We start from the raw sequence: 56743 nt of genomic DNA, 5'->3' as shown, positions 1-56743 counted from the left end.
GAAGCGGACCGTGCGCAGGCGGCGGCGCAGTTGGCCGAGGTTCGCGCAAGTCGCGAGGCTGCCGATGCGGCCGTTGCCCGGTTGACCGAGGAGCAGGCTCAAAACGCCAAACGCAGGCGAGACCTCGAGCGCGAGCTCGAGGATATCGAGAAGGCCAAGCGCTCTGACGAGCGCGCGCAAGAGCAGGCGCGCCGTGAGCTTTCCGAGACGCAGGAGGCTTTGGCAAGCGGGCTTGCCCATGTGAAGTTGATTGAAGGCCACGGCAAGGAGCTGGAGCTTCAGTTGGGCCGTGCGCAGGCCGAAGCCGCCGCGCAGGCCGAAGCCGCCGCGCAGGCCGAAGCCGAACTGGCTGCGTTGACCGAGCGGGAAGCTGCTGCGCGCGCGAAGGTTGGCGAGGCTTTGGTTGCACGCGAATCGGCGCGCGCGGAGCTTGATCAGGCGCGAGAGGCCGCAACCCTGCTGTCTTCGGAGATCAAGGGTCTTGAGGAACTTGAGCGCGCCGCAGCGGCCTCGGGGCCGGCGCTCGCATGGCTGCTGGACCATGCCGACGAACTGGAGGCGGGGATCGAGCCGATCGCCCGCGCGGTGCGCGCGCCCGCCGGTGCCGAGGCGCTGGTGGAGCGCTTGCTGGGCGCGGACGTGTCGGCGCTGTTGGTGGACGACGAGGTTCGCGCGAGCGCGGTTGCGGCTGCTCTTCTGTCTTGCGACGAGCAGGGCGAGGTCGTGCTCGTTTCCCGCGCGGGGAAGCAGACGACGTCGGCGCCTGCGCGCGCTGCCGCGCAAGCGGGGCTCGGCCGTGCCTTGGTGGACGATCTCTCGTATCCCGAGGAAGCGTCTCGCGCGGTCGAGGCGCTTCTGGGCGATGTGGTGGTGTGCGATAGCCGGGAAGATGCGTTCGCGGCTCATGCGCGCGACCTCTCTGGTGCTCGTTTCGTCACGACGGACGGGTGCGTCGTATGGCCGAACGGGAAGGTGACGGTTGGTTCGGCGACGGTCGAGGATGCCGAGGGCGTTCTCGCGCGCGCTCGACGCGCCGATGAGCTGCGCGCTCGGTTGTCGGCTGCAGAGGAGACGCGCGCCGCTTCGGAAAAGCGCACTCAGGCTGCCGAGGAAACGCTGCGCAGCGCGCAGGCCGACAGCTTGAAGCTGTCGCAGCAGTTGGCCGAGCTGCGAGGCAAGACCGACGCGGCGCGCGCAGACGCCCGACGCGCCGAGGAGAAGCTTGCTTCGGTGCGCCGTGAGTTCTCCGATATCGAGGGCCAGCGCGCACAGGCCGAGCGCACCGTTGCCGAGGCTCGGCCTTCGGTGGAGGCGCTCGAGCAGCGTCTGGCTCAGTTGAAGAAGAGCCTGGACGAAGGCGCGGCGAAGCTCCAGGAGGCGCAGGACACGGTGGTCCCCCTGCGCAAGCTTGCGGCTCAGCTGCGCGATTCGCTTTCGGAAGCGAAGCTCAAGGCGGCAACGCTGTCCGAACGCGAAACGTACACGTCGCGCATGGTGGACGCGAGAACGCGCGATCTGGAAACCGTCGACGCAAGCGATGCGGAAGCGAGCGATTCCCTTGCGCGCAAAACGGTGGCCCAGAAGCGCATCGAGCCTTTGCTCGCGCTGTTCGAGGAGCTTACCGCGAGCGCTCGCCGCTGGACGCGCGATCTGGAGGAAGCGGCGACGGCTGCACAGGATTCGTCGGCTGGCCTGCACGCTGCGGTCAACGAGGCTCGCGCAGCGGCGCGAGCTGCGCACGATGCCTTCGATGCCGCGAACGCCCGCCTGTCCGAGGCTCGCGTGGAGAAGGGCCGCCTGGAGGTTCAGGTGGAAGGCGCGGTCAACGCCATCGTCCACGATTGCGGCGTGCCGCTCGATCGCGCGCTCGAGACCCCCGAGCTCGAGGACCGGGGGGCAACCGAGGATGCCGCTTTCAAGCTGCGTCGTCGCATCGCCAACATGGGTACCATCAACCCGGATGCCGCCGAAGAGTACGAGCAGCTCAAGAGCCGCTACGACTACCTGGCTGCGCAGCTGGCCGACCTGGACGGCGCCCGCCGGTCGCTTTCCAAGATCGTCCGCGTCATCGATGCGCGCATGAAAGAGGACTTCATTCGCACCTACGAAGCGGTCGACAAGAACTTCCAGGAGATATTCGCCGTGCTCTTCCCGGGCGGTTCGGCTCATTTGACCTTGGTTGATCCGGATGATCTGGAGGCCACGGGCGTGGAAGTGACCGCGCAGCCGCGCGGAAAGCGCATTACGAAGATGATGCTCATGAGCGGCGGGGAGAAATCGCTCACGGCGCTTGCGCTCCTGTTCGCGGTGTACCGCATCCGCACGACGCCGTTCTACATCCTGGACGAGGTGGAGGCCGCGCTGGACGATTCGAACCTGCGTCGCTTGACGGCGTACCTGGAATCGCTGCGCGACTCCACGCAGCTCATCATGATCACGCACCAGCGTCGCACCATGGAGATGGCCGACGTGCTGTTCGGCGTGTCCATGCAGGCCGACGGCGTGACGAAGGTGGTCAGCCAGAAGTTGGATCGCGCGCTCCAGTACGCGGAATAGCCTTCGGGCGCTGGGCGGCGGTGCCCAGTCGCTTGAACAGTCCTGAGCTCGCGTGAACAGCCCACTGGGCGGTTCGACTCGTGCGGAACTCGCTTGGTGGGCACCGCCGCCCAGCTCCTTTGCAGGCGTTGTGCGTGGCGCAGGGCGGTTCGCTTCTGTCTGCGAGGGAGCCAGGGGATGGGATGGGCGCGATGTTTGCGGGGTGCGGGCTTCAGGGGAATCTGCGTCGCTGACGGGGGGCTTTTTTTGAGCTACACTGTTCAAGTTGCTGAGAAAGGAGCCCGACATGGGATTTTTCAATAGGATCAGCGAAGGGCTGAGCCGTTCGCGCGACAAGTTCAAGGAGCAGATGAACGTTCTGCTCGACCGCGGTCCGGATTTGGACGAAGAGTTCTGGGACGGGCTGGAGGAAACGCTCATCCTGGCCGACATCGGCGGCGCTGCCGCGTCCGAGATCGTGGAGAACCTGCGCGACCAGGCCACCCGCAAGGCGCTGCCCGACGCGTACGCCGTGCTCGACCTGCTGAACGACCAGATCGCCAGCACGTTTGCGGAAGGCGGCCAGGACGTGTTCGGCGGCGGCGAAGCCATCGTCTTGTTCGTGGGCATCAACGGCACCGGCAAGACCACCACGGTGGGCAAGATCGCCAAAGCGGCCACCGACGAGGGGCGCAAGGTGCTTCTGGGAAGCGCCGACACGTTTCGCGCGGCGGCTATCGAGCAGCTGGAGGTGTGGGCGCGCCGCGCGGACGTGCCCGTGTGCACGCGCGAGCGCGGCAGCGATCCTGCCAGCGTGTGCTACGACACCATCGAGCGCGCCGAGCAGGAGGGTGCCGACCTGGTGCTGGTCGACACCGCCGGGCGCCTGCATACGTCGGCCGACCTCATGCGCGAGCTCGAGAAAGTGGTGAACGTGGTGCGCAAGCGCGCGAACATGCCCGTGTACACGGTGCTCGTGACCGATGCGACCACCGGGCAGAACGGCCTGCAGCAGGCGCGCGAGTTCGATCGCGCGCTCGATCTGGACGGCGTGATCGTCACGAAGCTGGACGGCACAGCCAAGGGCGGCATCGCGCTCGCGGTGTCTCACGAGCTGAATCTTCCCGTGCTCAAGATCGGCGTAGGGGAGGGGCTTGACGACCTCAAGGAGTTCGACGCCCACGATTTCGCGCGCGCCCTCGTCGGCGAGTTCGACGAACGAAGATAGCAGAGCGGCCGGGCGGGAGGGTTCGCAAGTTTGGGCGTGAATCGGCACCTGTGACGAAAGAACCAGGTGCCGAGCGTGCGCTTGCGGTCGCTTCGTTGGTAAAGCCTTGGTCGCGTTTTCGGATGCGGCCAAGATATGGCCTTCCGTGCGCTCTGAATTGCTGCAGTTCCCCCATGCGCGCCCTAATTCTTCCAGGCTCTATACTGAACCATCCTCGATATTGCGAGGATACTGCCTGGTCCAGTACGCTATGAGGTCCCGATCTCCCGATGGGTCGTGCGCTTCGTGCTCGAAGAGCAGGTTCCTGCGGTCCATGTCCCCGTGCTTGAACTGCTCGACGTAGCAGAGCCGGTCCGGGTGGCGTTTACTATGGAGTAGCTTGCTTGTCGTGCGATTCTTCCCCTAATGTTGCGTTCGAGCGCATGTTGAGACTCGTCCGCTAACGGAGAATACCTGTGACCAGGCAATATGCATACCCCTATCGAAGATCATCCCCCAAAGCGTCCTCCGAACGCAACATTAAGGGAAGAATCGCACGCGCGGTGGCCGCTTGCGATCTTGTCGCCAGTTTCAAGGGGCGGCTTTCGGGTATTGCGCTGCTGCGCGTTTGCGCGTGCAGAAGCTCAAAGGCAGGCCGAAGCTCGGGCGGAAGAGCCTCATGAACCTCAGCGCTTCATCAGAGAAAGTCTTTCAACGAGCCCTGTCGGCGAACCCTTCTCTTTCGAGCGAATTCGTCGAACGGGCCGCTCATCATGTCCAGCGCACTATCGGCGTCGTCGACGATGCTGCCGTCGAGAGACGCGCGTGTTTCCGAAGCGCGGTCGGATTGCTTGTGTGTTTGTGGTCGGAGCGGGATTGCTGTCGTATAATTCGAACCACTACGCTTAATCGACGCATACGACGAGGAGCCTACCGACCATGCTCGAAAACCTCTCCGAACGCCTTCAAGGCATATTTTCCGGTCTGCGCGGCAAGGGCCGCCTGACCGAGGACGACATCAACGGCGCCATGCGCGAGATCCGCATGGCGCTTCTGGAAGCGGACGTCAACTTCAAGGTGGTCAAGGCTTTCGTCGCGAACACGAAGGAACGCTGCCTGACCGCAGAGGTGCTTGACTCGCTCACGCCTGCTCAAAACGTCATCAAGATCGTTTTGGACGAGCTGACCGGACTTCTGGGGCGCACGGACTCCAAGCTGGTGCTGTCGAGCCGCATCCCCAACGTGATCATGCTGGTGGGCTTGCAGGGCTCCGGCAAGACCACCGCGGCCGCGAAGCTGGCGTACCGCCTGAAGCAGGAGAACCACTCTCCGTTGCTGGTTGCCTGCGACGTGTACCGTCCCGCTGCGGCCGATCAGCTGGAAACGCTCGGCGGCGAGATCGGCGTGCGCGTGTACCGCGGCGACGGGCAGGATCCCGTGAAGATCGCGACTGAGGGCGTGCAGGACGCCATCGACAACCTGCGCGACGTGGTCATCGTCGACACGGCGGGCCGCTTGCACGTCGATGACGAGATGATGGACGAGGCCGAGGCCATCAAGCGCGCGGTCAAGCCCGATCAGATCCTCATGGTGGTGGACGCCATGACCGGCCAGGACGTGGTGAACGTGGCCAGCGCGTTCGCTGAGCGGGTTGATTTCGACGGCGTGATCATGTCGAAGATGGACGGCGACGCCCGCGGCGGCGGCGCGCTGTCGATCAAGCAGGTCACTGGCAAGCCCATCAAGTTCATCAGCTCGGGCGAGAAGCCCGATTCGCTTGACGAGTTCCATCCTGACCGCATGGCGAAGCGCATCCTGGGCATGGGCGACGTGGTCAGCCTCATTGAAAGCGCCGTGGCGGTGCAGCAGGAGGAGATCGAGGCCGAGTCCGCCGAGCGCATGATGAAGGCGCAGCTCAACCTGAACGACTTCATCGAAATGAACCGCCAGGTACGCAAGATGGGCGGCGTCTCGAAGCTGATCAGCGCATTGCCGGGCGGTGACAAGGCCATGGCCTCCGGCCAGGTGGACGAGGGCGCCTTCGACCACATGGAGGTCATCATCAACTCCATGACGAAAGCGGAGCGCGAAAAGCCCGACCTCCTGAACGGGAGCCGTCGCGCGCGCATCGCGGCGGGTGCGGGCGTCACCGTCTCGGACGTGAACCAGCTTATGAAGAAGTTCAACGAGACGAAGAAGATGATGAAGAAAATGATGCCCGCCATGGAGGAGATGCAAGGCGGTCGAAAGGGAAAGAAGGGCAAGAAGGGCCGTCGACGTCGAGGGATACCCGGCATGGGCGGCATGAGCATGTCCGATATCAAAAAGCTCCAGGACATGATGGGGCAGTAGCATGATTCCGCCGGCGACTGCCGGCGGATCTTCGTTTGCCGACGGTTGCCGGTTGCTTTCGGGCGGGTGCCGGCCTCTGCTATACTTGCCTGCGCGGCGCGTTCGCTCCGCGCAGGTTGACGGCGATAAACGACAGGAGGCGCGCCATGGCGCTCGAGATACGCCCGTATCGTGAAGAGGATCTTCCGGGCATGATCAAGGTGTGGAACGAAGTGGTCGAAGGCGGGGAAGCGTTTCCGCAGATCGAGCCGCTTACGATCGATACGGCGCGCGAGTTTTTCGCCGCGCAGGCTCTGACGACGGTGGCTGCCATCGACTCGAAGCTGTTCGGCTTGTACATCCTTCATCCGAACAACGTGGGTCGATGCGCGCACATTGCCAACGCCAGCTATGCGGTAGCGTCAAGCGCGCGCGGCGTCGGGCTCGGCCGTGCGCTTGTAGCGGATTCGCTCGAGCAGGCGGCAAAGAAGGGCTTTCAAGGCCTGCAGTTCAACGCGGTGGTGGCAAGCAACGAGGGGGCTATTCACCTGTACGAGGATATGGGCTTCACGCGCGTCGGCACCATTCCCGGGGGCTTCGTCAACTTCATGGGCGCCTACGAGGACGTGCATATCTTCTACAAGAGCACCGCACGCGAAAACCGCGGCTGCTGAGGCTAGTTCGCAGCCTGGTCTAGGCTGTTCCCAGCGTCTTGCGCCGTTGGTTTGCCGGATGGCGCAAGACGCTCTTTCGCAGTTACTCGGCAATGACGATTTCCGGATGCTCGCGGTCGATCACGGTGCGCGTCGTTACGGTTGCGCCTAGGTGTCGCTCCATGAGGGCGGCGAACTCGTCAAGCGCGGTTTCCAGCGTTTCGCGCCGTTCGGGTTCCAAGCACTCCACGACGAGGATCGCGTTGCTCGAATCGTCCGAAAGCGCCGTGCGCTGCCCGTCGCGCCAGTTGAAGCAGCGGCATACGGCTCCGATGTCGTCGCGGTAGCACAGCTCGCCCGGCAGCGTGGGGTCGTCGCCATCCTCTCCGATAGGCGTGAACGCGTCGCCTCCTTCGGTGATGCCCAGGCGGAAGTCGCCGACGAGCGAGTCGATGTCCTCGCCGCCGACGGGCAGGGCGTACTTGAGGGAAACGGCGTTGTAGATGTCGACCGAGGGCGTGATGGATCCTACGGGGTTGCCCTTCAGCACGCGCTTGAGCAGGTTCTCGATCGAGCAGCGCGCGCCCTTCTTCGTTTTGAACTGCCGGTACGCTTCGCGCCATACCTTGACGGGCTCGTTTTCGGAAATCACGTTGCTGGTCAGGTAGGCGTTCGCCTGCTCGTTCGCGTCGCGCAGCAGCCTCGAGATTTCGGCGGCATCGTCGGCGGGCACGTCGCTTGCGCTTTTCATGCCGCGAACGACGATGATGCCGATGGCGGACTTGGGAAACAGGTTCCAAAACGAGTCTTCGGCGATGAATCTCTTCATGCTCTTCTCCTTCGTTTCGCCGGTTCTATCCTTCATGCGTCGTAAGGTTGAGGCCGATGATCCCCACGGCAATCAACGCGATGCAGATGATCTTAGGCGCGCTTGCCGGCTCCTTGAGCACCACCATGCCCAGGACGGCCGCCCCGACCATGCCGATGCCCGTCCATACCGCGTACCCGACGCTGAGCGGCAGCGTTTTGAGCGCGTGCGACAAAAGCCCGAAGCTGATGATCATGCCGCCAACGGTAAGCAGGCTAGGGACAAGCTTCGTGAACCCCTCCGAAAGCTTGAGCTCGTACGCCCAGAACGTTTCGAACAGTCCGGCAATGATCAAGATAACCCAGTTCATAATTCCTCCCAATAAAAAAGCATGCCGCCTCTTTCATCTTCTCAGGCCTACTGATGAAAGTGCGCATGCTCGCGTCTTGATCTACCCGGCGGCAGATATCCTATTTGATTGGTTTGGCAGAATACTACACTGCGTTGGGCGAGTCAAGTGCGCTCATTCCGCCATTGCGACGGTTGCCGCGCACATGTCGGACGCGCTCAAACGTGGGCTTTTCGAGGACGATTGCACCTCGCTTTGCGCGTTTGGCCTGAAACGCTTAAAATTCGGCTTGGTAATCCGCTTGTCAAACCGGTAGTTTCGCCGTATCATAAGCAATTGCTGTTTTCCCTACACCGTAATGACGGTGTTGAGGCATGAATCGTATGTAAGAAGCAAAAGGAGTTCATCTTCATGGCAGTTAAAATTCGCCTGGCCCGTCACGGCGCCAAGAAGCGTCCGTACTACCGCATCGTCGTTGCCGATTCGCGCTGCCCGCGCGACGGTAAGTTCATCGAGGAAGTGGGTCGTTACAATCCCTGCTCCGAGCCTGCCATGGTGTCTTTTGACATGGACAAGGTTGACCAGTGGATCAAGAACGGCGCACAGCCGACCGACACGGTCGCTTCGCTGATCAGGCGCGCCCGCGAGAACGCGTAAATCCTATGGCCGAGCAGACGGAAGACATCGTCGGTCTGGTTGAATCCGTTGTACGTCCGCTTATCGAGTTCGAAGACGATCTCGAGATCACGGCGAGCAACGCGGAGGACGGAACGATCCTCGTCGAGGTGCGCGTGCATGAAGAGGACGCTGGCAAGGTGATCGGCCGCCAGGGTCGTGTCATCAAGGCTATCCGCACCCTTGCCCGTGCTGCTGCTTCTCGTACGAACACGCATGTCGAAGTGGAACTTCTCGATTAAATGCGTGCATGGGTTAACGTAGCCGAACTGGCTCGAACAAAAACCTTATCGGGAGGGCTCGTCGCGCGCAGCGTGCCGGGTCTTCCCTTTTTGCTGTCCGAAGGCCTGGAGGTGGCGTTCGTTCCGCCTCGGCATGACGGGCCGCGTCGCGGTATCGTGGAAAGCGTGAAGCACGAGGGAAAAGACGCGTACCTGGTCACATTCGAAGGCGTGCGCAGCATCGACACGGCAGAGCTGCTGGCTGGGTGTCATTGCCTGGTTCGACGGGCTGATCTGCCTGAAGATGCGCTGGTCGCGGTTGACGACGACCTTGCGGGCTACGAGGTGCACGATGCTTGCATCGGGTACGTGGGCGTTGTGGAGGACGTGCTCGAGAATCCCGGCCAAACGCTCCTTTCGGTTGCCCGAGCGGACGGGAGCGGATCGGCGCTCATCCCGTTGGTAGATGCCTTCGTTGTGGGTTTCGACGACGATGCCCGCCGCATCGACGTGGCCTTGCCCGACGGCTTGCTCGATCTGTAGCGTCCTTGCGCGGCGCTTTCCGTTTGCCTGAAAGGACCCTTCCGTGATCATCGAGACGCTCTCGACGTTTCCGTCCATGTACGATTCCGTTATGGGGTCTTCCATGATGCGCATCGCGCAGGAGAAGGGCCTATTGGAATTCAAGGCGCACGACCTGCGGGATTGGACGCATGACAGGCATCGCACTACCGACGACGACCCGTACGGCGGCGGCGACGGGCTGGTCATGAAATGCGAGCCCATCTTCGAGGCGCACGATGTCATCGTAGCCAGGCATCCTGCGCGCCCCTGCACGATTTTCCTGAGCCCGCATGGGGCTCCTTTCGATGACGCGCTGGCGTGCGAGTTGGCGCAGGAAGACCGTCTGCTGTTCGTGTGCGGCCATTACGAAGGCATCGACGAGCGCGCCTACACGCTGGCTGATCGCGTGATATCGCTGGGCGATTACGTGCTCACGAGCGGCGAGCTGGCGTCCATGGTGGTCATCGACGCTGTGGTGCGCAAGGTTCCGGGCGTGCTGGGAGCCGAGACGGGCGCTCTCGGCGAGAGCTTCGCCGACGGCCTTTTGGAGTATCCCCAGTACACGCGTCCGGCTTCGTTTCGCGGTATGGAGGTTCCGCCGGTTCTTTTATCGGGAAACCACGCAGCCGTGGCTCGCTGGCGTCGCGAATGCAGCCTGGAGCGCACCTATCGCTTGCGCCCCGACTTGCTCGATGCCGTGGACTTGTCTTCCGAAGATCGGAAGTTTCTCGACGCCCTGTAAGGCGGCGAAGGCGGCGGCCGCCTTGTTGCTCCGCGGCCTGGCTGGCCTTCGCCGCGTCGCGACCGGCCGATTCTCGCTCAGCGCACGAATAATCACGTTCCGTGGCAGCTTTTGACGGTTTGAGGTCGTTTGGCCGGCCCGCTGGTTTCGTTCGAGCGTTCGGTTTTGTCTTTGCAATGCTCTGACCTGGTGGAATGCAAAGCGGCTTGATTGCTGGCGAAAACGAGGGGTCCATCGACGACCTCTAACCGTCAAAACCTGCCAGCGAGGGCGGTTTTTCGTGCGCGCACCGCGTTCGCCCGGCAGCTCGGGGGCTTCGCCTTGCTGCGGCCTTTGCTCTTTCGCCCTTTTTCGCCCTCTTTCGCCCGGTGATCGGGATTTTTCTGCAAACTTTGTCGAACGGGTCGGGCGGGTCGCTCGGACGCGCTATCATAGGCACTCGTGATCTCATTCGGGCGCCGCGCGCCCGCATCGAAAGGATAAGCAGGCTTCATGAATTCCGGTCAGCACGCCGATCGTCAGCGTCCGAGCATACTCAGGTCGTTTTTCAGCCTGGTCATCATGGTGGCCTTCGTTTTCGGGCTGTCGTGGTTGCTGAGGACCTACGTGTTCCAGCCGTACGAGATTCCTTCCGGCTCCATGGAAGAGACCATCATGACGGGGGACATGGTGTTCTCCGAAAAGGTGAGCTACTATTTCCGCGAGCCTGCGCCGGGCGACATCGTGACGTTCCAAGACCCCGAGATTCCCGGGCGCGTCCTGATCAAGCGCTGCATCGCCGTGGGCGGGCAGACGGTCACCATCGACGACAGCGGCCTGGTCTACGTGGACGGCAGGGCGCTTTCCGAACCTTACACCAACGGCTTGCCGTCGTATCCGCTGGCAAGCGACGTCACCTATCCCTACACGGTTCCGCAGGGCTTCATCTGGGTGATGGGCGACAATAGGACCAACTCGCAGGACTCGCGTTTCTTCGGCGCCGTGCCGGTCAGCTCGGTTACGGGTCGGGGGGCGCTGGTGTACTGGCCTTTGAGCAATTTCGGCCTGCTGGAATAGCGGGCGTTCGAACACACTGAGGGATTCCGTACGAGGACAAGGAGAGCCATGTCAACCGAAACTGCAAACGCTTTGGCGCAGCAGCAGGGGGCTGCCGATCAGCTGCCGCCGACGTTCCAGGACGTCATCATGAACCTGCAGCGCTACTGGGCAAACGCGGGCTGCGTTATCCTGCAGCCTTACGACAACGAGGTGGGCGCCGGCACGAACGCACCCGCTACCACGCTTCGCTCGTTGGGACCCGACACGTGGCGCACGGCTTACGTGCAGGGCAGCCGCCGTCCTACCGATGGCCGCTACGGCGAGAACCCCAACCGCACCCAGCACTACTTCCAGTTCCAGGTGCTCATGAAGCCCTCGCCCGACAACATCCAGGACCTGTACCTGGGCAGCCTGCGCGCCATCGGCATCGACGTGGACGCGCACGACGTCCGCTTCGTGGAAGACGACTGGGAAAGCCCGACGCTGGGCGCCTGGGGCCTTGGCTGGGAGGTGTGGATCGACGGCATGGAGGTGACCCAGTTCACCTACTTCCAGCAGGTCGGCGGCTTCGAGTGCAGCCCGGTCCCGGTGGAGATCGCCTACGGCCTGGAGCGCTTGACCATGTTCGTGCAGGGCGTGGACAGCATGTTCGACATCGTGTGGAGCCGGGGAGCCGACGGGGTGACGTTCACGTACGGCGACGTGTACCTGGAAAACGAGCGCCAGTACTCCAAGTTCAACTTCGAAGTGGCCGACACCGACTTCCTGTTCCAGGAGTTCAACGAGCGCGAAGCCGAGTGCAAGCGCACGCTCGAGGCCGATTTGCCGCTGCCCGCTTACGACAGCGTGCTCAAGTGCTGCCATACCTTCAACCTGCTCGACGCGCGCGGCGTGATCTCCGCAACCGAGCGCATGGCCTACATCCTGCGCGTTCGCACGCTGGCGAAGGCTGTGTGCGCAAGCTACATGGAGCACGTGGTGGGCATCAAGCCCGCCGAAGACGTCGAGGCAGGAAAGGAGGAGGCACGATGAGCACCCTGCATACGCTCGCATTCGAGATCGGCACCGAGGAGATTCCGGCGTTCGATCTGCACAAGGCAACGCTTCAGCTTGAGAAGCTGGTCCCGGCCGCGCTCGACGAAGTGCGCATACCGCATGGCGACGTGGCCATCTACACCACGCCCCGCCGCCTGATCGCGATGGTGTCCGACGTGGCCGATACGACCGAGGCCCTTGACGAGGTGTTCCGCGGTCCGTCCGCAAAGATCGCGTTCGACGCCGATGGCAACCCGACGAAGGCCGCCGCCGGTTTCGCGCGCGGCAAGGGCGTCGACGTCGAAGCGCTCGAGCGCCGCGAGGAGAACGGCGTGGAGTACGTGTTCGCCACGAGAAGCGTTCCCGCGCGCGATGTGGCCGAGCTGCTGCCCGGCGTGCTGGAGGGCGTGATCGGGGGCATCTCGTGGCCGAAGTCCTGCCGCTGGGGCACCACGAGCGAGTACTTCTCGCGCCCGGTGCGCTGGCTTGTGGCCATGCTGGACGAGCGCGTGGTCCCCGTTTCCTTCGCGGGCTTGACGGCCGGCAACCTGACGCGCGGCCATCGCTTCCTGGCGCCCGGCCCGCACGAGGTGGCCACGGCCGCCAACCTGCTGAACGTTGTCGAGGCTGCGCACGTGGTGACGAGCGAACAGGCTCGCGAGCAGGTCATTCGCGTCGGCGTGGCGCAGGCCGAGGCGCAGACGGGCGCTCGTGCCGAGCTGCCTGAGAAGACCCTGCTGGAGGTCACGAACCTCTGCGAGCAGCCGACCGTGCTGGTGGGAACCTTCGACGAGGAGTTCCTGCGCGTGCCCGAGGAGATCATCGTCGACGCCATGCTCATGCATCAGCGCTATTTCCCGCTGTACGATGCGAACGACAAGCTGACCAACAACTTCATCGTGGTGAGCAACGGCGACCCGGCGCATGCTTCCACCATCATCGACGGCAACGAGCGCGTGGTGCGCGCCCGCCTGTCCGACGCCAAGTTCTTCTACGAAGAGGACCTCAAGCGCCCGCTCGAGGCATACGTCGATCGTCTGGACGAAGTGGTGTTCCAGGAAACGCTCGGCACCATGAAGGCGAAGACCGACCGCATCGTGGCGCTGGCGAAGCACTTGGCTTGCGACGCGCGGCTTTCCGAAGCCGACGCCGCCGACGCCGAGCGCGCCGCGTATCTGGCCAAGGCCGACCTGGTGACGAACGCCGTGGTGGAGTTCACCAGCGTCCAGGGCGTGATGGGGTCGTACTACGCCGAGGCCGCGAACGAAAGCGACCAGGTGGCACGCGCCATCGCCGACCACTATCGTCCGCGTTTCTCCGGCGACGAGCCGCCCGCGTCCAACGTGGGCAAGATCGTGGCGACCGCCGACAAGCTGGACACCATCTGCGGCCTGTTCGCGGTAGGCCAGGGTCCGACCGGCTCGTCTGATCCGTTCGCTCTGCGCCGCAGCGCCATCGGCATCGTTGCCATGCTCGAGGCGGGGCTGCCCGTTTCCCTGGCGGCGGCCGTCGATGCGGCGCTGTCCACCTACCAGGCGGCCGGCGTGGCGTTCGATCGGGACGCGGTTCGCGCCGAGGTGTCGGACTTCTTCGTCACGCGCACGAAGGTCATGCTGCGCGACGGCGGCTGCTCGCCCGACGCCGTTGATGCCGTGCTGGCCACGGGTGTGGAGGAGCCGGCGCAGATTATCGCCCGCACCCGCGCACTCGAAGCGGCCCGCACCAACGCGCCCGACGCGTTCGACAATCTGGCCATCGCGTACGCTCGCGCCAACAACCTGCGCGACGCGAAGCTGGGCACCGACGTGGACGAGGCCCTGGCGGCCGACGCGGAGCGCGCGCTCCTGTCCGCAACCGACGAGGCCGCCGCGCGCGTGTCCGAGGCGCTCGCCGCCGACGACTACGCCGCCGCGCTCGCCGCGCTTTCGGCTCTGCGCGCGCCGATCGACGCCTTCTTCGAGGACGTCATGATCATGGACGAGGACCAGGCGGTGCGCGAGAACCGCCTGCGCTTGCTGAACCGTTTCGTGGCCGTGTTCGCCCACGTGGCGGATTTCGGCAAGATGGCGAAGTCGGCCAAGTAGCGCCATGGGCGATTTCATCGTTCACGAGAACGCGACGCCGCTGCCCACCATCCATGTGGTAAGCGACTCGGTGGGCTTGACGGCTCAGGCGGTGGCCCGTGCGGCCGCCGCCCAGTTCGGCGTCACGAATCCCATCATCGAGGTGCTGCCGAAGGCGCGTACGTTCGAGGAGATCGAGGCGTTCATCGACGAGCACAGCGCTTTCCACCGGCAGCGCACGGGCGACGGCCGTATCCTGGTCTTCTACACGCTGGTGGACGCCGGCTTGTCGCGCAGGCTGGCGGAGTACGCCGCCTCGCGCGACGACGTAGTGGCCGTCGACCTTATGACGAGCGCCGTGGGGGCCATCGCGCGCATGACGGGGCTCGCCCCGTCCACGACGCCGGGCAGCGTGCACGTGGCCGACCAGTACTACTTCAGGCGGATCGAGGCCATCGAGTTCACCATCGCTCACGATGACGGCCGCAACCCGCAGGAGATCGCGCAGGCGGACATCGTGCTTTTGGGCGTGTCCCGCTCGTCGAAAACGCCGACGTCCATCTACCTTTCGCAGCAGGGCTACAAGGTGGCGAACATTCCGCTCGATCCCTCGACGGAGCCGCCGAAGGAGATCTTCGATGTGGAGCGCACCCGGCTGTTCGGGCTTATGACCACGGCGGAAGTGCTGGTGAGCATCCGCCAGAGAAGGCTCGGCCGTGCCGGCGGGGTGGCTTCGCGCTACGCCGATCCCGAGTTCGTCTACCAGGATCTGGAGAAGGCGCGCGCCCTGATGCGCAAACTCGGCTGCATTGTCATTCACACCGAAAATCGAGCCGTTGAGGAAACCGCTCAAGAGATTTTGCGCTACTATGAGCGCGTTCATCCGCCATCGGCTGATATGATGGGCTAGACCTGTGACTCAAGGTTCGAAACGGTAACGAAAAGCACTTCGGGTTAAGGAGAAAAAGTGACTGAAGAAGTCAAGCGAGTCTATGCGTTCGGCAAGGACGCTCAGGGCAACAACGTGACCGAGGGCAATACCAACATGAAGGCGATCCTCGGCGGCAAGGGCGCGAACCTTGCTGAAATGGCCAACATCGGTCTGCCCGTACCTCCGGGATTCACCATCACGTGCCAGACGTGCATGGAGTACGCCAATGCCGGCAACACCTGGCCCGAAGGCGCGCTCGACACCATCCGCGAGTACCGCGAGGATCTTGAGACCCGCATGGGCAAGAAGATCGGCGATGCCGAGGATCCGCTGCTCGTCTCCGTTCGCTCCGGCGCTCCCATGTCCATGCCGGGCATGATGGACACCGTGCTGAACCTGGGCCTGAACGACCAGTCCATCAACGGCCTGATCAAGCAGACCGAGAACCCGCGCTTCGCATGGGACTCCTACCGTCGCTTCATCCAGATGTTCTCCGGCGTGGTCATGGGCCTGGACGGCGACCTGTTCGAGAACGCCATCACCGCCATGAAGAACCTGCGCGGCGTGGCGTCCGACACCGACCTGACCGCCGAGGACCTGCAGGGGCTCGTGGCCGAGTTCAAGCAGATCTTCGCCGAGAACGTTTCCGCCGAAGCCTATCCGAGCCTCGTGGTGGACGGCGCGATGCAGTTCCCGCAGGACCCCATGGCCCAGTTGCAGCTTGCCATCGAGGCCGTGTTCGGCAGCTGGAACAACCCGCGCGCCACGCTGTACCGCAAGCAGAACAAGATCGCCGACGACCTGGGCACCGCCGTCAACGTGCAGTCCATGGTGTTCGGCAACAAGGGCAACACCTCCGCCACGGGCGTCGCGTTCACGCGCAACCCCGCTAACGGCGACAAGGAATTCTACGGCGACTACCTGGTGAACGCCCAGGGCGAGGACGTGGTGGCGGGCATCCGCAACACGAGCCCCATCGCCGAGCTCAAAGAGGTCGCGGGCCTGGAAGAGGCCGGTCGCGAGCTGGAGGAAGTGTTCGTGACGCTGGAGAACCACTTCCGCGACATGTGCGACATCGAGTTCACCATCGAGCAGGGCAAGCTGTGGATGCTGCAGACCCGCGTGGGCAAGCGCACCGCCGCCGCCGCGCTGCACATCGCCATCGAGATGGAGAAGGAGGGCCTCATCTCGAAGGAGGAGGCCGTCATGCGCGTCGATCCCGACCAGCTCGATCAGCTGCTGCACCCGCAGTTCGACAAGAGCGCCGACTACGACGTGCTGGCTCGCGGCTTGAACGCCTCTCCGGGTGCTGCCGTGGGCGAAGCCGTGTTCTCGGCCGTGGACGCCGTCGAGGTTTCCGAGGCTGGTCGCAAGTGCGTGCTGGTTCGCTGGGAGACCAACCCCGACGACCTGGCCGGCATGATCGCCGCCGAGGGCATCTTGACCTCGCACGGCGGCAAGACCTCTCATGCTGCCGTTATCGCGCGCGGCATGGGCACTCCGTGCGTGTGCGGCGTGGAGGCGCTGCGCATCGACGCCGAGAAGAAGCAGGCTATCGTGGTGGGCACCGACGTCGTCATCAACGAGGGCGACATGATCTCCATCGACGGCACGTCGGGCATCGTGGTGCTGGGCGCTGTCGACCTGGTGCTTCCCGAGCTTACCGGCGACCTGGACACCATCCTGGAGTGGGCTGACGAGTTCCGCACGCTGGGCGTGCGCGCCAATGCCGACAACCCCGAGGACGCCGAGCTGTCCCGCGGTTTCGGTGCTGCGGGCATCGGCCTGTGCCGTACCGAGCACATGTTCCTGGGCGATCGCAAGCAGATCATCCAGACCTTCATCCTGAACGAGGACGAAGCCGTGCGCGAGAAGGCCGTGAACGATCTTCTGGCTGCTCAAACGGGCGACTTCCTGGGCATGTTCGAAGCCATGGACGGGCTGCCGGTTATCGTGCGCCTGCTCGATCCGCCGCTGCACGAGTTCCTGGAAAGCCCGCGCGCCCTTGACGTGGAGATCGCCAAGCTGGAGGCTACCGGCGGCGACAAGGCGACTATCGCCGAGAAGCGCAAGCTCATGGAGCAGATCGACTCGATGAGCGAGGCCAACCCCATGCTGGGCCTGCGCGGCTGCCGTTTGGGCATCGTGTATCCCATCCTGCCGGTCATGCAGGTGCGCGCCATCGCCACGGCATGCGCCGAGCTCAAGAAGCGCGGCCTGGATCCGAAGCCCGAGATCATGATCCCGCTGGTGTCCGTGCTGCCCGAGCTGGAGAAGCTGCGTCGCGTGGCCGAGGAGGCCATCGCCGAGGTTGCCGCCGAGCATGGCATCGAGCTGGACATCCCCGTGGGCACCATGATCGAGCTGCCGCGCGCTGCCGTTACCGCTGACGAGATCGCCACGCAGGCGGACTTCTTCAGCTTCGGTACGAACGACCTGACCCAGACGACGTTCGGCTTCAGCCGCGACGACGTGGAGGCCGAGTTCGTTCCGCAGTACCTGGCCGAGCGCCTGCTGCCGTACAACCCCTTCGCCACCATCGATCCGGGCGTTGCCAAGCTGGTCGAGATGGGCGTCGAGCTGGGCCACAAGGGCAATCCCGACATCGTGTGCGGCGTATGCGGCGAACACGGCGGCGATCCCGACTCCGTGAAGATGTTCCACAAGATCGGGCTGGACTACGTCAGCTGCTCGCCGTATCGCGTGCCGCTGGCTCGCTTGGCCGCTGGCCAGGCCGCCCTTGCCGAGAAGATGGGCGACGCGCGCGACAAGTAAGCGCCGTCAAATAGCGTGCATGCCCGAAGGACCCGCAGCGAACGTGCTGCGGGTCCTTCTGCGTGGGAGAGGGAGTAGCGCGCGCCTTCTTGGCGGCCTCGCGTTTGGGCTCGAGCAATGCGGGGCCTGCTTGGTAAACCCGCGTCCGGGCTCGAGCGTTGCGGAGGGGGATCGCACCTCGCGCGCCGGGACCCGGATCCCGGCGGCGGTTGCGGCGACAGGGGAGGGAATTGTGCGCGAGAGGCGCCGGGGCGCAAAGAAGAACGGCCCGGATTCCCAGGCCGTTCTTCAAGCAAAATGCATGTAGGCTGTCGGTTGCAGGCCTTGCGATAAGCCGGGCGCTACGCCGTCTGAGCAGGAGCGTCCTCGCGGCGAGCCATGGCTTGCTCGTAGTCCTTCGTTCCCACGAAGATCTCGTTGGTGTAGGGGTTTCTGCCAAGCTTCTTGCTGCGGTACGCCACGTACCCCAGCGCGGCCACGTTCGCCGCCAGCGCCAGCACCGATACGACGAGGTTCACGTTCGGGTCGTTCACGGACTGCACGGCGAACACGCTGTCGTCCAGGAACAGCGGGAAGCACTGCGCGAACATGCACCAGATGGCCAGCGTGAACGCGCGGTTCTGGATCCAGCCGCCCTTGTTCCACAGCATCGCCGCCACGGTGGGGGCCAGAAGCAGCGCCAGGCCGCAGTACCAGGAGTGCGTGGGCAGGCAGTTGTAGGTGTAGCAGAAGTTCCAGATGTCGTAGGAGATGATGAACACCCAGGTCATGTCAGGCCACAGCATGTCCTGCTTCTTCTTGGACACGTAGATGCCGAACCAACCGGTCATGACGAAGATGTTCAAGATGCCCGCGATGCCGTTGAACACGTTGTGCCAGCCGCCGTAGAGCGTGACGCCCTCGGTGGACACCCACGTGGTGCCCCAGGCGCGAATGGCGCTTTCGAAGTCGCTCACCACGGCGATCAGAATGTTGATGGCCACGATGACGAACGGGAAGCACTTGAACCAATGCGACTTGCCGATCTTTCCCCATTTGTACTTGAGTGCCATGAAGCCGATGCAGCCGATGGTTGCTGCGTACAGCTTCGCGTAGTGGAACCAGCTGTTCATGTACAGATGCGTGGGGTTGTCGAGCGCCCACTGAGCGCCTGACATGGCGCCGATGGTGATGGCGATGAAGTACGCCGTCAGCCCTGCGGGCAGGATCAGGAAGCAGAACACGCCTCCCGCCTTGGAACGACGCGCCACTTCGTTGACCAGGATCAGGCAGATGAACACCATCGCCCAGCCGAGCCATTGGTACACGGCGTTCTCGCCGTACACTTGGAACAACATGGAACCCTCCTTCTTTCGGGTATGCTTCGCACAGGTCGCCTTTCGACCTGTTTCTTCCGGTATGCGCGCCGCTCGGCGCTATTCGGTATCGTCGGTTTCGGGACGCCCTCTGTCCATGTGGAGCGTTTGCACGATAAGGTCTTTCAGCACTTCGTCGTCAGCGTCGGGGTGCGTTCGCAGGTAGCCCACGATTCCCAAGATAAGGACGTAGAACGTTTCGTAGACGTGGTCGATGCGCACGCGATGACGCGCGCTGTAGTCCTGCACCGTGGTCTCTACAATGTAGGTGGCTATGCGGTCGGCCACGCGGTTCACGAAGTCGATGTAGAGCGCCGCGTTCTCGCGCGAGGCGAGCGAACGGCGGAAGGCGTCGTGCTCGAACACGCCTAGGCGCATGAGCTTGACCACGCTCGAAAGGGCGTGCTCGATGTCTCCCGTGCGTCGCTGGGCGTTCCAATAATGGGTGGCTTCGATGAAATCGGCAACGTAGTCGTCAAGCACCGCCGACGTCACGGCCTCCTTGTCGGGGAAGTAGTGATAGAACAGCGAGCGCGTCACGCCCACGCGATCCGTAATGTCCTGGACGGACGTTTTGGAGAGCCCGCGCTCTTCGTAGAGCGCCCGAGCGGCTGCCACGATGTCCGCGCGGCGCGTAGCCGACGGCGCGCTTCGTGCTGCCTTGTCGTTCGCGGTGCCCATGGTTCCCTCCTTGCCGACGGTCGTTCTTCGCGCTTGCCTGCTTTCGCTAAGCCGCTTGCAAAGGCGATGGTGTCGATCCCCTGATGAGCGCAGCATACGCCCATCATTGACGGATCGTCAATTAACACTTTTCGCAAAGCGTCAATAAGGCCCGCCTGCGGAAGGAGCGCTGTACGGCGTGCGAGTTGCATGGTGCGCGACCTGCACGGAAGGGGCGCTGCATGGGAGAGCGCGCTATGCGGCGTATCGGTTACGCGGAAGGGGCGTCGTACGGCACGACCGCCGCATTGCCGCAAGCGCCCCGCGTTCCCGCCTCTTTCGTTGACGAAACGATTCCGCTCGTCAACGGCGGGTTTCGCCGCGCTCGCAAAGATGCTAGCATGCGCTCCATAAAGTTCATTAGTGAAACGAAAAAGATACAACAATGAACTAAAGGGAAAAGGAGGGGCCATGGAGGGAAACGAGCCGAGCGAGAAGCGCTCCGGAAAGAGGAAATGGCCGATCGTGGCGGCGGTGGTCGCGATTACGGTGGTTGCCGCGGGCGGAGGCTTTTGGGTGTGGCACGAGCAGCCCGGCTTCTGCAACGCGATCTGCCACGATCCGATGGACGCGTACGTGGAGGGCTACTATCACGACGAAACGCTGCTGGCGAACGCGCACGAGCGAGCGAACGCGACCTGTCTGGAATGCCACGAGGCGAAGATCGATCAACAGGTGGCCGAAGGCGTGGCCTGGGTATCCGGCGATTTCGAAACGGACGAGGCGGGCCGCATCACGCGGACGGGCGTCACCGCCGACAAGGGCATGTGCGCGCAGAGCGGTTGCCATGATTGGGAAAGCGTCGTGGCCGCAACGCAGGATTGGGGAGGCCGGGCGGGCGTGAACCCGCATCGCTCGCATCAGGGGGAGGCCATCGATTGCAGCAACTGCCATGGCGTCCACGAAGCTTCCCAGATGTACTGCAATACCTGCCATGACTACGAAGTTCCCGTCGGATGGAACGACGCTTCGAAGCGTTAGGGGCTGGACCGGGAATGCGGTTTCGATCGCCGTTCCCGAAGACCGAGGAGGGTGCGTATGAAGAAGACGGCTGTGGCTGCGGGATGCGCTGCGGCGCTGACGCTGGGCCTTACGGGGTGCGGCGCGGGGTTCGAGGGATCGGGATCGAAAGATGCGGCGAGCGCCGAGCAACTGGCGCTGCGCACGGACGATCCGTGGGCGGCGCAGGTGACGGTCGATCCTGCGAAAAAGGCTGAAGGAACGCTGCACGACGGCGTGTACACCGGCACGGGCAAGGGCATGGACGGTTTGGTGACGGTGACGCTTTTGGTTCAGGACAACCGCTTGACCTGCATAGAAACCACGCAGGAAGGCGAAACGCAAAGCGTCGGCGGCTTTGAGGCCATCCGCGACGGCAAGTACGCGGCCCTGATCGACGCGGCGCAGGGCGCCGACATCGACGCTGTGAGCGGGGCTACTATCACCACTGCCGGCGTCAAGCAGGCGGTCGAGGACGCCCTTGCGCAAGCGGAAACAGGCGCAGGCGCTGCCGTCTCTGCGGGAAACTAGGGAGGGGATTGCGATGAAGGAGCATAACGGACGCAGCGCGGAGGGAATGTCGCGCCGCGCGTTCCTGACGGGCGCGGCGGCGGTCGTGGGCGGCACGGCGGCTGCGGCGGTCATGCCCGCAGCCGCGGCGCATGCGGTGCCGGCGGGAGTCATCGGCGATTGGGCAGCCGACGGGTCGAAGAACGTTCAGGTTCCCGACAGCGCGGCGACGAACGCCTCGTGGGAGGACGGCACGTATCGCGAGCATAACGCGGCAGCGTTTCCCGCAGACGACGCAACGCCCATTCCGCCGCGCGCGGTGCCGCAGAAGTGGGACTACGAATGCGATATCTGCGTGGTGGGCGCGGGCGGCGGCGGCTTGAACGCGGCGGCGCGCGCAGCCGAGCTGGGCGCGAAGACCATCTGCGTCGAGGCCATGGGATTGCACGGCGGCAACGCGCAATCGGCCGGCATGTGCGGGATCTTGGGCGGCTACAGCGGGCAGGACGAGAAGCGCTTCGCCTTCCCGTCCTATCCTTTCGATCCGAAGGCCCTGACCGATTGGGCCATGGACGAGTATCACTATGCGGCCGATCCCAAGCTCATCTACAAGCTTGCCTGCGAGGGCGGCAAGAGTCTGGACTGGATGGCGGACTGCGGCGTGCGGTGGCGCTTGGGCGAGGTTCCCGTGTACGTGGCGCCGAAGAACTCGACGCTCGACCATCACGTGCTCAAGATGAAAGACGCCACGGACGCCATGTTCAGCTACGGGCAGCGCAAGGGCGTCGAGTACAAGTTCCAGTGCCCGGCGGTGGCGCTCGTGCGCGATGCGGGCGGTCGAATCGTGGGCCTGGTGGCCAAGGAGGACTTCGAGCGCGAGGTGTACATCCACGCGTCTCGCGCGGTCATTCTCACGGCGGGCGGTTTCTGCAACAACAAGGCGCTTCTGGAGAAGTACATTCCCACGGCGGCCATGGGCTGCGCGTCAAGCTACCTGGTGGGCGGCGAAACGGGCGAGTGCTTCCGCATGGGGTTGGGCGCGGGTGCCGACGTGTCCGGGTTCAACAGCTCCGCCAGCTTCGACGGCGGCGTGGACTGGCAGGCCGAAGGCGGGCAGTGGGCGCGCTTCCTCTACGACGGCATGACGCAGCTGTCGCGCCAGCCGTGGCTGACCATCGATCGCTGCGGCAACCGTTTGCGCTACCTGGACAGCCGCGTGGCCGAGGACGGCGCGAACGCCATCTACGCTCTGGGCGATCTGGCCACCATCCAGATGACGCCTCCGGGGCATCGCTCCTACATCATCTTCGACGCGAACTACGAGGATCACCTGGCAGGCTTCGCGCAGGAGCATTGCCGCAAGCTCATCACGCCCGACCTTGAGCAGATCGACAAGGTGCCCGAGCACTACCGCGACTGGCACCACGGCGTGCAGGACGCCATCGACGCCGACGTGTTGAAGAAGCGCGACACGTTGGAAGAGCTCGAACGCGATCTGGGGTTGGCCGAAGGCGTTCTAACCGAGGCCGTGGAAAAGTGGAACGCGTGCTGCGAGAAGGGCGAGGACGATTACCTGTACCCGATGCCTCCCGAATGGCTGCACGCCGTCAAGGAGCCGCCGTTCTACGGGTGCCGCATCGGCGGCAACCTGTACGGCACGAAAGCGGGCTTGCTGATCAACGAGGACATGCAGGTTATGGGCACCGATGGGCGGCCCATCGAGGGCCTGTACGCCGGGTGGCACACCGCCGGAGGGGCTTGCGGCGAGAACAGCTACGTGGGCGATCCCATCCTGGGTTCGCTCATGGGCGACGTCGGACTGGCGTTTTGCGGCGGATACCTGTGCGGCACCTCTGCGGTGGAGCACGAGATGACCGGCGCAGGCGCGTAAGGGAGGGGATGCGAGATGAAAGAGCAACTGAAGGGCATGGCCCGTCCGTACGCGATGCTGTTCCTGATGGCGCTGGCCGTGGCTGTTGTCGGGAGGATCGGTCTGGCCGCCATGGACCTGTCCGGCGCGCTGGCCTACGACTACATATCGGCTTCCGGGGTTCCCATCTTGGACGTGGTGTGCTCCATCTTGACGGGATCGGCCTTCATGGCGTTTCTGTTCCTGGCCTCGCTTGCGATGGTGCTGTCCACGGCCGGGGTCGCGTTGCACGGCCTGCTGTTCGCGCGCGGCGTGCCGGGCGCTGGCAAACCGGCGACCGCGTTTCTGTGGGGCTGGGCTACGGCGCTTGCGGCCATCGTGTGCCTGTTCGTCGTGCTTTCGGGAATCCTGTCGGGCGTGCAAGTGCATTCCATGAGCTCGAAGCTGCCGGCTCTGCCGGTGCTGGTAGCCGCGCTCGTCGTGTGGGCTGCGTTCATCGGCACGCTGCTCGGCGCCGCGTCGATGGTGGTGTGCGCGTGCCTGGCGCGTGCTCGGAACGAGAAGCGCGCAGGTTGGAACCTTGTGGCGGCCACGGCGGGCTGTGGCTTTGCGGTCATGGTGCTGGCGGTGGGCACGTTTTCCGCCATCAACGCGGCGAGCATCAACGTGGGCGTCGTGGGAATGTGGCTTGCTGCCGACGTCGTGGTGAACCTGGGAATGCTGTTCGGCGCGTCCGCGCTGCTGAAGAAGGCGCGCGCGTAGGCGGGCGCTGCGACGCCGGCGGGCCCCGGCGTCTTACTCGAGAGGTTGCAGGAGGCCGAGCGCTGCTTTGCGCTCGGCCTCCTTGCGCGCCTGCATGTCGGCGATGACGACGCGCCAGGCGCGGGCGAGCGCGCGACGCTGATGGTCGTCGAGGCGGCTCCACAGCTGCGTGCGCGCAAGGAGGTCGATGGTGCGCACGATGATCTTCTGCTGGCGCAGGCCCTGAGGCGTAGCAGCCGCGAACACGGCTTTGCGGTCGTGCGGGCTTGCCAGCCGTTGCGCCCATGCATGCCCGACAAGTCCGTCTACCGCCCGCGCGATGGCTACGGGCGTCATCTGCAGCTGCGTGGCAAGGTCGCCGATGCGCAAGGGCTCGTTCACCTCGCCAAGGCGCTGCAGCACGCGACATTCGCTGAGCGACGCGCCGCATGCGGTGCGCAGGGCGTCTTCCATCCCGCGTTTCACCAGTTCAAGCGATACGAGTGCGCGCGATGCAGCGTAGCGCGACGACGCATCGCCGCCCAGCGGCGGGTCGATGCTCGCGCCGGCGGCGATGGACGCTTCAAGGATGGCGCGGTGAACCGCATCCTCGGTTGGAAACAGCGCGTACAGGCGCTCCACGATGGCCTCGTTCGCTTCGGCCACATGGCGAACGCCCGCCTCGGTGATGCGCGCGGTGCGCACGCGCGCATCGGCCTTGCCGCCGCTTCGCGTGGCAAAACCGGCGTCTACGAGCACGTTCATAGCTTGGGTCACCACGTTGGGCTTGAGCGCGAGCAGCTTGCCGAGGCTCGACTGGGTTGCGCCCGTCGTCCGGGCGGCCAAAAGCTTCACGAGCACGCGGTACTGGGTCACGCTGAGGTCGCTTGCTTGCGCCAGGCCGCTTTTGAGCGCGCGATGAGTAAGGTCGAAAGCGACGAAGAACGTCGAATCGAGCTTCAGATCGTCTTCGTCGTGCGCGCCCGCGGCGGTGGCCATGCTGCTCCCCGTTCGTTGTAATTGTTTCAGTAGTGAAACAATAGTAGCCCTTCTCGGGGTTGCATGGCAGGATGACGGCTCGGTCGCGCAAACTCTCCACGCGCCGCCGCTCGCCGCTCGACCGTCGGCTTTCGTGCCGTCGGTCCCCGCTTCCTGCCACCGCGCTTGCGTGCCGCATGCGCGCACGCCATACTCATGCTGTCGCAGTGGCGCTTGATGCGCTGGAATGCTGATCAGACGGCGTCCCAGCGCCGGAACCGGCATTCGCAAGCGATTCGTCCGAACTCGAAGAAGGAGCGAGGGAATGGCTGGAAGATCGATCATGCCGGGTGCGCGCCGCATCGCGACGGGAATCCTGGCGGCGACGCTCGTGCTCGCGCTCTGCCCGTTGCAGGCGTTCGCGACGGCGGGGGACACCGTCGTGCACAAGAAGTCGGGCATGGATATGTCGTATACGATCGTGCGCGACGCGGGTGCCGCGCAAGGCGCGGTCGTGCTGGCCGGACTGCCGGAGGGAGCTGCGGGCATCGTCGCGGTCCCCGCCTCCATCATGGTGATGGAAGCGTGGGAGGATCCCGCCACCTACGCGGTGGAGGGCATCGCGGCGGGCGCCTTCAGCGGCGCGGCGGCCGCATCGGGCGCGGTGGAGCGCATCGACATCGAGGGTGTCGTGGATGTGGACCCCGCCGCGTTCGCAGGACTCGCGGACACGACGACGTTCACCGTGCGCAATGCGGAGATGGTCGAACGGCTTGCGGCCGCGGGCATCGCGAAGGAGCGCATAGCCTGCGAGCCGCTGCTCACGAAGTACGTGGCGTTCGGCGACAGCATTGCCGCCGGCTACGCGCTGTCCGAATACGATAACAGCGACCAGTGCTACGATCAGGAACCCACGCCCTCCGACGCGTTCGTGTCGCTGGTGGGCGCGCACTTCGCCGATGCGTTCGGCCCGTCGGTGACGGACAACCTGGCTGCCTCGGGCTGGACGAGCACGCAGCTGCTCGACGCGCTGCAGGCGGGCGCCTACGACGCGGCGCTTGCCGATGCGACCGCGGTGAGCGTGACCATCGGCTCGAACGACCTGCTGGGGCGGTTCATCGAGATCATCGCCGAGGCGCTCGAGCCCATCAGCGATCTAAGCGATGCGGATGTAGCGCAGATAGAGGCGGCGATCGCCGACGAAGGTGCGGCGGGTCCGGACGCAGCCGCGCTGGCGGCGGATGCTGGCGACGCGCTCGTTTCGGACGCGGGCGACGCGCTCGTCGCCGTGCGTCCCGACCCTGTCAAAGAGCTGCTCGAGAAGGTGTCGGCCGCCATCGAGCGCATCAACGCGGCCCTTGTCGCCGACCCTGAGCTGCTCGCCGCCTGCGAGACGTTCGCGACGACGAACCAGCCGGCCATCTTGGATGCCGTCCACGCCCGCGCGCCGCGCGCCCAGGTGTATTGGACCACGTTGTACAATCCGTTCTACGGCCAGGTGCTCGACGTGCGCACGCTGTTCCCCAAGCTGGCCGCGCATGTGGATCCCGACCTGCCCCTGTCCATCGACCTCGGCAGCGCCGGCGCGCGCTACATCGAGATCATGAACGAGGCGTTCGTCCGGAACACGGAAGGCTACGCCGCCGTGAACCTGTACGAGCCGTTCAACAATCCCGGCTTGACGAACGTCTCCATCGGGCGCGCCGCCGACGGCTCGATCTCGTTCAACGTCGACCCGCATCCGAACCATGACGGCCATGCGCTCATCGCCGAGCTGGTGAACGGGGTCGTTGATGCGACCTACGCGCCGGGCGCGCCCGATCCCGCTCCGGTCGTACCCGATCCTGCGCCGATCGTGCCCGTTCCCGAGCCGACCGAGCCGACCGAGCCCGTGCCCGCTCCCCAGCGCCTCGCATCCACGGGCGACGGGGCTCCGGGAGCCCTCGCTGTCGTTGCGTGTCTTATGGCGACCGGCGCTCTAGGAGCGTGCGCGGCGCGCCGCAAGCGCGAAGGATGCCGTCGATGAGCAGGCCGGCGACCGCTGCGGACACCGCCCGCGCAGCGCTGCGCCGCGTTCGCGACGCGCTCACGCCCGACCGCCTGCTGGCGGCGCTGTGCCTGGTCGTGGCGCTGGGCATGGCGGCGCCGTGGGCGCGGGTCCCCGTGGCGGAGCTTATCGGGCGCGAGGTGTCCTACTCGGTGCCCGACCTGCTGGCGGTGGGGCAGCTGACGGTTGAGCGCGCCCAGTCGCTCGAGGATCTGCTCGAGCAAGCGCGCGGCATCGCCGAACGTGCGGCGGGTATCGTCGACCGGGCCCAGGATGCGGCGGAGCGCGCCCAGGATGCGGTCGAGCGCGTGTCGACCGCGTTGGACGAGAGGGGGTAGGGCCGTGGACATCGAGCTTATCTGAACGCTGCTCACAATTGCCCAGGTGCTCTGGATCGTCATGGCGTTGCTGCTGGTCGCAGCCGCTGTTGCCCTGCTCGTGCGCGCGAGGGCGCGCTACGGGCTGCTGATCGCCTCCTGCTCGTGCGCGGCGGCGTTCTCGCTCGCCTGGATCGTCCTCGTGCGCGCGGCCGATTCGTTCGCCCTCGGCACCGTGATGGACATGCTGGGGCCGTGGGTCGTGCTCGTGGTCCCTCGCGTGGTGGAGCCGGGCATCTGGCCGTGGATCGTCCTCGCGTGCTCCCTTGCGGGCATCGCGTTCGGCGTCCTGGGAGTCCGCCGAACGCGCGCGCAGCTGGGGCCGCGCATCTAGCGTTGCGCGAGGATGCCGTCGACGAGCTTGCTCCGCGCGGTTAGCTCTTTGCGCGCCAGCGGCCGATGGCTTTCGCGATCTCGGTCTGCACGACCGAAAGGAGGGCGAAGCCGCCGACGAGCGCCCACTGCGATGCGTTCATGGAAGTGCCGCCGAATGCCTCGATGATGGGCGGCACCAGCAGCACGATCATCATGAGGGCGAAGCTTGCGCCCACAGCCCAGGCAAGCTGCGGGTTGCGCGTTTCGCCGCGGTCCCAAACGGGGTCGGTGGTGGAGCGCTGGTTGAGCGCGCGCAGCACCTGCGAGAAGGCCAGCGTGCCGAAGGCCATGGTGCAGCCGAGCGCGTCCCCTCCCGCTTCGCGGCCGATAGCGAACGCGGCCAAGGCCAAGACGGCGATGAACACGCCCTGGAACCCCACGCGGCGCGCGAGCTTTGCGTCGAGCAGGTTGTTCGCGCGCATGGGCGGGTGCTCCATGATGTGGCGGCTGGCAGGCTCTACGCCCAGGGCCAGCGCCGGAAGCGACGCCGTTGCCAGGTTCACCCACAGGATCATGACGGCGGTCAGCGGGGCGTTCCAGTTGAGGGCAAGCGCCGTCAGCAGCACGATGATCTGGGCGACGTTGTCGGCGACCAGAAACGCTACCACCTTCTGGATGTTGCGGAACACGCGACGGCCCTCGCGCACCGCGTAGACGATGGTGGTGAAGTGGTCGTCCATGAGGATCATGTCCGAAGCGTCCTTGGCCACGTCGGTTCCGGTGATGCCCATGGCAACGCCGATGTCGGCGGCCTTGAGCGCGGGAGCGTCGTTCACGCCGTCGCCCGTCATGGCGGTGACCTCGCCGCCATGCTGAAGCGCGCGCACGATGCGCAGCTTGTGCAAAGGCGACACGCGGGCGAATATCGAAGCGTGCTTGACGGCTTCGTCAAGGGCCTCGTCGTCCATGCGGTCGAGCTCCTCGCCCGTAACCACGAGGTCTCCCGGCCGATGGATGCCCAGGTCGCGCCCGATGGCGCGTGCCGTGGCGGCGTGGTCTCCCGTGATCATGACGGTGCGCACGCCTGCGGTTCGGCATGTTTCGACCGCGTGCCGAACGTCCGGTCGGGGCGGATCCATCATGCCCACGATGCCGATCAGCACCAGGTCGCGTTCGATGTCGTCGTCTTCGTCCGGCGCGCCCGCAAGCGCGCGGGTTGCGAAGGCCAGCACCCGCAACGCCTCGTCGGAGAGCGTTTGGGCCAGCGCGAGGGCATGCTCGCGGTCTTCGTCGGTAAGGGGACGGGGGCCGTCCTGGTCAAGCAGGTAGGCGCAACGCGGCAGCATCGAATCGAGCGCGCCCTTCACGGACACGACGGCCTGTCCCTCGCGGTCGTTCACCGTGGACATGCGCTTGCGGTCGGAATCGAAGGGGCGTTCGGCAAGGCGCGGGTACGCGGCGCGCAGCTCTCCCGGATCGATGCCGCCGTCGCGCGCGAGCAGAAGCAGCGCGCCTTCGGTGGGGTCTCCGATCACCGTGTCGCCGACGGCTTCCGATTCCGCAGGGGAGAGCACCGCGTCGTTGCAGAGCACGGCGGTGAACGCAAGGTGCTCGAAGAGGCGGGCGTGCTTCTCGCGTGCTTGCTCGGGGTCGAGCTGGCGTTTTCGAGCAAGGTCGGGCCCAAGGGCCACGCGCACCACGTTCATGCGGCTCTCGGTGAGCGTGCCGGTCTTGTCCGTGCAGATGACGGTAGCGCCGCCCAGCGTTTCAACGGCGGGCAAACGCCTGACCAGGGCTTCGTGCTGCGCCATGCGCTGAACTCCCAGCGCCATGGTCACGGTTGCCGTGGCAGGCAGGCTTTCCGGTATCACCGATATGGCCAGCGACACGGCCAGCAGCAACAGGGGAGCGAGCGGTCGCCCGTAAGCTAGGCCGATGGCGATCACGGCCAGCGCGGCTACCACGCCCACGATGGTGAGGCCCTTGCCGAAGGAGGCGAGCTTGCGCTTGATGGGCGTGTCCAGGCCGTCGCTTTCCTCGAGCATGCCGGCGATGCGCCCCACTTCGGTGTTCATGCCGGTCGCCACCACCACGCCTTCGCCGCGCCCCGCCGTGACGATGGCCGTGGCGAAGGCCATGTTGGCGCGATCTCCCAAGGGGGCTCCGGGAAGCGCTTCGGATGCGGCGTTCTTGTCCGTCGGCACCGATTCCCCGGTTAAGGCAGCCTCTTGCATGCGCAGTCCCGCCGTGCTGGTCAGCCTCAGGTCGGCCGGGGCCATGCTGCCGTCCCCGAGCAGCACGAGGTCTCCGGGCACCAGGTCGCGCGCAGGCACGACGGTCTCGATGCCGCCGCGCATGACGCGGGCTTCCGGCGCGCTCAGGCTGCGCAGCGCCTCCAGCGACGATTGCGCTTTCTGCTCCTGCACGATGCCGATGACGGCGTTGACCACCACGATGGCCGCGATGATTCCGGCTTCGACCCATTCCTGCAACAGGGCGGAAAGCGCGGCTGCGGTCAAGAGGATGAGGATCATGGGGTCCGACAGCTGCTCGCGTACCATGTTCGCCAACGTGCGCGGAGGCTTGGCGTTGAGTTCGTTTGGGCCGAATTCGGCCAACCGGTCATGCGCCGTGGAGGGCGACAGGCCGTCGGGGAAGGTGTCGAGCTCCTTGATGGCCTGTTCGCGCGACATGGCGTGCCAGGCGTGCTGCGCGACGTTTTGACGTTCCTCGGCGTTCTTGGCCGCGCGGATGCGAGCGGCGCTGTGCTGCTCGCGGCGCTTCGGTGGTTGATGGTTGCTCATAGGACCCCTTCGTCGTGGCGGTTGCGGTTCGCGGCCGTCGGGAATCGTTCGGCGGTGTTTCGTTCACCATAATCGGGCAAGCTCGTTGCTCGCCGAACCGTCATCTGCCGGTAGCCGAACCATTACCATCCTCGAACAAGGGGCATGATCGTCTTTTCGCAACGGCCAGTGCGCTACAATGACGAATCCGGTGAATTCTTGCCAAGGAGCTTTGCTCGGCTGCCGTATGCCGGTTGTCGCTCAAGCGCCATGCTCCTTGGTAGATAAACTATGCAAATACTAGACAGTATCCAATAAATCACATAGTCTGATATATATCTTGCCGATCATGCTTGCTAGGGGGCGCAATGCACGGAATGGACGAAGCTTGCCGCTATCTTCGCGCGTCGCATGCGCTGCGCGAGGCGCTGGATATCCCTCGCGGCGCTTCGCTTGCCGCGATTCCTTTGGGAAACGGGGAGCATAATGCGAATTTCGCCTTCGACCACCCGGTGACGGGCGCGCGCTACGTGCTGCGCATGAACTATGCGAGCCAGTTGGGCTTGCGGGAGCAGGCGTCGTACGAGCACGGTGCCCTGCGCGCCCTTGCCGTATCCGGCCGCACGCCGAGCGCCGTCTACGTCGATGAAACCCGAAGCGTCGTGGACAGGGGCGTTCAGGTCATCGGGTTCTGCGCAGGGCGCCTGCTCGATCTCGAGCGCGACGACGATCTTTCGAAGGCAGCGAAAAGCCTGGCCGACGTTCATAGCGTTTCCGTTCCCGACGAATGCACGCTGATCAGGCCGAGAAACCCGTTGGCGGAGATCAGGGACGAGAGCCTGCGCATGTACCGGGTTTACGCCGGGTCGAGGTTCGTCGATGCGCACGTGGCGCGCGAGATCGAGGACCTTCTTGCAACGTGCGATCGCGTGGTGGAAGCGCACGAGGGCGACCCGATGCGCTCGCACATCGTGAACACCGAGTGCATCGCGGCCCATTTCCTGATTCCCGAAGCGGGCGACTTCGCCTACGTGGTCGACTGGGAAAAGCCGATCGTGGGCGACGCCGCGCAGGACGTGGCGTTCTTCGTGGCTCCCACCACGACGTTCTGGGACAGCGATATCGTGTTCGACGATGCGCGCCGCGATCTGTTCGTGCGCGCTTACATCGATTCCGTGGATGGGCGCTTCCCGACGGAGGGGTTCGTCGAGCGGTTCTTCGCTTACCTTACCCTCACGTGCTTGCGGGGCGTTACCTGGTGCGCTATGGCGCAGGTTGAATACCACGATCCCAACCGGCCTTTGAAGAACGACAAGACGTTTCGCAAGATTCAAGCGTATCTGTCGGACGGCTTCTTCGCGCAGTTGAAACGCCAAGCGTTTTTGAAGCGGTCCGCGTAAGAGCGCTGCACGATGCGCGCCGCTGAGCGATCTGGTTCGCACATATACTAGCGATGATCTACTATTAGATATATACTACTAGTGTACGGTTGATGAATCTCATGATCGTATCATGATGGCACAAGGGGAAGGAATCGGTATGGACAAGGTTGCGCAGCAGATGTACTCTCGCCGTCGTTTCTTGGCGTTGGGAGCGACGGCGGGGTTGACGATCGCGTGCGGCGGGGCGCTCGCGGGATGCTCGGGCGCTTCGGGCGGGGGATCCGACGCGGGCGCCGCCGCAGCTTCGATCGACTACGCTGATTGGAACGCGGTCCTGGAAGAAGCGAAGGGCCAGACGGTTTCCTGGTACGGATGGGGCGGCAGCGAGCCTCGCAACACGTGGATCGAGAAGGTTCTAACGCCGCGGCTGAAAGAGCGGTACGATATCACGCTCGACCTGGTCGGCATGGACATCAACGACATCCTCACGCAGCTTTCGGGCGAGATGCAGGCAGGCGTGAGCGAGGGGACCATCGACTTCATCTGGATCAACGGCGAGAACTTCTACTCCACGAAGAAGAACGGGTACCTGTGGGGCCCGTTCTGCGAGTACCTTCCCAATTTCAACGAGTACTGCGACAAAGACGCTGCCGACAACGCGTACGACTTCGGCAGCCCTACCGAAGGGTTCGAGGCTCCGTACGCCAAAGCGCAGATGCATCTGTGGATCGATTCGGCTTCCCATCCGAACCCGCCGAGGACCCTGCAGGAATTCACGGCGTTTTGCAAAGAGAACCCCGGCAAGGTGACGTATCCTCAGCCGGGCGATTTTACGGGAACGGGATTCATCGAGTGCCTGATTGCGGGCGTCGTCGGCAAAGACGAGTTCGAAAAGCTCTCGCGCATGACCGACCCGACGACTGAAGAAGTGAAGGCCATCGTCGATCCCGGACTGGAATACCTGCGCTCGCTCAACCCGTACTTATGGAACCAGGGCGCAACGTTCCCGGCGGATTCCGCAACGGTTCGGTCCATGTTCGCCGACGGCGAGCTGGTTTTGGGCATGGGCTACGGAAGCCCCCAGTCCGACGTCGACAACGGGGCCCTTCCGAAGACCGTCAAGCCGTTTCTGCTGGACACGGGAACCGTGGGCAACACGAACTTCATGGCCATTGCGCAAAACGCTCCCCACAAGGCGGCGGCATTGGTGGCTATCAACGAGGTCATGAGCCCGAAGATGCAGCTCGACCAGTACAAGGAGCTGGGAAACATCAGCGTGCTCGACATGGAGAAGCTGCCGGCTGAAGATCGGGCGGCCTTCGAGGGAATCGAGCTGAAGGGCAGCGAGCTTGCGTTGGACGAGCTGCTGGGCGCGCGCGTTGCCGAGGCCGCAGGTCCGGTGGTTCCCCTTATCGAGCAGCTGTGGCTCGACGAGGTTGTAGGGAAGTAGTCGTCATGCCGCTGCCCCGTACCATAAGAAGACGGTTGGTTCCGTACGTGCTTGCGCTTCCCGCGGCCGTGCTGCTCGCCGTCTTCTTTTACGGGGTGGCGAACGGGGTGCTGCAGGGGTTCGGGATCATGCCGTTTCTCGGTCGCACGGATTTCACCTTGGATTACTACGTGCAGGTGTTCGCTCGGTCGGACTTGAAGGACTCCGTTTCGTACAGCCTGTACCTAGCGGCGGTGTCCTCGGTGCTGGCCGTCGTGGGCGGCGTGGCTTTGGCCGGGTTCATGACGAGAGCCCGATCGGGCCGGTTCGTTCGGCTGGTCGGCATTCGCCTGCCGCTGATGGTCATGCACGCTCTGGTTGCCTTGGCGGTGATCTGCCTGTTCGCGGGCTCGGGCCTCGTTCCGCGGCTCATGTGCTGGCTCGGCCTGGCTCAAGATCCGGGATCCGTCGTTTCGGTGGTGGGCGCTTCGTCGGGCTGGGGGATCATCGCGGTGTACCTGTGGAAGGAAGTGCCTTTCGTCGCGTTTTGCACGGCTTCCATCATGATGAACATAAGCTCGTCGCTCGGCGAGGCGTCGTCTACGCTGGGCGCGGGGCCGTTGCGATCGTTTTTCGAGGTGACCCTGCCCTTGTGCAAAGGTGCGGTGGCGAAGGCGTTTTTGGTGGTGTTCGCATTCGCGTTCGGATCCTACGAGGTTCCGTTCTTGCTCGGGCCGACGCTTCCCAAGGCGCTTCCGGTGCTCGCCTACATAGAGTTCCAAGATCCCGACATCCTCAATCGCTGCTACGCGATGGCGTTGAACGGCGTGATGGCTCTGATCTGCACGGTGCTCGCCGTCGCGTACTTCGCCATCGTGCAGCGCGAGCGGAAGGAGCGGTGAGCATGACGTCTATCGACGCGCCGAAGCCAAGCAAGCGAGTTTCCGCAGCGCGGCAGGGCAGGCTGTCCAAGGTGTTCGTCGCCGTGCACGTGGCAATCGTCTTGCTGCCCATCGCGGTGGTGGCCCTGTGGGCCTTCGCCGACAGTTGGGCCTGGCCCCACCTGCTGCCTCAATCGTTTTCCCTAAGAGGCGTGGAGCTGGTTTTGTCGGAGGGCCGCGACACGGGGCTTTCGATGATGGTCCAAAGCGTGCTCATCGCCTTGGCCGCGGCAGTGCTGACCACGCTCGTCGCAGCGTTGGCGGCGCGCGCCGTCAGCTGCTACGAATGGGCGGGACGCAAGGCGTTCGGCTTCGGGCTCGTCACGCCGTTTCTCATACCGACGACGGTGTTCGCCATGGGCGTGCAGGTGCTGTTCATCAAGGCGGGCATCGCGCGAACGGTTCCGGGGGTGGTTTTGGCCCACGCCATCGTTGCGCTGCCGTATTCCGCCGTCATCATGATGGATATGACCGACGCGGTGGGCACGCGGCTCGAGGACGCGGCCAAAGCGCTGGGGGCGTCTCCGTTGAAGGCGGTGCGGCATGTGACCCTTCCGGCCTTGCTTCCGGGTATCGTGTCGTCGCTGTCCATGGCGTACATCATGTCGTTTTCCCAGTACTTCCTCACGTTGCTGATCGGCGGCGGCGCGGTGAGGACGCTTGCCGTGGTAATGTTTCCCTACCTTTCGGGAGGCGATCGAACCATTGCCGCGGCGTACGGGCTTGTGTTCATCGCTTCGACGTTCGCCGTGTTTCTTTTCTTCGAATGGCTGATGAGGCAGTTCGGTATGCGCGAGGACGGCGAGCTGTACGGGTGATAAGGCAACGGGCTACAGGGGGTTTGCATGCACCTTTCTCTTGATGGAATCGGGCTTTCCCTGGGAGGCAAGTCTATACTGGACGACGTTTCCTTCTCGGTTTCCAACGGGGAGTTCGTGTCGCTTCTGGGGGAGTCGGGCGCAGGGAAATCGACTATTCTGAAGATCGTCTCGGGGCTGATGCCCCAGGATTGCGGAACGGTTTCCTTCGACGGCGAAATCGTTGACGACCTGCCCTCGCATAAACGCCGCGCAGCTATCGTGTTCCAGGATATTCGCCTGTTTCCCAACATGAGCGTGCGCGACAACGTGGCGTTCGCGCTGAAGATGCAGGGGGCGTCCAAGCCTCAGCGCCACCGCGAGGCTGAAGAGCTTTTGCGGGCGGTTCGCTTGGAGGGCATGGGCGACCGGCGGACGAACCAGCTTTCGGGCGGGCAGCAGCAGCGTGTGGCGTTGGCCCGCGCCCTGGCGGGCAAGCCTCGGGTGCTTTTGCTGGACGAGCCGTTCAGCGGCCTTGACGAGCAGCTGCGCGACGAAATGCGCGCGCTTGTCCTGGAGCTTCATCGGCGCTTCGACATGACCTCGGTCATGGTGACGCACGATGCGCAGGAGGCGCTGGTCATGAGCGATCGGGTGATCTACGTGAGCGAGGGCCGGGTGCTGCAAGACGCTCCTCCTTCGGAGGTCTTGCTGGCGCCCGCGAACGAGACGGTGGAGGGGTGCTTCAGGGGATCGTCGGCCATCGAAGGAACGGTGTCCGACGGCACGTTTTGCGCGGGAAGGCTCGCGATTCCCGCGCCGGATGTTTCGGACGGTGCGGCCGTGCTGGTGTGCGTTGCCGGATGCGCGCCCTTCGTGCATGCCGTGACGAAGGATTGATCCGCGCCGTTCGCTCGAGCGAAGGCGTCCCCCTTACAACCTCAGGCGCGCCAAGGCTCTCTCCCATGAGAGGAAAGCGTTTTCCTTGAATGCCTCCGGATCGATTATCCGCGGAACGCCGATGGACGCTCGAGGCGCGGTTGCCCGTGCGCTCTCGAGGTAGCCGGCGGAGAGGAACGCGGCGTTGAGCGACACGTCTTGCCGTTGCTGGTCGAAGAGGTCCGGTTGGGCCAGGTAGGCGGCGGCCACAAGGTCCCAGCAGGTGAAGCCGTCCAACCCGTACGCGTTCTCCATGGTGGAGAACCAAGGGTCGCACGTGCGCGCGATCCACGAGTCGCCGCCGAAGCGCGCCAGGAAGTCGTTGCGGGAAAAGGTCGCCGGCAGGCAGTTCTGCGACGTGGCGATGCTGACCGGCGTCGGCGACGACAGCACCTCGAGCGTTGCCTGGGGGTCGCAGGAGAGGTTGAGCTCGTTCATGATGCGTCCGTTGATGACCAGGCTTTCCGTGACTCCTCCCATGAGCACCGTTTCGCGCAGGTTTCCGAAAAAGCCGGGGTCGATGCGCGCGGCCCCTTTCAGGTTCGTCAGCGATCCTAGCGCTAGAACGCTCAATGCGCCCCGGTCGTCCGCCGCCGCTTGCGCAAGGAAGCGCGATGCTTCGCTTGTTTTGTCGAGGGGGTTCGCGCAGCCTTTCAGAATGGGCACGTCAAAGCTCCATTCCGCGAAGAGGCGCGTCGTGTTGTCGTGCACGACGTCGATGGACGAGTTCCCGTACGCGGTGCATGCGGCTTCGACTCGGACCGCATCGGGGTTGCCGAGCAGGTAGAGGAGGGCAAGGCCGTCGTCGACGTCGCATCGGGGCACCCCCATGGTGTTGTCGAAGTCGACGATGACGCGTTTCGGCGTTAGTGTGCTCATGATGTTCCTCTCGGACGGTGCGTGCGGCTTGGGCATGAAGAGCATTGTGAAATACTAGATCATATCTTATACTTGCAACAGTCTATAGTAAAGGGGCGGGGCTGCGACGGTGTTCGCAGCCCTTGCTGCTCGGACGTCGCGCGGCTTGCCGCGGGAGGCGGTTCGGGCGCAGACCGTGGGGGGCGGATCTCGATGGGCGATATCGTGTTCGATCGGTTGGAGCGCGCGTTTTCGGTGTGCTCGGGTTGCGGGGCCTGCGTCGACCGCTGCGAGGTTCTGAGCGATGCCGGGATCTCGTCGTTGCGGGATCTGATCGAGCCGTTCAGAGGGGAGCCGTCCCTTGACGCGGTGCACAGCGTGCCGGAGCTTGCGCTTGCGGTCAGGCGCTGCTGCATGTGCGGTTCCTGCACGTGCTCCTGCCCGACGGACGTCGACGCCCGCAGCGTTCTTGCGAGCTTGCGCGAAGTGCTCGCCCGCGTTGGCGCGACCACCATGGAGGGGTTCGAGTCTACGCAGGTCGACAAGGAATGGCATATCTTTTCGGTGTACCGGGCCGTTCACGGCATAGGCTACGCGGACCTTCCCTCTTGGGAAAGCGCGCGCGAGCTGGGATCGGACACCCTGTTCTTTCCCGGCTGCACGCTGGCGAGCTACGCGCCCGAGCTGACGCGGGAGGTGTTCTCGTTTTTGCAGGATCGGGGCATGAATCCCGTGATCTCTACCGATTGCTGCGGAAGCCCCCTCAAGTCCGGGGGGCTGGGAGAGCGCGTCCGAGCTTACAAGAGCGATATGGTGCGCCGTGCGCGCGAGGCCGGTATCGCGAAGGTCGTGTTCGCGTGTCCGGGCTGCCGCGACGAGTTTTCCGAAACGGAAGAATCGGAGGGCATGGAGTTCGTCGCCCTTCCTCGGCTTTTGGCCGATGCTGGCGTGAAGATAGGCAAGGACCGCGTGCTTGCTGCGGCGGGTTCGTCGACGGGCGCGATGGCGCGCGCGGCTGTGTTCGACTCCTGCCACGACCGCGACGGCGCGTTCGGGGGTCCGCTTCGCTCCCTGTTCGAGGAAGGCGCGCTTTGCGAGCTTCCCCATTGCGGTCAACGCGCCCTTTGCTGCGGCGCGGGCGGCGCCGTTTCCCTTGTCGACCCCGACCTGTGCGCGCGGCGGGCGCACCGCATCCTCGACGACGAGGCTTCGAGCGTCGGCGCGGCCGTGCTGGTTTCGAACTGTCCCACGTGCTCCTACACGTTTGCGGCGCAGCTGCGCGCCGACGAGCGGGCGGGCGCGGCCGATGCGCCCGTGCGGTCCCTCAACTACCTGGAGCTTGCGTTCGAGAACGGGTTCGATTGGGATTTGGCGTTCTACCAGCTTGAAACCATGTGGTCGGGGGAATACGGCGCGTGGGTCTGCCAGCAGCTTCTCGGTTAGCGCGCGAGGCTTGTGGTGCGCTACAATGCTGCAACCGAAGAAAGGACCTTTCATGAGCCAGCCCCTCCGTCTTGACCGATTGCCGCGCACCGTCGAGCTCGAACGCGACGGCGACGGTCGCGCGTGCTTCGCGTACGTGGACCAGCGCCTGCTGCCGGGCGAGCTTTCCATAGTCCGCACGCATGATTGGCGTGCCGTCGTGCGGGCTATCGAGACGCTTGCGGTGCGCGGCGCGCCGGCTATCGGCGTAGCGGGGGCGGCCGCGGTGGCTGCGTGGGCATGCAACGAAGGAGCATCGGAGGCCGCGTCGCATGGATGCGCCGAGCAAGGTCCGCGCTTCTGGGAGCTGCTCGAGTCGGTTGCCGAGCGGATTGCGGGCGCTCGGCCCACGGCGGTCAACCTTGCCTGGGGCGTCGAGCGCGTCGCGGCTCTTGCGCGCGAGGCGCTGCGGGAGGGCGCGCTTCCGTCCGAGGTCGCCGAGACCCTGTTCGGCGAAGCGAAGCGCATGGAAGTCGAGGACGAGGCGGCGAACCGGGCCATCGGCGCGCACGGGGCATCCCTGCTTCCTGCGGGCGCGCGGGTGCTCACCCACTGCAACGCCGGCAGCTTGGCGACCGTGTTCTACGGCACGGCGCTCGGCGTGGTGTACGCGGCGGCCGAGCGTGGCGGGATCGAGCGGGTGTACGCGGACGAGACCAGGCCGGTGGGGCAGGGCGCGCGACTGAGCGTTTGGGAGCTTTCCCGCGCGGGCGTTCCCACCACGCTCATCTGCGACGGCATGGCGGCAAGCCTTATGGCGAAGGGCCAGGTGGACGCCGTTGTCGTTGGGGCCGATCGCATCGCCGCCAACGGCGATGTGGCCAACAAGATAGGCACGTACGGCGTTGCCGTGCTGGCCGCCGAGCACAACGTTCCCTTCTACGTGGCGGCTCCTACTTCTACCATCGATTTCTCCATTTCGGACGGTTCGCTCGTCCCCATCGAGGAGCGCGATCCGTCCGAAGTGCTGCCTTGCCCCATCGACGGCGTAGACGTGTGGAATCCGGCGTTCGACGTGACGCCCGCGCGCTACGTTTCCCGCATCGTCACCGAGCGAGGTGTCTTCTTGCCGCACGAGCTGTCGGACTAGGCGACAAGGCGGGGCAGGGGCCGCCAGCTTGCCTCCTGCTTCGCTTCAAGTCCGCTCCAAGTCTCGTCTCGCCGTTTCGTTTCCCCTGATGAAACGGCGCTGCATCTGGTACAATGCCGTTCAGGACGTCGGTTGCAAGGAGGATTCCATGCATGTCATCCATCGCGAAGACCAAGAGCAGCGAGAGCACGAGACGCTTTCCGCAGATGCGGCGTTCGCCGATCAGAGCGAAGGCCGGGATCGCTCGGCCGAGCCGGACGTTCTGCGCACCGATTACCAGCGCGACCGCGACAAGATCCTGCACACGAAGGCGTTTCGCCGGCTCTCGCATAAAACCCAGGTGTTCCTGGCGGCGGAGGGCGATCATTTTCGGACGCGTCTCACGCATACGCTCGAAGTGGCTCAGATCGCGCGGACCATCGCGCGTTCCCTGGGCTTGAACGAAGACCTCACCGAGGCCATCTCGCTCGGGCACGACCTGGGGCACACGCCGTTCGGGCATACGGGAGAGTCGGCCTTGGCGCGCTGCCTTGCCCGCCACAAGGGCATCGATCCGACGTCTTCTCAGGCAGCGGCGCTGTACCGGCACAACGAGCAGAGCCTGCGCGTGGTCGAGCGCATCGAAAACGGCGGGAAGGGCTTGAACCTCACGGCCGAGGTGCGCGACGGCATCCTCAACCACACGGGCGATCTGCGGGCCGAAACGCTGGAGGGCCGCATCGTCGGCACGGCGGATCGGATCGCCTACGTGAACCACGATATCGACGACGCTATTCGCGCGGGCGTCCTTTCCGAGTCCGACCTGCCCGCCGCCACGCACGCCGTTTTAGGGTCCGACCACTCTACGCGCATAGAGACCCTCGTGCGCGACATGGTGGAGACCTCCGCCGCGGTCGACGACATTCGCATGAGCAGCACGGTATGGGACGCGATGATGGAGCTGCGGGAGTTTTTGTTCGAGCGCGTGTACACCGCGCCGACCGTCACGGTCGAGGTGGAGAAGGCGACGCACCTTATCGAGGATTTGTTCGATTACTACGTCGATCACGTGGAAGAGGTGCCGCGCGAGTACCGCGACATTCCCGAAAGCGACGACCTGCGCGCCGTGGCCGATTACGTAGCCGGCATGACCGACCGCTACGCCAAGAACCTCTACCAGCAGCTTTTCATTCCGCATTCCCTGCATTTTTGATGCGCAGCGCGTTGGTACGCGGTTTGCTGCTCGCCTTGCGCGGCCGTTTCGCGCTTATGCGTTCACGCTGGCGGATTGTCGCCCGAAACGTACGCTTTTCTCTTCGATTCCGTACGTTTCGGGCGACAATCCGTTGCGTCCGCTGCAAATCGGGCTTCCTGACGGCAAGCTGACGGCAAGCGAGATTCCCCCATTGCGCATCTGCACAAAACTTGTATAATCGGGACGCTATGCTTACCGGGGATCACATAAAACAGTCGTTTCAAGCGGCGTTGCCCATCATGTTGGGTTACGTTGCCATCGGCATTCCCTGCGGCATCCTGTGCGACTCCATCGGACTGAATGCCTTGCAGGTGTTCTTGCTTTCGGCGTTGTTCTATTCCGGTGCGGGCCAGTTCATGATTCCCAATATGTGGCTGGCGGCTTCGCCTGTCGCATCCATCATCGCGAGCGTTTCTTTGGTCAACACGCGCCAGATGCTCTATTCGGCGGCGTTCGCGCCGGCGTGCCGCGGCGTGAGGAAGCGCCTGTCGTTCCTGTTCGCGGCTACCGTGACTGACGAAAGCTACGGGGTGAACGTGTCGAAGTTCGCCGAGGGGGAGTGGTCGGTCGGCCGCGCCACCATGGTGAACCTGTTCTCCCAAAGCTCTTGGGCGCTTTCGAATGTGGTGGGCGTGCTCGTGGGCAACGCCATCGGCATTCCGCTGGCCATTGCGGCGTTCGCCATGACCTCCATCTTCATCTGCCTGCTGGTCACCCAGAAGGTGTCGGCCGCTAACGTGATAGCCGCGGGCGTGGCCGTGCTGGGCGTGTTCGCGTGCAAGGCTGCGGGCTTCGGCGGTCCGGCGATCCTCGTGGGGTCGCTTGCGGGCGTTGCTGCGGCGCTGCTGTTCACGTGGGCAAGGGGGCGCGGATAATGGAAGCCATGGGATGGGGCGACTTCTTCGTCGTGTTCGCGTGCTGCGCGGTGACCATGCTGATATGCCGCGTGGTTCCCCTGTTCGTGCTCAAGGGGCGCAACCTGCCCGAGAACGTGGAGCGCGCGCTTGGGTTCATACCGCCGGCAGCGTTTGCCGCATTGGTGGCGAACGACCTGCTCACGCCCGGGATGTTCGACGCGGGCCTCTGGCCTGCCGCCGCTCCTTTGGTTGCCGCGCTGGTGGTTGCGCTGGTGGCATGGAAGACCAAGTCTCTTCTGTGGTGCGCCGTATCGGGCGTCGCCGCGTACGCGGTGCTCATGCTTTTCTAGGCGGGGTTTGGAGGTAGGCAAGTTTTTCCGAACAAGGCAAGGAATTGCCTTGCAAGCAGAAGCACATCGAGGTATACTGTCCAATCGTGTCTTTATGAGACAACACGAACGAGTTTTCACTGAACATATAAGAAGGAACGGGTCATGGATATCATTCGCGCCATTGAACAGCAGCAGATCAAGCAGGACGTCCCCGAATTCAACGTGGGCGACAACGTGAAGGTCCACTACCGCATCGTCGAGGGCAACCGCGAGCGCGTTCAGGTGTTCCAGGGTGACGTTATCCGCCGCCAGGGCGCTTCGAACCGCGAGACGTTCACCGTCCGCAAGATCAGCTTCTCCATCGGCGTGGAGCGCACCTTCCCCGTGCATTCCCCCAAGATCGAGAAGATCGAGGTCGTCCGTCGCGGCGACGTGCGTCGCGCCAAGCTCTACTACCTGCGCAACAAGGTGGGCAAGGCTGCCAAAATCAAGGAGAAGTCTTTCCGCTAAGCTCTGCGAAGCAACCTGTACAAGAACCCCTCGTTTCACACGGAGCGAGGGGTTCTTCTTTTGCATGCGGCGCTTCTGCTATGATGCGGGAGCGCCGATAGAAATCGGAGAGGGAGAGGGAACGCATGGGACTGACGGTAGCCGACATAAAGCAACGATTGCAGCAGGCTGACGAAGCCGAGTTCGCCGTGCTGGAGCGCTCTCTGGCGGCTGAGACGCGCAAAGGGGTGCTCGCCGCTATGGAGAGCGCGCGCAAGCGTCTTGCGGCGCAGGCTGCCGAGCGCGAGCGATTGGCTTCGATGTACGCGTACGAGCGCGAGCTGGCTGCAGCGCGCGGCGCGCGGGTGATCGTGGGGCTTGACGAAGTGGGGCGAGGTCCTTTGGCGGGCCCGCTGGCCGTAGGGGCGGTCGTGCTCCCCGACGAGCCCGTTATCGAGGGGTTGAACGATTCGAAGCAGGTCAAGCCCGAGGCGCGGGAGCGTATAGCCGCTCAGATCAAAGAGGCGGCGCTCGCTTGGACGGTCGAGTACGTGGAGCCTGCCGACATCGATGCGTGCGGCATGACTGCAAGTTTGGTCACGGCTTTTCGGAGGGCCGTTGCAAGCGTGGAGCGCGCGGGCGTGCGTCCCGATGTGATTCTGCTTGACGGCAATCCCTTGCGCATGGATCCGCGCGAAGTGAACGTGGTGAAGGGAGACGGCCGCTGCGCCTCCATCGCTGCGGCTTCCATTGTGGCCAAGGTGGAGCGCGACGCGCTCATGTGCCGTTACGCCGAAGAGTATCCGGCTTACGGATTCGATTCGTGCAAAGGGTATGCGAGCGCCGCGCATATCGAGGCAATCAAGCGGTACGGCTTGACGCCCATCCATCGCGTCTCGTTCTGCACGGCGTTCACGCAGCCTGCTTTGTTCTAACGGTTTCTCCCCGAGCCCCGTCGGATGCTTCGACGGGGCTCGTTGCATTTCCGCCCGCCGCTGCCGGGGTTGATCGGGCGTTGACGCAGAGCGCGGAATGCGGCGGGCAGGGCTTCGCGCGCCGGACTGCATCAACCGCGGACCCCGGACGGCATCCTTTTGGTTTCCCCTTGTCTGACCTGGACGTTTTCAATCCTGCTTGATTCGTGCTGGAAGCGCGCTGGAAACGCGCTGGATTTTTGCTGGGTTCGCGCGCGAAACGCGCTGCATCTTGGCTGGAACCCGCGCTGATTCGAGCAGATTCGCGCAGGGTCGGCGCTAGACGCACGTCATGTTTCCGCTAGGTGCGCTCGCTATGATAGAGCCACGACGAAAGGGGGAACGGTTATGGAAGATCGAACGGGAGTTGCCGAGCGGGTTACGGCGCCGGCGCGCGACGAGGGAACGAGCCTGGAGGCTCGTTCAGGGGACGATCGGGGGAGGAAGCGAGGTCGGGGGCGCAAGAAGGGATCGGGCGCCGCTGCGGGCGCCGACTCGCACAACATCGAGCTTGGGAAGCGCGGCGAAGATGCCGCTGCCCGGTTCCTGTATCGACGGGGCTACGAGATCGTCGAGCGGAATTGGACGTGCTCGGCAGGGGAAGCCGACATCATCGCGCGAGATGAAGAGTGGGTGGTGTTCGTGGAGGTGAAAACGCGGTCGAGCTGCGAGAAGGGGTTTCCCTCGGAGGCGGTGGACCCTGAAAAGCGAAAGCGCTACGAGAACATAGCAGCTTTGTTTTTGAGGGACTACGACGTGGTCGACGTGCCGGTGCGCTTCGACGTGGTTTCCATCGTGCTGGTTGCGCCCGATCGAGCCATGATCCGCCATCACATCAACGCGTATTCGTCATGATGGCTGCGAGGGGGCGCTGCACGGTTCGCGCCGCTGCGGTTCGCGGCGTCGAGGCGGTGGCGGTGGACGTCGAGGTAAGCGTTTCGAACGGGATCCCCGGTTTCGCTATCGTGGGGATGGCCGACGCGTCGGTGCAGGAGTCGCGGGAGCGCGTAAAGGCCGCGCTGCGATCATGCGGGTTTACGATGCCTGCGAGCAAAGTGGTGGTGAACCTTGCTCCGGGCACGCTCAGGAAGACGGGAACGGGGTTCGACCTGCCCATTGCCGCGGGCATCCTGTGCGCTACGGGACAGGTGGACCCGCAGGCGGCGGAAGGGGTCTTGTTCGTGGGGGAGCTGTCGTTGGAGGGTGCGGTCAGGCCGGTTGCCGGCCTGCTCGCTCACGCGCTGTGCGCGAAGCGGTTGGGCTGCGCGTTGGCTGCCGCGCCCTCGGAGGGGCTGTACGCCGTCAAAGGCGTGGTGCATCGCTGCGTACAGAGCCTTTCCGACTTCCGCACGCTTCCGTTTCCCGTCATGACCGGGCGGCTTGCCAAGGGCAGCGAGGCATTGCCCGACTTTCGCGACATTGCGGGCCACAGCATGGCGAAGCGGGCCTTGCAGATAGCGGCGGCTGGAGGCCATGGGGTGCTCATGATGGGTCCTCCCGGCTCGGGCAAGACGATGCTGGCCTCGAGGCTGCCCTCCATTCTGCCTCCTTTGTCGAAAGACGAGGCGCTTGAAACGGCGGTGGTGCATTCGGTGGCGGGGGAAAGCCTGGAAGCCGTGCTCGGTGGCGCGCGCCCGTTTCGGAAGCCTCATCACTCGGCTACGCTGGCGGGTTTGGTCGGAGGCGGGTCTCCCGTTCGCCCGGGCGAGATAACCTTGGCCCACAACGGCGTTCTGTTCCTGGACGAGTTGGCGGAGTTTTCGCCTTCGGCGCTTCAGGGGATACGCCAGCCTTTGGAGGCGGGCCGGGTTACGGTTACGCGGGCGGACGGCAACATCGACTTTCCGGCGCGGTTCATGCTGGTGGCGGCCTCGAACCCGTGCCCATGCGGGTACTACGGCGACGAGGAGGAGCCGTGCACGTGCTCTCAGCGTCAGATCAAGTTGTACCAAGGGCGCATCGGCGGGCCCATCATGGATCGCATCGACGTACATATCGACGTGCGCCGCATACCTCCAGGCGAGGTGCTGGCAACCGGGTGCGGGACCGGCTCCGAAGAACTGCGCCGCGACGTGCTGCGGGCGCGGGAGTTCTCGTCGTGGAGGCGCGCGCGAGCCGCCGAGAGCAGGCCCGATACGTCGGAGGCCCTTGTGCGGGCCTGCGGCCTTTCGGACGACGACGAGAAGTTCCTCGAAGAGGTTGCCCAGGCGAGCCGCATGAGCGGCCGGGCCATCATGCGCACGCTTGCGCTGGCGCGCACGGTGGCGGACATGGAGGAGCGCGATCGCGTGGAGCGACGGCATTTGTGCGAAGCGGTGGGATTCAGGCTTCGGGAAGGGGAATCATGAGCGCGCGCGTGCAGGGGCGGCCTCTCTCGGGTCCGCGGCACGTGCTCGAACTGGGCGGAGGTGCCTACCCGAAGGCCCTTGCGGTCGTATCCAACCCGCCGAAGAAGCTGTACGTCGTTGGCAGCGCAGATGCTTTGCAGGAGGGGATCGCCATCGTGGGAGCCCGCAAGGCCACCCCTTATGGGCGCGGTTGTGCGCAGCGGTTCGCGCGCATCGCCGCCGAACGCAGCGTGTGCGTGGTGTCGGGCGGCGCGCGCGGCTGCGACGCCGCCGCCCATCGAGCGGCGCTCGATGCGGGAGGGCTTACGGTCGCGTTTCTGGGCGGAGGATGCGATCGCCCTTATCCTGCCGAGCACAGCGGCCTGTTCCAGCAGATCGTCGATGCCGGCGGTGCGGTGGCATCCGAGCATGAATGGGAAAAACCGCCTTTGCCTCATCAGTTCCGCACGAGGAACCGCCTTATAGCGGGACTCGCGCGAGCTACGCTCATCGTGGAGGCGGGGCTGCCGTCCGGGACGTTCTCGACCGCCGACGAGGCGCTGGCTGCGAACCGCGACGTCTTGGTGGTTCCCGGCGCCATCACAGCGGCTTCGTCGCGCGGCGCCAATCGATTGCTCTATCAGGGCGCGACGCCGGTGATCGACGACGAGACTTTCGAGGACGCGCTGTTCTCGCTGTTCGGTTGCTTGAAGCAGGAGCGCTTTTGCCCGGAAGGGACAAGCGCGGAAGACGAGGATCCGGTGGCGGCCGCCTTGCGCGCGGAGTCTTTGGGCATGGAGCGCTTGATGGATCTTGCGCGCGAGTGCTGCGACGGGGAGGACGCGCTTCCTTGGCTCATGCGACGGCTTGTCGAAGGCGAGCGCGCGGGTCTTTTCGCGCGGCATCCGGACGGCCGGTGGGGACCGGTGGTCCGATGACGCGCGTGTTCGGAGCGGGCTCATGCCCGGTTTCGGCGGCTTCGAAGGGGCTGTTGCGGCGAAGCGGGGGAGTTTCGCGGTTTTTGCCTTGCGAGCGGCCGGGGTTTGGTATCCTTGCAGGCATGTCTAATTCAACGGTAACCATACTTGGAGCCGGGCTTGCGGGAAGCGAGGCCGCGCTGCAACTTGCCGACCGCGGCGTTCGCGTTCGGCTTGTGGAGATGCGCCCGGTTTCGTCTACGCCCGTCCATGTGTCGTCGGACTGCGCTGAACTCGTGTGCTCGAACTCCCTCAAAAGCACGAAGCCGCAAAGCGCCGCCGGCATGCTCAAGCGCGAGCTTGCCCTGCTCGGCTCGCAGGTTTATGCGGCAGCCGAGCGCAACGCGGTTCCCGCTGGCGGCGCGCTTGCGGTCGATCGCGCCGCTTTTTCCGCCGACGTGACCGAGCGGATCGCGGCGCATCCTTTGATCGAGCTGGTTCGGGAGGAAGCGACCGGCCTTGCGGCGTACGCGCAGGGGGCGGACGCCCTGGTGGTCGCCACGGGCCCGCTCACCTCCGATGCGCTTGCCGAGGACCTTGCTCGATTCACGGGCGGAGAGCATCTGGCGTTCTACGATGCCGCGGCCCCCATCGTCATGGCCGATTCCCTTGATTTCGGCAAGCTGTTTCGCCAGAGCCGCTACGAGGACGCCGAAGCCGGCGCGGGCGACTACCTCAACGCGCCGTTCAGCCGCGAGGAGTACGAGGCGTTCATCGAAGAGCTGGTGAACGCGGAGCGCGTTATCAAGCGCGATTTCGAGACGCGCGACCTGTTCCAGGCGTGCCAGCCTATCGAGGAGATCGCCCGCAAGGGCGCGGACGCGCCTCGGTTCGGAACGCTCAAGCCGGTGGGGTTGACCGACCCCCGCACGGGCCGGCGGCCTTGGGCCGCCCTGCAGCTGCGGGCGGAAGACGCGCAGGGCATGAGCTACAACCTGGTGGGTTTCCAGACGAACCTGACGTTTCCCGAGCAGCGTCGCGTGTTTCGCATGATCCCCGGTTTGGAGAACGCGGAGTTCGCTCGTTACGGCGTGATGCATCGCAACACGTTCGTCGATGCCCCGCGCTTGCTGGATGCGCAGCTGCGTCTTCGCCTTGACGCGCTGCCCGGTTCGACGGTCCCGGTGTTCGTTGCCGGACAGCTTGCCGGCACCGAAGGGTATTGCGAGGCTATCCGATCAGGCTTGCACGTAGCCCTGTCGACGGCGGCGTTCCTGAAGGGGCAGAGCCTGCCCGAGCTTCCGCGCGACACGGCGTTCGGTGCCCTTATGGCCTACGCGACCGATCCTGCTACGGTGGACTACCAGCCCATGCACGTGAACTTCGGCATCATGGCTCCGCTCGACCAGCATATCCGCAACAAGCGCGATCGCTACGCTGCGTACGCCGAGCGCGGCGAGCGGGCGTTGCTGGCGTATCGCGACGGCCTTGCCGCTTGCGGTTTGCTGCCGTCGGCCGAAGCCGACGTTGAAGCAGGCCATGGGGAGGCGCGCGTCGATGCCCGCTGATCTCGGCGGTTCGCCCGACGCTGTCGATCGACCTGAGTGCGACCCGGTTGCCGCGACCATGATCGAGGCGTTCTGCGAGGCTATGCGCGTGGAGCGCAACGCTTCCATCCATACCGTGCGCGCTTACCGGATCGATCTGCTGGACTATGCGCGCTGGGCGTGGCGCGAGGATATCGACCCTTTGCGAGCAAGTCACCGTCAGCTTCGCCGCTATCTGGGCGAGCTCGACCATGCTCAGTACTCGCGCACTACCATCAATCGGCGGCTGTCGGCGTTGCGCAGCTTCTTTCGCTGGCTCAACGTGACGGGCGCTGCCGACGAGGATCCCGCCAGCGTTCTGCAAGGGCCCAAGCAGCCGAAGAGCCTACCGCATGTTATCCGGCCTGCCGACATGGTGAAACTGCTCTCTGTGTACGGAAAGCGGGATTCGGCCGGCAACGTGCGCGGCCAGTCGTATTCCGACATGCGCAACCAGGCGCTGCTCGAGTTTCTGTACGCGTGCGGCGCGCGCGTATCGGAAGCATCCGGCTTGCTCTCGGCGCACGTGGACTTCGCGACCGGCCAGGTCAAGGTGTTCGGCAAGGGGTCCAAGGAGCGCATCATCCCGCTGCACGACATGGCGGTGTCGTCGATGCGGACCTACGCCCTGATAGCCCGCCCCAACCTGCTTGGAGATCGCGCCTGCGATTACTTTTTCGTGTCGACGCGCGGAAACCGGATGGGCACGGACGCTATGCGCAAGATGTTCAAGGACGCGGTGCGCAAAGCCGGTCTGGACGGGACGCTGTCTCCCCACGACATGCGGCACACGTTCGCCACGGATTTGCTGGAGGGCGGTGCGGATCTGCGCACCGTGCAGGAAATGCTCGGGCACGCCAGCTTGTCCACGACGCAGATCTACACCCATCTGACGCCCGGGCGCCTCAAGAAGGTTCACGCGCAGGCTCATCCGCGCGGCTAGGCCCTGCTTTTTCCAACATGGTTGCGGCCTCGTGACTGCTGCTTGACGCTTTGCGTTCGCCGTGCGGGCTCGGGCTTTGTCCCTTCATACTGGGTTCGGCTGCTACGAGCATGCCGGCGGAATTCGGACGAATGGGCGGGAGGAAGCGTATGAGCCGGAAGATGAGGGCGTTTGCCTGCGCGGCTGCGGCGGTGCTTTCCCTGGTTCCGTTTCTTGGAGGTTGCTCGGGATTTTGGTTTTGATCGGGCGTCGTGCAGGCTTGCCGGGCGCGCCTCTGTTTGCAACCCCGTGCAAGAAGCCTATAATAGCGAAACGTCGATGACGGGGCGTTGCGGTGAAGGGACGAGCTCATGCTGAAGATATCGACTGAGAAGCTGCTGTTGGTAGCGGGTATCGTGTGGTTCATCGCGGGCGTCAACATCGCCAACATCGGCATAGCCGCCTATTTCAACGAAACCGGCTGGCTGTTCTGGGCCTTGGTCGGAGGGACGCTGCTGATCTTCATCTTGTTCCATATCTTCGTGTTCTCGAAGATGGTGGGCAAGCATGCCGAGCGCATCAGGGGTTACAGCGAGGATAAAACGCACGTTCTGAAGTTCTTCGACAAGAAAGGCTACATCGTCATGGCGTGCATGATGGGCTTCGGCATTGCCCTGCGCGCTTCAGGCTTGGTGCCCGACTGGTTCATCGCGTTTTTCTACACCGGTTTGGGCGCGGCTCTTGCGGTGGCGGGAGTCAGCTTCGTCCTGCGGTACTTCAGAAGCGCGAAGGTCGGTTGCCCGGTGCTGCCGAAGACGTACGCGAACCACGACAAGGATTAGCGTTTCGGGCCGAGGGAGGCTTTTCGACGCAGTTCTGGGAAACGCGCGCCGCCAGGTGTCGCTCGGAGGAGGATCATGGCTCGGATATTTGTGGTCGAAGACGATGCGTCGCTGCGCGAGGAGCTTATGCGTCTGCTCGAGCTGCAGGGGCATTTCGCCTCGACGAGCACGGACTTCAACCGGATTGCCGAGGCGGCGCTTGCCGACGATCCCGATTGCGTGATCTTGGACTTGAAGCTGCCGGGGCCCGGCGGGCATGCCGTATGCCGGGACATACGGCGGACCAGCCAGGTTCCCATCATCATGCTCACCTCGTCCGACAGCGAGTTCGACGAGGTCATGAGCATGAACCTGGGTGCCGACGACTACGTGACCAAGCCCTACAATCCCGCTGTGCTGCTCGCCCGCATCCAGTCGGTGCTGCGGCGCGTCCAGCGACAGGAGCCGCCTTCTCGCATCGAACACAAAGGCGTCGTGCTCGATGCCGGTCGCGGGCGGGTTTCGTACGAGGGCGAATCCACCGAGCTCACGCGAAACGAACTGAAGATCTTGCACCTTCTCATGTCGAATCGCGACGTCATCATCTCGCGTCAGGATCTCATGATGGAGCTGTGGCAATCCGATGCGTTCATCGACGACAACACCCTGACCGTCAACATCAACCGCCTGAGGAAAAGCCTCTCGTCTATCGGAGTGCCCGACGATTTCCTGGTTACGCGGCGGGGTCAGGGCTACCTGGTATGACGCCGGGTTCCTACTGCAAAGACCGGGCGGTGTTCATCGTCGCCGGCGTTGCGTGCGCCCTGGGCATGGCCAGCATGATTGCGCTGCTGGGTCAGGGCTTCGATGCGGCGGTTCTGTCCGCGACGTTCGTGGGAGCGTGCTGGGCGAGCGCTTTGGCGTTGGATTACGCTCGCCGTCGACGTTTTTGCCGGGAGCTCGACACCTTGTCCGAAGAACTCGACCAGGCGTACTACGCTTCGGCGCTTCTGGAAGAGCCCTCGTTTCTGGAAGGCCGGCTTGCCTACCGAGCGCTCGAGCGGGTGGGCAAAGCTGCAGCTGACGACGTGGCGCGTCACAAACAGGAAGCCGAAGCCTACCGCGAGTACGTCGAGCTGTGGATTCACGAGGTCAAAACCCCTATCGCTGCCGCCGCGCTTATGGCGTCGGGGCTTCGCGGAAGCGAGGGATCGAGGATCAAGGGGGAGATCGACCGCATTGAATCCTATGTCGAGCAGGCTCTGTACTACGCTCGCTCCACGTCGCTCGAGCGAGATTACGCCATACGGGAAACCGTGCTCGCCGCGGTGGTGCGCGAGGCATGCAAGAAGAACGCCCGCTACTTGATCGAGCGGGGGACCTTGCCGGTTATCGAAGTGGACGAGGATGCGCGGGTGTTCGCGGACGGCAAGTGGCTCGGCTTCATCATCGGGCAGGTGCTTTCGAACTCGGCGAAGTACGGGGCGACCTCGGTTCGGTTCTCGCTGCGCGAGGCCGACCTGGGAACGAAGGACGCGTGCTCGATGCTCGAGATCGCCGACGACGGGCGCGGCATTCCGGCTGCCGACGTGCCGCGCGTGTTCGAGCGCGGATTCACCGGATCGAACGGTCGGGAGCAGGGAAGCTCGACCGGCATGGGCTTGTACCTGGTTTCTCAAATGTGCCGCAAAATGGGCTTGGGCGTGGCGATCGCTTCCGAAGAGGGGGTTGGCACGCGCGTGCTGATACGGTTCCCGCACGACCGCCGCCGTTTGGACGCGGGCCGGTAAGCGTCGATCGCCTGCGGTTTCTCCGTGCGCCTTCCAACCTTTCAAATCTGTAAGGGCGGTGTAAGTTCGCCCGATGGCTCTTCGTTTCCGCGCGGCGTACTATCGTTGCAGTCCGAAAAACGCAAAGGAGCAATCATGACTGAAGTGTACGCGACGCCGCAGGATGCCGCCGCAGACGGCTGCGGTAAAGTCGCGCCCGTGGGAGGCGCGCACCCTATTCTGTCCGTTCGTCAGATCCAGAAGGTGTACGGTAGCCGCGATTCCGTGACGCATGCCATCAACGACATCAGCTTCGACGTCGTGCCGGGCGAGTTTCTGGGGATCATGGGCCCTTCGGGTTCCGGTAAGACGACGCTATTGAACTGCGTCGCCACCATCGACACGGTGACGAGCGGACATATCCTGGTGGACGGGCGCGATATCACCACGCTGCGTTCCCGTGCTCTCGCGAAGTTTCGCCGCGACGATCTGGGGTTCGTGTTCCAGGATTCCAACCTGCTCGACACCCTCACCGGGTTCGAGAACATCGCGCTGGCGCTCACCGTCAAGGGCGATCCGGCTTCTACGGTGAAGCCTAAGGTGGAGGCCGTGGCTCGCACGCTCGGCGTGTCGGAAGTGCTGGGCAAGTACCCCTACCAAATGTCGGGAGGTCAAAAGCAGCGCGTCGCTGCGGCGCGCGCCATCGTGGCCGATCCTAAGATCGTTTTGGCCGACGAGCCCACGGGCGCCTTGGATTCGCGCAGCGCCCAGGCCATGCTCGACACGCTGACCATGATGAACCGCGACCTGGGCGCCACCATCATGATGGTCACGCACGACTCGTTCGCGGCCTCGTTCGCCGATCGCATCCTGTTCGTCAAGGACGGCGCGGTATTCAACGAGATCCGACGCGGCGACACGTCGCGGTCGGCCTTCTTCGCGCGCATCATGGAAGTGGTCACGTTCCTGGGCGGTGACGTGCGCGATGCTGGCTAAACTCGCTGTTCGCAACGTTCGCCGCTCGGTGCGCGACTACGCCATCTACTTCGTGACGCTCGTGTTCGGGGTGGCGGTGTTCTACGCGTTCAACTCCGTGCAGAGCCAGTCGATCCTGTTCGATTTGGAGGGCGCGTCAACTGAGAGCATCTTCAACCTGACGGGCCAGTTCTTGAGCATGTTCTCGGTTCTGATCGCGTTCGTTCTGGGCTTTCTGGTGATCTATTCGAACCGGTTTCTCATCAAGCGCCGCAAGCAGGAGTTCGGCACCTACCTTCTTCTGGGCATGCGGCCCGGGCAGGTGTCGGCCATCGTGCTCATGGAGACGGTGGCGGTGGGCGCGGTGTCGCTCGTCGTGGGCCTCGTGCTGGGCGTGGCGCTGTCGCAGGGGCTGTCGTTTTTCACGGCGGGACTCTTCAGTATTTCCATGCAGCAGTACCGGTTCGTGTTCTCTCCGGAGGCGTTCGTGCAGACGCTTGCGTGCTTCACGCTCATATTCGTGGTGGTTGCGGCGTTCAACACGCTGTCCATCAGCCGTTACAAGCTGATCGACCTGTTGTCGGCGAAAAGCCGCAACGAGGGCTTCCGCGTGCGCAGCCCGTGGGTGAGCCTGGTCGGGTTCGCCGCGTCCGTGGCGCTGCTGGCTGCGGCGTACAAGACGCTCATCGACTTTGGGATGATGGATCTCGGCCGCGAGTTTTTCTTGGCGACCGCGCTCATGCTGGCGGGAACGCTCCTGTTCTTCTGGTCGTCGGCCGGGTTCGCGCTCATCGTGGTCGAGCGCACGCGCGGCGTGTACTTCAAGGGGCTGGCCATGTTCACCATGCGCCAGATCGCCAGCAAGGTTAACACGGCGTTCCTGTCGCTTTCGGTGATATGCGTCATGCTGTTCTTCTCGTTGACCGTGTTCTCTACGGGAACGGGCTTGGTGAGCGTGTTCACGGGGGATCTCGAACGAAGCACGCAGTTCGACGCCACGCTCACGGCCAACGTGTACTTGGGCCATAGCGATTTGGCGCAGGATCGCCTTGAAAGGATGCGCGAGGAGGATCCCGCGGAGGCCGAGGCCTACCTTCAGCGGGAAAAGGAGCGCGCTCAACAGCTGCGCGAAGAGGGCGAATCCTGGAACTGGGACATCGCTGCGCGCATTTCCGCTGATGCTCCTTCGTGGAGCGACTTCGTGAAGGAATCGGTTCAGGCCGACCTGTACCAGCCGATCGAGGGAACCACCACGTACGGCGAGTTCATGGACCGCTACCAGGTGGGCACGGGCAATTCCCTGTACGACAGCGGCATGCGTTCTCAATCGCTGGTGGTCGTGGGCGAGTCGCAGTTCAACGCCGTGCGCACGCTGACCGGCCAAGACCCGGTGAGCGTGGGAGAGGACGGCTACGCGGTAAGCAATGCCGTGACCGCGATCAAGGAGCTGGCGCGCGCGATGGCGGAAGAGGGACGCCAGGTGAACGTGGCGGACCGTACGCTCACGGCGACGGGCGCGTACGTGGAGCAGGTGCTGGCCACGTCTTCGTTCGTCAACGATGCGGGCATCGTGGTCGTGCCCGACTCCGTGATCGCCGAGGTGCGCGCGTCCGAAGTGATGCCTTACGTGAGCTATCTGGACGTGAACTACTCCGTGGATGCGGCGCAGGGCGACAAGATGCTCAAGGAAGCTTTGGCTCAGGCGCTTCCGCCTGACGAGCAGCAGGCGAGCGCCGGTTGGTCGTACGGGTCGCAGCCTTGGCCCGTGACCATGACCATGACCAAGGCCGAAGTGATCGAGCAGGCGGGCGGCATGAACGTGCTCATCACGTACCTGGCGCTCTACATCGGGTTCACCTTCCTGATCACCACGGCGGCCATGCTGGCCATCCAGCAGCTGTCGGAGACGAGCGATTCCCTGCCGCGGTACAAGGTGCTCGCGCAAATCGGCTGCGATCGCCGCATGATCTTGGGGTCGCTGCGCACGCAGGTGCTCGTGTACTTCTTGGCACCGTTGGGGCTTGCCGTATGCCATGCGGTGTGCGCCGTCAGCGTGATCGGTTCGAGCGTGTTCGACCTGCTGGGCGTGTCCGTGAGCGGCCCCATCCTGATGACGGGCGCGCTGACCGTGCTCGTGTACGGAAGCTATCTGGCGGTGACGTACTTCACGTGCCGGGGCATCATCAGAAGCTCGCTCGGATCGAAGCTTTTGGGATAGGCTGTCTGCGCGATCGAACGTGCGGGCATCCGTTCGGGCGTCCCGCAATGAGTCGGCGGCCCCCTTGTCTCGGCGAGACGAGGGGGCCGCTTATTTTCCGAGCAGGTGCCGAATGGCGGCTACGGGATGCTTTTTCAGCATGCGGGGGCCGGCGTAGCGCATCACGGCGCGAATCTGCTCGCGCATCTCGGGCTTGTAGCACTGGTTTCCGCATTCCTCGCACGAGGTTTTCACGTCCATCTTGCGGCAGCGCTCGGTGCGCAGCACGGCGTACTCGTCGAGGTGGGCGCATGCGGGGCATACGGCCTCGCCGCAGTGAGCTTGCTCGGTGCGTTCGGCGCTTTTGTGGTTTTCCGCGCAGTAGAGGGCGACCATCTGCGAAATGGTTCGCTTTTCGCGCTCGCGCCGTTTGGCTGTTTTCGGGGCGTCTTCCATAGGCGGCACTGTACCACAGCTTGCGCGTCGCGATTCCCCATCGAACGAAATGTGCGTAAACCTTGAACAAGAACACACGAACAAATGTTTTTGCGCTATCTCTGGGCCGTGTGCGCTACAATGAACGATTGCATGGAAATGATAGTTTTCAGGTATCCATATTTGCTCTCTTGAACCGGGAGCGGGGATGCCGATTGAACGATAGAGGAAGAAAGAGCGGAAGCGCACATGGGACAGAACGCCATCGTTATCAAAGGTGCCCGCGAGCACAACCTGAAAAACGTCGACCTCGCCATTCCCCGTGACGAGCTGGTCGTCATCACGGGCCTGTCGGGCAGCGGCAAGTCGAGCCTCGCGTTCGATACGATGTACGCCGAGGGCCAGCGCCGCTACGTCGAGAGCCTTTCGAGCTACGCGCGCATGTTTCTCGGCCAGATGTCCAAACCCGATTTGGACAGCATCGACGGCCTGTCGCCGGCGGTGTCCATCGACCAGAAGACCACGAGCAAGAACCCGCGTTCCACGGTGGGCACCACCACCGAGATCTACGACTACCTGCGCCTGCTGTTCGCGCGGGTGGGCGTACCGCACTGCCCCGAGTGCGGGCGCGTCATCAAGAAGCAGACCACCGACCAGGTGACCGACGAGATCCTGGCGCTCGCGCCCGATGCGAAGGCCATTGTCATGGCACCGGTGGTGGCCGGTCGCAAAGGCGAGTTCACGAAGCTGTTCGCCGATTTGCAGAAGGAGGGCTTCAGCCGCGTTCGCATCGACGGCGAGATCGTGAAGCTTGACGGCGAGCCGCGCACGCTCAACAAGAAGATCAAACACTTCATCGACGTGGTGGTGGACCGCGTGCAGTTGAAGGAGAGCGCGACGAGCCGCATCGCCGAAGCGGTGGAGCTGGCGACGAAGCTGGCGGAGGGGCGCGTGCTCGTGCAGGTGCTGGGCGAGGACGGAAAGCCGCTCGGCGAGGGCGGCGGCAAGTCGAGCGGCGCCACGGGCGGCTTGGGCGAGGGGGAGCATATCTTCTCCTTGGCGCTCGCGTGTCCCGAGCATGGCCATTCCATGGACGAGCTGCAGCCGCGCGATTTCAGCTTCAACGCCCCTTACGGCGCCTGCCCGGATTGCCTGGGCATCGGAAGCCGCGAGGAAGTGGACGCGTCGCTCGTGGTTCCCGATCCGTCGCTCACCTTGGCCGAGGGCGTGATCGCCCCGTTCAAGACCGGCAACTACTATCCCCAGGTGCTGCGCGCGGTGGCCGAGCACATGGGCACGGACGAGAACACTCCGTGGGAGGACATGCCCAAGAAGGCGCAGGACGCCATCTTGCACGGGCTGGACGGT

Annotated in this window: 51 protein-coding genes (2 of these 51 cut by a window edge); 43 read left to right on the top strand and 8 right to left on the bottom strand. The window is 64.4% G+C overall.

What is annotated here, in order from left to right:
• The 4 genes from smc to LG373_RS05840 form a co-directional block, all read left to right on the top strand.
• Positions 1-2556 carry the 3' portion of a chromosome segregation protein SMC gene (gene smc / locus LG373_RS05855; protein ID WP_225749278.1) on the top strand. The gene continues 1005 nt to the left of window position 1, outside the view, so the window shows 2556 of its 3561 coding nt (coding positions 1006-3561); its start codon lies off the left edge, out of view; it ends in the stop codon at positions 2554-2556.
• Between the two features lie 286 nt (positions 2557-2842).
• A complete protein-coding gene (gene ftsY, locus LG373_RS05850) occupies positions 2843-3763 on the top strand; it encodes a signal recognition particle-docking protein FtsY (protein ID WP_225749277.1) in 921 nt (306 codons plus the stop codon).
• 918 nt (positions 3764-4681) lie between these two features.
• The gene (ffh, locus tag LG373_RS05845; RefSeq protein WP_225749276.1) at positions 4682-6094 is read left to right on the top strand and encodes a signal recognition particle protein; all 1413 of its coding nucleotides are present in this window, start codon (positions 4682-4684) and stop codon (positions 6092-6094) included.
• Between the two features lie 146 nt (positions 6095-6240).
• Positions 6241-6747 carry a GNAT family N-acetyltransferase gene (locus LG373_RS05840; RefSeq protein WP_225749275.1) on the top strand — a complete coding sequence of 169 codons (507 nt, stop codon included), beginning with the start codon at positions 6241-6243 and terminating at the stop codon, positions 6745-6747.
• 82 nt (positions 6748-6829) lie between these two features.
• Here LG373_RS05840 and LG373_RS05835 read toward each other — a convergent pair whose 3' ends face one another.
• Both LG373_RS05835 and LG373_RS05830 read right to left on the bottom strand, forming a co-directional pair.
• Complete coding sequence (locus LG373_RS05835; RefSeq protein ID WP_225749274.1) at positions 6830-7555, bottom strand: B3/4 domain-containing protein; 726 nt, start codon at positions 7553-7555, stop codon at positions 6830-6832.
• 25 nt (positions 7556-7580) lie between these two features.
• Positions 7581-7904, bottom strand: coding sequence for a multidrug efflux SMR transporter (locus LG373_RS05830; RefSeq protein ID WP_114565817.1), 324 nt, complete (start codon positions 7902-7904; stop codon positions 7581-7583).
• Between the two features lie 390 nt (positions 7905-8294).
• Here LG373_RS05830 and rpsP point away from each other — a divergent pair, with 390 nt between their 5' ends.
• The 9 genes from rpsP (at position 8295) to ppdK (ending at position 17927) form a co-directional block, all read left to right on the top strand.
• A complete protein-coding gene (gene rpsP, locus LG373_RS05825) occupies positions 8295-8540 on the top strand; it encodes a 30S ribosomal protein S16 (protein ID WP_114565816.1) in 246 nt (81 codons plus the stop codon).
• Positions 8541-8545: 5 nt separating this feature from the next.
• Positions 8546-8800, top strand: a complete 255-nt coding sequence (locus LG373_RS05820) for a KH domain-containing protein (protein WP_114565815.1) — start codon at positions 8546-8548, stop codon at positions 8798-8800.
• Positions 8801-9322 carry a ribosome maturation factor RimM gene (locus LG373_RS05815; protein ID WP_225749273.1) on the top strand — a complete coding sequence of 174 codons (522 nt, stop codon included), beginning with the start codon at positions 8801-8803 and terminating at the stop codon, positions 9320-9322.
• A gap of 43 nt (positions 9323-9365) precedes the next feature.
• On the top strand, positions 9366-10085 hold the full coding sequence (gene trmD / locus LG373_RS05810; protein ID WP_225749272.1) for a tRNA (guanosine(37)-N1)-methyltransferase TrmD: 720 nt from the start codon (positions 9366-9368) through the stop codon (positions 10083-10085).
• Positions 10086-10577: 492 nt separating this feature from the next.
• On the top strand, positions 10578-11141 hold the full coding sequence (gene lepB, locus LG373_RS05805) for a signal peptidase I (RefSeq protein ID WP_216528595.1): 564 nt from the start codon (positions 10578-10580) through the stop codon (positions 11139-11141).
• Between the two features lie 48 nt (positions 11142-11189).
• A complete protein-coding gene (locus LG373_RS05800; RefSeq protein ID WP_216528594.1) occupies positions 11190-12155 on the top strand; it encodes a glycine--tRNA ligase subunit alpha in 966 nt (321 codons plus the stop codon).
• Complete coding sequence (glyS, locus tag LG373_RS05795) at positions 12152-14242, top strand: glycine--tRNA ligase subunit beta (protein WP_225749271.1); 2091 nt, start codon at positions 12152-12154, stop codon at positions 14240-14242. Before LG373_RS05800 ends, glyS begins: the two co-directional genes overlap by 4 nt.
• 4 nt (positions 14243-14246) lie before the next feature.
• On the top strand, positions 14247-15131 hold the full coding sequence (locus LG373_RS05790; RefSeq protein WP_114565809.1) for a pyruvate, water dikinase regulatory protein: 885 nt from the start codon (positions 14247-14249) through the stop codon (positions 15129-15131).
• Between the two features lie 57 nt (positions 15132-15188).
• Positions 15189-17927 carry a pyruvate, phosphate dikinase gene (ppdK, locus tag LG373_RS05785; protein WP_225749270.1) on the top strand — a complete coding sequence of 913 codons (2739 nt, stop codon included), beginning with the start codon at positions 15189-15191 and terminating at the stop codon, positions 17925-17927.
• A 341-nt stretch (positions 17928-18268) separates the two neighbouring features.
• Here the strand turns inward: ppdK and LG373_RS05780 are convergent, their stop codons facing one another.
• Positions 18269-19264 carry a DUF5692 family protein gene (locus LG373_RS05780; protein ID WP_114565806.1) on the bottom strand — a complete coding sequence of 332 codons (996 nt, stop codon included), beginning with the start codon at positions 19262-19264 and terminating at the stop codon, positions 18269-18271.
• 78 nt (positions 19265-19342) lie between these two features.
• Positions 19343-19963: a TetR/AcrR family transcriptional regulator gene (locus LG373_RS05775; protein WP_114565805.1), complete on the bottom strand. Its 621-nt coding sequence runs from the start codon at positions 19961-19963 to the stop codon at positions 19343-19345.
• Between the two features lie 450 nt (positions 19964-20413).
• On the opposite strand from LG373_RS05775, the gene LG373_RS05770 reads away from it, so the two are divergent.
• Genes LG373_RS05770 through LG373_RS05755 form a run of 4 tightly spaced genes read left to right on the top strand, consistent with a single transcriptional unit; the run spans position 20414 to position 24143 of the window.
• The gene (locus LG373_RS05770; RefSeq protein ID WP_225749269.1) at positions 20414-20983 is read left to right on the top strand and encodes a cytochrome c3 family protein; all 570 of its coding nucleotides are present in this window, start codon (positions 20414-20416) and stop codon (positions 20981-20983) included.
• 57 nt (positions 20984-21040) lie between these two features.
• Entirely contained in the window at positions 21041-21532 is a 492-nt protein-coding gene (locus LG373_RS05765) for an FMN-binding protein (RefSeq protein WP_216528591.1), read from the top strand.
• A 13-nt stretch (positions 21533-21545) separates the two neighbouring features.
• Positions 21546-23402 carry an FAD-dependent oxidoreductase gene (locus LG373_RS05760; RefSeq protein WP_114565801.1) on the top strand — a complete coding sequence of 619 codons (1857 nt, stop codon included), beginning with the start codon at positions 21546-21548 and terminating at the stop codon, positions 23400-23402.
• A gap of 15 nt (positions 23403-23417) precedes the next feature.
• Positions 23418-24143, top strand: a complete 726-nt coding sequence (locus LG373_RS05755) for a hypothetical protein (protein WP_225749268.1) — start codon at positions 23418-23420, stop codon at positions 24141-24143.
• Between the two features lie 33 nt (positions 24144-24176).
• On the opposite strand, the gene LG373_RS05750 is transcribed toward LG373_RS05755, so the two are convergent.
• Positions 24177-25121, bottom strand: a complete 945-nt coding sequence (locus LG373_RS05750; RefSeq protein ID WP_225749267.1) for a MarR family winged helix-turn-helix transcriptional regulator — start codon at positions 25119-25121, stop codon at positions 24177-24179.
• A gap of 304 nt (positions 25122-25425) precedes the next feature.
• Here LG373_RS05750 and LG373_RS05745 point away from each other — a divergent pair, with 304 nt between their 5' ends.
• From LG373_RS05745 to LG373_RS05735, 3 genes are all read left to right on the top strand, one after another.
• Positions 25426-27126 carry an SGNH/GDSL hydrolase family protein gene (locus tag LG373_RS05745; protein WP_225749266.1) on the top strand — a complete coding sequence of 567 codons (1701 nt, stop codon included), beginning with the start codon at positions 25426-25428 and terminating at the stop codon, positions 27124-27126.
• Positions 27123-27485 (top strand): hypothetical protein, encoded by a 363-nt coding sequence (locus LG373_RS05740; protein ID WP_225749265.1) that lies wholly within the window; start codon positions 27123-27125, stop codon positions 27483-27485. The genes LG373_RS05745 and LG373_RS05740 overlap by 4 nt, the downstream gene beginning before the upstream one ends.
• A gap of 61 nt (positions 27486-27546) precedes the next feature.
• A complete protein-coding gene (locus LG373_RS05735; RefSeq protein WP_225749264.1) occupies positions 27547-27858 on the top strand; it encodes a hypothetical protein in 312 nt (103 codons plus the stop codon).
• 40 nt (positions 27859-27898) lie between these two features.
• Here LG373_RS05735 and LG373_RS05730 read toward each other — a convergent pair whose 3' ends face one another.
• On the bottom strand, positions 27899-30643 hold the full coding sequence (locus LG373_RS05730; protein WP_225749263.1) for a cation-translocating P-type ATPase: 2745 nt from the start codon (positions 30641-30643) through the stop codon (positions 27899-27901).
• Between the two features lie 347 nt (positions 30644-30990).
• On the opposite strand from LG373_RS05730, the gene LG373_RS05725 reads away from it, so the two are divergent.
• The 5 genes from LG373_RS05725 to LG373_RS05705 all read left to right on the top strand — a co-directional run bounded on the left by LG373_RS05725 (position 30991) and on the right by LG373_RS05705 (position 36071).
• Entirely contained in the window at positions 30991-32022 is a 1032-nt protein-coding gene (locus LG373_RS05725) for a phosphotransferase family protein (RefSeq protein ID WP_225749262.1), read from the top strand.
• Positions 32023-32161: 139 nt separating this feature from the next.
• Positions 32162-33454, top strand: coding sequence for an ABC transporter substrate-binding protein (locus tag LG373_RS05720; protein WP_225749261.1), 1293 nt, complete (start codon positions 32162-32164; stop codon positions 33452-33454).
• 5 nt (positions 33455-33459) lie between these two features.
• Complete coding sequence (locus LG373_RS05715; RefSeq protein WP_114565793.1) at positions 33460-34335, top strand: ABC transporter permease; 876 nt, start codon at positions 33460-33462, stop codon at positions 34333-34335.
• Positions 34336-34337: 2 nt separating this feature from the next.
• Positions 34338-35192, top strand: coding sequence for an ABC transporter permease (locus tag LG373_RS05710; RefSeq protein WP_114565792.1), 855 nt, complete (start codon positions 34338-34340; stop codon positions 35190-35192).
• A 27-nt stretch (positions 35193-35219) separates the two neighbouring features.
• A complete protein-coding gene (locus LG373_RS05705) occupies positions 35220-36071 on the top strand; it encodes an ABC transporter ATP-binding protein (protein WP_114565791.1) in 852 nt (283 codons plus the stop codon).
• A gap of 33 nt (positions 36072-36104) precedes the next feature.
• Here the strand turns inward: LG373_RS05705 and LG373_RS05700 are convergent, their stop codons facing one another.
• Positions 36105-36989, bottom strand: coding sequence for a nucleoside hydrolase (locus LG373_RS05700; RefSeq protein ID WP_181792500.1), 885 nt, complete (start codon positions 36987-36989; stop codon positions 36105-36107).
• Between the two features lie 192 nt (positions 36990-37181).
• On the opposite strand from LG373_RS05700, the gene LG373_RS05695 reads away from it, so the two are divergent.
• From LG373_RS05695 to LG373_RS05615, 17 genes are all read left to right on the top strand, one after another.
• Positions 37182-38411: a (Fe-S)-binding protein gene (locus LG373_RS05695; protein ID WP_114565789.1), complete on the top strand. Its 1230-nt coding sequence runs from the start codon at positions 37182-37184 to the stop codon at positions 38409-38411.
• A gap of 52 nt (positions 38412-38463) precedes the next feature.
• On the top strand, positions 38464-39540 hold the full coding sequence (mtnA, locus tag LG373_RS05690) for an S-methyl-5-thioribose-1-phosphate isomerase (RefSeq protein WP_114565788.1): 1077 nt from the start codon (positions 38464-38466) through the stop codon (positions 39538-39540).
• Between the two features lie 148 nt (positions 39541-39688).
• Positions 39689-40732: a deoxyguanosinetriphosphate triphosphohydrolase gene (locus LG373_RS05685; protein ID WP_114565787.1), complete on the top strand. Its 1044-nt coding sequence runs from the start codon at positions 39689-39691 to the stop codon at positions 40730-40732.
• Positions 40733-40962: 230 nt separating this feature from the next.
• Complete coding sequence (locus tag LG373_RS05680) at positions 40963-41649, top strand: AzlC family ABC transporter permease (RefSeq protein WP_114565786.1); 687 nt, start codon at positions 40963-40965, stop codon at positions 41647-41649.
• Complete coding sequence (locus LG373_RS05675; RefSeq protein WP_114565785.1) at positions 41649-41981, top strand: AzlD domain-containing protein; 333 nt, start codon at positions 41649-41651, stop codon at positions 41979-41981. The genes LG373_RS05680 and LG373_RS05675 overlap by 1 nt, the downstream gene beginning before the upstream one ends.
• Positions 41982-42125: 144 nt before the next feature.
• On the top strand, positions 42126-42473 hold the full coding sequence (gene rplS / locus LG373_RS05670) for a 50S ribosomal protein L19 (RefSeq protein WP_114565784.1): 348 nt from the start codon (positions 42126-42128) through the stop codon (positions 42471-42473).
• A gap of 125 nt (positions 42474-42598) precedes the next feature.
• Positions 42599-43387, top strand: coding sequence for a ribonuclease HII (locus LG373_RS05665; RefSeq protein WP_225749260.1), 789 nt, complete (start codon positions 42599-42601; stop codon positions 43385-43387).
• Between the two features lie 387 nt (positions 43388-43774).
• Positions 43775-44281, top strand: coding sequence for a YraN family protein (locus LG373_RS05660; RefSeq protein WP_114565782.1), 507 nt, complete (start codon positions 43775-43777; stop codon positions 44279-44281).
• On the top strand, positions 44281-45774 hold the full coding sequence (locus tag LG373_RS05655) for a YifB family Mg chelatase-like AAA ATPase (protein WP_114565949.1): 1494 nt from the start codon (positions 44281-44283) through the stop codon (positions 45772-45774). The genes LG373_RS05660 and LG373_RS05655 overlap by 1 nt, the downstream gene beginning before the upstream one ends.
• Positions 45771-46691 carry a DNA-processing protein DprA gene (gene dprA, locus LG373_RS05650; RefSeq protein WP_225749259.1) on the top strand — a complete coding sequence of 307 codons (921 nt, stop codon included), beginning with the start codon at positions 45771-45773 and terminating at the stop codon, positions 46689-46691. The genes LG373_RS05655 and dprA overlap by 4 nt, the downstream gene beginning before the upstream one ends.
• Positions 46692-46813: 122 nt before the next feature.
• On the top strand, positions 46814-48238 hold the full coding sequence (gene trmFO / locus LG373_RS05645; protein WP_225749258.1) for a methylenetetrahydrofolate--tRNA-(uracil(54)-C(5))-methyltransferase (FADH(2)-oxidizing) TrmFO: 1425 nt from the start codon (positions 46814-46816) through the stop codon (positions 48236-48238).
• Entirely contained in the window at positions 48228-49199 is a 972-nt protein-coding gene (locus LG373_RS05640) for a tyrosine recombinase (protein ID WP_225749257.1), read from the top strand. The genes trmFO and LG373_RS05640 overlap by 11 nt, the downstream gene beginning before the upstream one ends.
• Positions 49200-49549: 350 nt before the next feature.
• Entirely contained in the window at positions 49550-50020 is a 471-nt protein-coding gene (locus LG373_RS05635) for a hypothetical protein (protein ID WP_114565779.1), read from the top strand.
• Positions 50021-50095: 75 nt separating this feature from the next.
• Entirely contained in the window at positions 50096-50764 is a 669-nt protein-coding gene (locus tag LG373_RS05630) for a response regulator transcription factor (protein WP_114565778.1), read from the top strand.
• Positions 50761-51789: a sensor histidine kinase gene (locus LG373_RS05625; protein ID WP_225749256.1), complete on the top strand. Its 1029-nt coding sequence runs from the start codon at positions 50761-50763 to the stop codon at positions 51787-51789. The genes LG373_RS05630 and LG373_RS05625 overlap by 4 nt, the downstream gene beginning before the upstream one ends.
• Positions 51790-51924: 135 nt before the next feature.
• A complete protein-coding gene (locus LG373_RS05620; protein ID WP_114565776.1) occupies positions 51925-52764 on the top strand; it encodes an ABC transporter ATP-binding protein in 840 nt (279 codons plus the stop codon).
• Positions 52754-54961, top strand: a complete 2208-nt coding sequence (locus tag LG373_RS05615) for an ABC transporter permease (RefSeq protein WP_225749255.1) — start codon at positions 52754-52756, stop codon at positions 54959-54961. The genes LG373_RS05620 and LG373_RS05615 overlap by 11 nt, the downstream gene beginning before the upstream one ends.
• 90 nt (positions 54962-55051) lie before the next feature.
• Here LG373_RS05615 and LG373_RS05610 read toward each other — a convergent pair whose 3' ends face one another.
• A complete protein-coding gene (locus LG373_RS05610) occupies positions 55052-55396 on the bottom strand; it encodes a nitrous oxide-stimulated promoter family protein (RefSeq protein ID WP_114565774.1) in 345 nt (114 codons plus the stop codon).
• Positions 55397-55624: 228 nt separating this feature from the next.
• Here LG373_RS05610 and uvrA point away from each other — a divergent pair, with 228 nt between their 5' ends.
• Positions 55625-56743 carry the 5' end (the start) of an excinuclease ABC subunit UvrA gene (gene uvrA, locus LG373_RS05605; RefSeq protein WP_114565773.1) on the top strand. The gene runs 1761 nt beyond the window's last position, so only the first 1119 of its 2880 coding nucleotides appear in the window; its start codon is at positions 55625-55627; its stop codon lies off the right edge, out of view.

This window comes from Paraeggerthella sp. Marseille-Q4926 (assembly GCF_916618935.1).
Lineage (GTDB): Bacteria > Actinomycetota > Coriobacteriia > Coriobacteriales > Eggerthellaceae > Paraeggerthella > Paraeggerthella hominis.
The sequence above is the reverse complement of the archived record's forward strand: the minus strand, read 5'-3'. Positions and strand labels throughout refer to the sequence as shown.

Bases quoted from the DNA above. Each gene is read 5' to 3' on its own strand.
- mtnA (WP_114565788.1), top strand. From the start codon at position 38,464: ATGAGCCAGCCCCTCCGTCTTGACCGATTGCCGCGCACCGTCGAGCTC.
- LG373_RS05620 (WP_114565776.1), top strand. From the start codon at position 51,925: ATGACTGAAGTGTACGCGACGCCGCAGGATGCCGCCGCAGACGGCTGC.
- LG373_RS05675 (WP_114565785.1), top strand. From the start codon at position 41,649: ATGGAAGCCATGGGATGGGGCGACTTCTTCGTCGTGTTCGCGTGCTGC.
- lepB (WP_216528595.1), top strand. From the start codon at position 10,578: ATGAATTCCGGTCAGCACGCCGATCGTCAGCGTCCGAGCATACTCAGG.
- LG373_RS05800 (WP_216528594.1), top strand. From the start codon at position 11,190: ATGTCAACCGAAACTGCAAACGCTTTGGCGCAGCAGCAGGGGGCTGCC.
- LG373_RS05680 (WP_114565786.1), top strand. From the start codon at position 40,963: ATGCTTACCGGGGATCACATAAAACAGTCGTTTCAAGCGGCGTTGCCC.
- LG373_RS05745 (WP_225749266.1), top strand. From the start codon at position 25,426: ATGGCTGGAAGATCGATCATGCCGGGTGCGCGCCGCATCGCGACGGGA.
- LG373_RS05705 (WP_114565791.1), top strand. From the start codon at position 35,220: ATGCACCTTTCTCTTGATGGAATCGGGCTTTCCCTGGGAGGCAAGTCT.
- LG373_RS05655 (WP_114565949.1), top strand. From the start codon at position 44,281: ATGGCTGCGAGGGGGCGCTGCACGGTTCGCGCCGCTGCGGTTCGCGGC.
- ftsY (WP_225749277.1), top strand. From the start codon at position 2,843: ATGGGATTTTTCAATAGGATCAGCGAAGGGCTGAGCCGTTCGCGCGAC.
- LG373_RS05725 (WP_225749262.1), top strand. From the start codon at position 30,991: ATGCACGGAATGGACGAAGCTTGCCGCTATCTTCGCGCGTCGCATGCG.
- LG373_RS05750 (WP_225749267.1), bottom strand. From the start codon at position 25,121: ATGGCCACCGCCGCGGGCGCGCACGACGAAGACGATCTGAAGCTCGAT.
- rpsP (WP_114565816.1), top strand. From the start codon at position 8,295: ATGGCAGTTAAAATTCGCCTGGCCCGTCACGGCGCCAAGAAGCGTCCG.
- LG373_RS05765 (WP_216528591.1), top strand. From the start codon at position 21,041: ATGAAGAAGACGGCTGTGGCTGCGGGATGCGCTGCGGCGCTGACGCTG.
- LG373_RS05685 (WP_114565787.1), top strand. From the start codon at position 39,689: ATGCATGTCATCCATCGCGAAGACCAAGAGCAGCGAGAGCACGAGACG.
- LG373_RS05770 (WP_225749269.1), top strand. From the start codon at position 20,414: ATGGAGGGAAACGAGCCGAGCGAGAAGCGCTCCGGAAAGAGGAAATGG.
- LG373_RS05730 (WP_225749263.1), bottom strand. From the start codon at position 30,643: ATGAGCAACCATCAACCACCGAAGCGCCGCGAGCAGCACAGCGCCGCT.
- LG373_RS05740 (WP_225749265.1), top strand. From the start codon at position 27,123: ATGAGCAGGCCGGCGACCGCTGCGGACACCGCCCGCGCAGCGCTGCGC.
- LG373_RS05835 (WP_225749274.1), bottom strand. From the start codon at position 7,555: ATGAAGAGATTCATCGCCGAAGACTCGTTTTGGAACCTGTTTCCCAAG.
- LG373_RS05830 (WP_114565817.1), bottom strand. From the start codon at position 7,904: ATGAACTGGGTTATCTTGATCATTGCCGGACTGTTCGAAACGTTCTGG.
- rplS (WP_114565784.1), top strand. From the start codon at position 42,126: ATGGATATCATTCGCGCCATTGAACAGCAGCAGATCAAGCAGGACGTC.
- LG373_RS05615 (WP_225749255.1), top strand. From the start codon at position 52,754: ATGCTGGCTAAACTCGCTGTTCGCAACGTTCGCCGCTCGGTGCGCGAC.
- LG373_RS05610 (WP_114565774.1), bottom strand. From the start codon at position 55,396: ATGGAAGACGCCCCGAAAACAGCCAAACGGCGCGAGCGCGAAAAGCGA.
- LG373_RS05660 (WP_114565782.1), top strand. From the start codon at position 43,775: ATGGAAGATCGAACGGGAGTTGCCGAGCGGGTTACGGCGCCGGCGCGC.
- LG373_RS05760 (WP_114565801.1), top strand. From the start codon at position 21,546: ATGAAGGAGCATAACGGACGCAGCGCGGAGGGAATGTCGCGCCGCGCG.
- dprA (WP_225749259.1), top strand. From the start codon at position 45,771: ATGAGCGCGCGCGTGCAGGGGCGGCCTCTCTCGGGTCCGCGGCACGTG.
- LG373_RS05780 (WP_114565806.1), bottom strand. From the start codon at position 19,264: ATGTTGTTCCAAGTGTACGGCGAGAACGCCGTGTACCAATGGCTCGGC.
- LG373_RS05640 (WP_225749257.1), top strand. From the start codon at position 48,228: ATGCCCGCTGATCTCGGCGGTTCGCCCGACGCTGTCGATCGACCTGAG.
- LG373_RS05715 (WP_114565793.1), top strand. From the start codon at position 33,460: ATGCCGCTGCCCCGTACCATAAGAAGACGGTTGGTTCCGTACGTGCTT.
- LG373_RS05840 (WP_225749275.1), top strand. From the start codon at position 6,241: ATGGCGCTCGAGATACGCCCGTATCGTGAAGAGGATCTTCCGGGCATG.
- LG373_RS05775 (WP_114565805.1), bottom strand. From the start codon at position 19,963: ATGGGCACCGCGAACGACAAGGCAGCACGAAGCGCGCCGTCGGCTACG.
- LG373_RS05630 (WP_114565778.1), top strand. From the start codon at position 50,096: ATGGCTCGGATATTTGTGGTCGAAGACGATGCGTCGCTGCGCGAGGAG.
- ffh (WP_225749276.1), top strand. From the start codon at position 4,682: ATGCTCGAAAACCTCTCCGAACGCCTTCAAGGCATATTTTCCGGTCTG.
- LG373_RS05755 (WP_225749268.1), top strand. From the start codon at position 23,418: ATGAAAGAGCAACTGAAGGGCATGGCCCGTCCGTACGCGATGCTGTTC.
- LG373_RS05790 (WP_114565809.1), top strand. From the start codon at position 14,247: ATGGGCGATTTCATCGTTCACGAGAACGCGACGCCGCTGCCCACCATC.
- LG373_RS05665 (WP_225749260.1), top strand. From the start codon at position 42,599: ATGGGACTGACGGTAGCCGACATAAAGCAACGATTGCAGCAGGCTGAC.
- LG373_RS05700 (WP_181792500.1), bottom strand. From the start codon at position 36,989: ATGAGCACACTAACGCCGAAACGCGTCATCGTCGACTTCGACAACACC.
- LG373_RS05820 (WP_114565815.1), top strand. From the start codon at position 8,546: ATGGCCGAGCAGACGGAAGACATCGTCGGTCTGGTTGAATCCGTTGTA.
- LG373_RS05625 (WP_225749256.1), top strand. From the start codon at position 50,761: ATGACGCCGGGTTCCTACTGCAAAGACCGGGCGGTGTTCATCGTCGCC.
- LG373_RS05735 (WP_225749264.1), top strand. From the start codon at position 27,547: ATGGCGTTGCTGCTGGTCGCAGCCGCTGTTGCCCTGCTCGTGCGCGCG.
- glyS (WP_225749271.1), top strand. From the start codon at position 12,152: ATGAGCACCCTGCATACGCTCGCATTCGAGATCGGCACCGAGGAGATT.
- LG373_RS05635 (WP_114565779.1), top strand. From the start codon at position 49,550: ATGCTGAAGATATCGACTGAGAAGCTGCTGTTGGTAGCGGGTATCGTG.
- LG373_RS05720 (WP_225749261.1), top strand. From the start codon at position 32,162: ATGGACAAGGTTGCGCAGCAGATGTACTCTCGCCGTCGTTTCTTGGCG.
- LG373_RS05815 (WP_225749273.1), top strand. From the start codon at position 8,801: ATGCGTGCATGGGTTAACGTAGCCGAACTGGCTCGAACAAAAACCTTA.
- LG373_RS05695 (WP_114565789.1), top strand. From the start codon at position 37,182: ATGGGCGATATCGTGTTCGATCGGTTGGAGCGCGCGTTTTCGGTGTGC.
- trmFO (WP_225749258.1), top strand. From the start codon at position 46,814: ATGTCTAATTCAACGGTAACCATACTTGGAGCCGGGCTTGCGGGAAGC.
- LG373_RS05710 (WP_114565792.1), top strand. From the start codon at position 34,338: ATGACGTCTATCGACGCGCCGAAGCCAAGCAAGCGAGTTTCCGCAGCG.